Annotated in this window: 39 protein-coding genes and 1 pseudogene; 16 read left to right on the plus strand and 24 right to left on the minus strand. The window is 67.7% G+C overall.

Features of this window, described 5'->3' with window-relative positions:
- Positions 1-91 (plus strand): integrase core domain-containing protein (locus tag QZM67_RS37605; protein WP_155625489.1); only part of this gene is annotated, 91 nt, incomplete at its 5' end.
- Positions 92-166: 75 nt separating this feature from the next.
- On the opposite strand, the gene QZM67_RS37610 is transcribed toward QZM67_RS37605, so the two are convergent.
- Positions 167-1189 carry an asparaginase gene (locus QZM67_RS37610; protein ID WP_301811122.1) on the minus strand — a complete coding sequence of 341 codons (1023 nt, stop codon included), beginning with the start codon at positions 1187-1189 and terminating at the stop codon, positions 167-169.
- Positions 1190-1460: 271 nt separating this feature from the next.
- Between QZM67_RS37610 and QZM67_RS37615 the strand changes: the two genes are divergently transcribed.
- From QZM67_RS37615 to QZM67_RS37625, 3 genes are all read left to right on the plus strand, one after another.
- Positions 1461-1751, plus strand: coding sequence for a PsiF family protein (locus tag QZM67_RS37615; RefSeq protein WP_043188161.1), 291 nt, complete (start codon positions 1461-1463; stop codon positions 1749-1751).
- A gap of 270 nt (positions 1752-2021) precedes the next feature.
- The gene (locus QZM67_RS37620) at positions 2022-2471 is read left to right on the plus strand and encodes a hypothetical protein (RefSeq protein WP_175025970.1); all 450 of its coding nucleotides are present in this window, start codon (positions 2022-2024) and stop codon (positions 2469-2471) included.
- Between the two features lie 230 nt (positions 2472-2701).
- On the plus strand, positions 2702-3289 hold the full coding sequence (locus tag QZM67_RS37625; protein WP_043188158.1) for a YSC84-related protein: 588 nt from the start codon (positions 2702-2704) through the stop codon (positions 3287-3289).
- Between the two features lie 106 nt (positions 3290-3395).
- Here the strand turns inward: QZM67_RS37625 and QZM67_RS37630 are convergent, their stop codons facing one another.
- The 9 genes from QZM67_RS37630 to mltG form a co-directional block, all read right to left on the minus strand.
- On the minus strand, positions 3396-4460 hold the full coding sequence (locus QZM67_RS37630) for a glycosyltransferase family 4 protein (protein ID WP_301811128.1): 1065 nt from the start codon (positions 4458-4460) through the stop codon (positions 3396-3398).
- 252 nt (positions 4461-4712) lie between these two features.
- Positions 4713-5888 (minus strand): AAA family ATPase, encoded by a 1176-nt coding sequence (locus QZM67_RS37635; protein WP_301811131.1) that lies wholly within the window; start codon positions 5886-5888, stop codon positions 4713-4715.
- Between the two features lie 30 nt (positions 5889-5918).
- On the minus strand, positions 5919-7091 hold the full coding sequence (locus QZM67_RS37640) for a mechanosensitive ion channel family protein (protein ID WP_043188155.1): 1173 nt from the start codon (positions 7089-7091) through the stop codon (positions 5919-5921).
- Between the two features lie 90 nt (positions 7092-7181).
- A complete protein-coding gene (locus tag QZM67_RS37645) occupies positions 7182-7538 on the minus strand; it encodes a Rap1a/Tai family immunity protein (RefSeq protein ID WP_006485939.1) in 357 nt (118 codons plus the stop codon).
- Positions 7539-7657: 119 nt separating this feature from the next.
- A complete protein-coding gene (locus QZM67_RS37650; protein WP_175025972.1) occupies positions 7658-8368 on the minus strand; it encodes an ankyrin repeat domain-containing protein in 711 nt (236 codons plus the stop codon).
- 43 nt (positions 8369-8411) lie between these two features.
- Positions 8412-9191, minus strand: coding sequence for a TatD family hydrolase (locus tag QZM67_RS37655; protein WP_175025973.1), 780 nt, complete (start codon positions 9189-9191; stop codon positions 8412-8414).
- Between the two features lie 140 nt (positions 9192-9331).
- Entirely contained in the window at positions 9332-10360 is a 1029-nt protein-coding gene (locus tag QZM67_RS37660) for a DNA polymerase III subunit delta' (RefSeq protein WP_175025974.1), read from the minus strand.
- Between the two features lie 19 nt (positions 10361-10379).
- Complete coding sequence (tmk, locus tag QZM67_RS37665; RefSeq protein ID WP_043188143.1) at positions 10380-11000, minus strand: dTMP kinase; 621 nt, start codon at positions 10998-11000, stop codon at positions 10380-10382.
- Positions 11000-12019 (minus strand): endolytic transglycosylase MltG, encoded by a 1020-nt coding sequence (gene mltG / locus QZM67_RS37670; RefSeq protein WP_175025975.1) that lies wholly within the window; start codon positions 12017-12019, stop codon positions 11000-11002. The genes tmk and mltG overlap by 1 nt, the downstream gene beginning before the upstream one ends.
- Before the next feature lie 77 nt (positions 12020-12096).
- Between mltG and QZM67_RS37675 the strand changes: the two genes are divergently transcribed.
- Together QZM67_RS37675 and QZM67_RS37680 are read left to right on the plus strand one after the other, a co-directional pair.
- Complete coding sequence (locus tag QZM67_RS37675; RefSeq protein WP_043188138.1) at positions 12097-13131, plus strand: folate-binding protein YgfZ; 1035 nt, start codon at positions 12097-12099, stop codon at positions 13129-13131.
- A gap of 76 nt (positions 13132-13207) precedes the next feature.
- The gene (locus QZM67_RS37680) at positions 13208-14053 is read left to right on the plus strand and encodes an NRDE family protein (protein WP_301811136.1); all 846 of its coding nucleotides are present in this window, start codon (positions 13208-13210) and stop codon (positions 14051-14053) included.
- Between the two features lie 20 nt (positions 14054-14073).
- Here the strand turns inward: QZM67_RS37680 and QZM67_RS37685 are convergent, their stop codons facing one another.
- The 5 genes from QZM67_RS37685 to QZM67_RS37705 form a co-directional block, all read right to left on the minus strand.
- A complete protein-coding gene (locus QZM67_RS37685; protein WP_043188134.1) occupies positions 14074-14514 on the minus strand; it encodes a GNAT family N-acetyltransferase in 441 nt (146 codons plus the stop codon).
- A 42-nt stretch (positions 14515-14556) separates the two neighbouring features.
- Positions 14557-15516, minus strand: coding sequence for an alpha/beta hydrolase (locus QZM67_RS37690; RefSeq protein ID WP_301768762.1), 960 nt, complete (start codon positions 15514-15516; stop codon positions 14557-14559).
- 170 nt (positions 15517-15686) lie between these two features.
- Entirely contained in the window at positions 15687-16166 is a 480-nt protein-coding gene (locus QZM67_RS37695) for a PaaI family thioesterase (protein ID WP_046545900.1), read from the minus strand.
- A complete protein-coding gene (locus QZM67_RS37700; protein ID WP_043188125.1) occupies positions 16163-16477 on the minus strand; it encodes a Dabb family protein in 315 nt (104 codons plus the stop codon). Before QZM67_RS37700 ends, QZM67_RS37695 begins: the two co-directional genes overlap by 4 nt.
- Positions 16478-16625: 148 nt before the next feature.
- Positions 16626-16841 carry a hypothetical protein gene (locus tag QZM67_RS37705; RefSeq protein WP_301811139.1) on the minus strand — a complete coding sequence of 72 codons (216 nt, stop codon included), beginning with the start codon at positions 16839-16841 and terminating at the stop codon, positions 16626-16628.
- 167 nt (positions 16842-17008) lie between these two features.
- On the opposite strand from QZM67_RS37705, the gene QZM67_RS37710 reads away from it, so the two are divergent.
- On the plus strand, positions 17009-17932 hold the full coding sequence (locus QZM67_RS37710) for a recombination-associated protein RdgC (RefSeq protein WP_301811176.1): 924 nt from the start codon (positions 17009-17011) through the stop codon (positions 17930-17932).
- A 276-nt stretch (positions 17933-18208) separates the two neighbouring features.
- On the opposite strand, the gene QZM67_RS37715 is transcribed toward QZM67_RS37710, so the two are convergent.
- Positions 18209-18739: an isochorismatase family protein gene (locus QZM67_RS37715; RefSeq protein WP_301811142.1), complete on the minus strand. Its 531-nt coding sequence runs from the start codon at positions 18737-18739 to the stop codon at positions 18209-18211.
- 791 nt (positions 18740-19530) lie between these two features.
- Here QZM67_RS37715 and QZM67_RS37720 point away from each other — a divergent pair.
- The gene (locus QZM67_RS37720) at positions 19531-21669 is read left to right on the plus strand and encodes a hypothetical protein (RefSeq protein ID WP_301811146.1); all 2139 of its coding nucleotides are present in this window, start codon (positions 19531-19533) and stop codon (positions 21667-21669) included.
- Between the two features lie 98 nt (positions 21670-21767).
- Here the strand turns inward: QZM67_RS37720 and QZM67_RS37725 are convergent, their stop codons facing one another.
- From QZM67_RS37725 to QZM67_RS37750, 6 genes are all read right to left on the minus strand, one after another.
- Positions 21768-22211, minus strand: a complete 444-nt coding sequence (locus QZM67_RS37725) for a DUF3592 domain-containing protein (protein WP_301811150.1) — start codon at positions 22209-22211, stop codon at positions 21768-21770.
- A 206-nt stretch (positions 22212-22417) separates the two neighbouring features.
- Positions 22418-23818, minus strand: coding sequence for a sensor domain-containing diguanylate cyclase (locus QZM67_RS37730; protein ID WP_175025985.1), 1401 nt, complete (start codon positions 23816-23818; stop codon positions 22418-22420).
- Positions 23819-24079: 261 nt separating this feature from the next.
- A complete protein-coding gene (locus tag QZM67_RS37735) occupies positions 24080-25258 on the minus strand; it encodes an acetyl-CoA C-acyltransferase (RefSeq protein WP_301811153.1) in 1179 nt (392 codons plus the stop codon).
- Between the two features lie 47 nt (positions 25259-25305).
- Complete coding sequence (gene pncA / locus QZM67_RS37740) at positions 25306-25938, minus strand: bifunctional nicotinamidase/pyrazinamidase (RefSeq protein ID WP_301811155.1); 633 nt, start codon at positions 25936-25938, stop codon at positions 25306-25308.
- 40 nt (positions 25939-25978) lie between these two features.
- Positions 25979-28063: a 3-hydroxyacyl-CoA dehydrogenase NAD-binding domain-containing protein gene (locus tag QZM67_RS37745; protein WP_301811157.1), complete on the minus strand. Its 2085-nt coding sequence runs from the start codon at positions 28061-28063 to the stop codon at positions 25979-25981.
- A 189-nt stretch (positions 28064-28252) separates the two neighbouring features.
- The gene (locus tag QZM67_RS37750) at positions 28253-29896 is read right to left on the minus strand and encodes a 3-(methylthio)propionyl-CoA ligase (RefSeq protein ID WP_175025989.1); all 1644 of its coding nucleotides are present in this window, start codon (positions 29894-29896) and stop codon (positions 28253-28255) included.
- Positions 29897-30041: 145 nt separating this feature from the next.
- On the opposite strand from QZM67_RS37750, the gene QZM67_RS37755 reads away from it, so the two are divergent.
- The 5 genes from QZM67_RS37755 to QZM67_RS37775 all read left to right on the plus strand — a co-directional run bounded on the left by QZM67_RS37755 (position 30042) and on the right by QZM67_RS37775 (position 33850).
- Positions 30042-31610, plus strand: a complete 1569-nt coding sequence (locus tag QZM67_RS37755; protein WP_301811159.1) for a YdiU family protein — start codon at positions 30042-30044, stop codon at positions 31608-31610.
- A 43-nt stretch (positions 31611-31653) separates the two neighbouring features.
- The gene (gene msrB, locus QZM67_RS37760; RefSeq protein ID WP_301811161.1) at positions 31654-32085 is read left to right on the plus strand and encodes a peptide-methionine (R)-S-oxide reductase MsrB; all 432 of its coding nucleotides are present in this window, start codon (positions 31654-31656) and stop codon (positions 32083-32085) included.
- Between the two features lie 123 nt (positions 32086-32208).
- Positions 32209-32739, plus strand: coding sequence for a septation protein A (locus QZM67_RS37765; RefSeq protein ID WP_043188089.1), 531 nt, complete (start codon positions 32209-32211; stop codon positions 32737-32739).
- A gap of 1 nt (position 32740) precedes the next feature.
- Entirely contained in the window at positions 32741-33049 is a 309-nt protein-coding gene (locus tag QZM67_RS37770) for a BolA family transcriptional regulator (RefSeq protein WP_043188087.1), read from the plus strand.
- 18 nt (positions 33050-33067) lie between these two features.
- Complete coding sequence (locus QZM67_RS37775) at positions 33068-33850, plus strand: peptidylprolyl isomerase (RefSeq protein ID WP_175025992.1); 783 nt, start codon at positions 33068-33070, stop codon at positions 33848-33850.
- 164 nt (positions 33851-34014) lie between these two features.
- Here the strand turns inward: QZM67_RS37775 and QZM67_RS37780 are convergent, their stop codons facing one another.
- Both QZM67_RS37780 and purL read right to left on the minus strand, forming a co-directional pair.
- On the minus strand, positions 34015-34554 hold the full coding sequence (locus QZM67_RS37780) for a GNAT family N-acetyltransferase (protein ID WP_175026669.1): 540 nt from the start codon (positions 34552-34554) through the stop codon (positions 34015-34017).
- 5 nt (positions 34555-34559) lie between these two features.
- On the minus strand, positions 34560-38624 hold the full coding sequence (purL, locus tag QZM67_RS37785) for a phosphoribosylformylglycinamidine synthase (RefSeq protein ID WP_301811166.1): 4065 nt from the start codon (positions 38622-38624) through the stop codon (positions 34560-34562).
- A gap of 343 nt (positions 38625-38967) precedes the next feature.
- Here purL and QZM67_RS37790 point away from each other — a divergent pair, with 343 nt between their 5' ends.
- The 3 genes and pseudogenes from QZM67_RS37790 to QZM67_RS37800 form a co-directional block, all read left to right on the plus strand.
- Entirely contained in the window at positions 38968-40269 is a 1302-nt protein-coding gene (locus QZM67_RS37790; RefSeq protein ID WP_043188080.1) for an FAD-dependent oxidoreductase, read from the plus strand.
- Between the two features lie 52 nt (positions 40270-40321).
- Positions 40322-41866, plus strand: a complete 1545-nt coding sequence (locus QZM67_RS37795; RefSeq protein WP_301811171.1) for an NAD(P)H-hydrate dehydratase — start codon at positions 40322-40324, stop codon at positions 41864-41866.
- 111 nt (positions 41867-41977) lie between these two features.
- Positions 41978-42155 (plus strand): annotated as a pseudogene (locus tag QZM67_RS37800) (glucose-6-phosphate isomerase); the annotation flags it as partial.

Here is a 42155-nt window from a genome sequence, read left to right on the forward strand (position 1 = left end):
GGTCGAACAGTCGGTGCGCATCTACAACCACGAGCGGCCACATGCCGCCCTGAAATACAAAACGCCCGATGCGGTGCATCGGGCGTTCTAGCGTCTGGATACTGTCAACCTATTCCAGGACTTGACATGACGCACGCGGCCCGAGCCGCGCGTATCGGTCAGGCCGTCACAGCGTATCGAACCTGCGTTGCAGTTCGTCGCGGCCGTGAATGCCGTTCGCGAGCGCGAGCATCAGCAACACGCGCGCCTTGAACGGGTTCAGCGACCCTGCGCTCACGAAGCCGAGCGCATCGTCGTTCGCGGCGCCGTTGCGCATCACGTGCCCCGACCCGACGCGCGACGCGCGCACCACCGCAACGCCCGCGTTCACCGCATCGGCCAGCGCCGCCTGCAGCGTCGCATGGATCGACCCGTTGCCCGTGCCCGCGACGACGAGACCGCGCACGCCGGCGGCGACAAGCGCATCCACTGTCGTACGCGTCACGCCCGCATAGCTGGCGACGACTTCGACGGGCGGCCACGCAGCGGCGATCGCCAGCTGCGAGTCGCGCGAACGCGTGACGCGGCGCGCGAATTCGACCCGGCCGTCCTGCACCCAGCCGAGTGCACCGAGTTCCGGCGACTGGAACGCGTCGACTGCATAGGTGCTCGTCTTCACGACATCGCGCGCGCCGTGGATCCGGTTGTTGAATGCGACCAGCACGCCCTGCCCGCGCGCGGACGGATGCGCGGCCACTGTCACCGCGTTCAGCAGGTTCAGCGGGCCGTCGGACGACAGCGCGGTCGCCGGGCGCATCGCGGCCGTCAGCACGACCGGCTTGTCGCCGTTGACGACCAGGTGCAGCGCATACGCGGTTTCCTCGAGCGTGTCGGTGCCGTGGGTGATCACGATGCCGTCGATCGCCGGATCGGCCATCAGCGCGTCGATCCGTGCGGCGAGCGTGTTCCACAGCGGCAGCGCGAGATCCTTGCTGTCGATGCTGGCGATCTGCTCGGCGTCGATGCGCGCGACCGACGCAAGCGCCGGCACCGCGTCGACCAGGAAATTGACGCCGAGCGCACCGGCCTGATAGCCGGCCGTGCTGGCCGCGTCAGGCGCGGCGCCGGCGATCGTGCCGCCGGTGGCGAGCACGGCGATGCGCGGCAGGGCCGCCGCGGACGAAGGGGAGACGGAATTCGGAGTATTCATGGCCGCGATTGTAAAGGCTTGCGGCCGGGATCCGGCAGGTTCCGGCGCGACGTTCGAGGCCGGCCGGCGCACCTCATGGTTTGTCCCGATCGTCCGGCCGGGCGCGCCGTCAACGGCCGTGGTATCCGCAACGTTATAGGAAGTGCCGTTTTGGTGTTTTCACATTGATTTGCCATAATCGGAGCGCGCGGCGCGATGCGGCCCTATCCCCATCGCGCGGTGCTTCGTGACGGCGTCGATAACACGCAATTCACCCCATGGGAGTGTCGAAATGAAAATTCAATCGCTCGTAGCCGCAGTGCTTCTCGGCGGCATGCTGGCTTCCCCCGCGTTCGCGGCGAACAGCCAGCAGGACAAGATGAAGGCCTGTAACACCCAGGCAGCCGGCAAGACGGGCGACGAACGCAAGGCGTTCATGAAGGACTGCCTGTCGGCGAAGCCCGCGAAAGCAATGTCGCAGCAGGAAAAGATGAAGGCGTGCAACACGCAGGCCACCGGCAAGAAGGGCGACGACCGCAAGGCGTTCATGAAGAGCTGCCTGAGCAGCCAGCCGGCCGCCTGAGTCCCGGCGCTCCCGTCTCGAATGCCGCGCACCGCTTCGGCGGGCGCGGCATTGTTGTTTTCGTTGCACGCGCATCGACGCACCCCGCCCCCGCGCTTTTGCCACGCGTCCCGCCCCGCTTTCCCGGCCCGCCGGACCGGCACCGCCACATGGTGCGGCAATTCGCCGCGTTTTCTTCTATGATGGCTGCAACGCGGCCCATCCAAGTACAAGAAGCGCCATCGGGCCGCCCTCGAGACAGACGCTTACGCGCGTCAAACGGAGGCATGGATGGCATGGAGACAACACCGCTGGTTCCGCCGCTGGCTGATCGTGATCGTATTCTGGGCCGTGCCCGTTGCGATCGTCGCCGTGCGCGAGATCCGCGAGGAAATGGCGTACAACAAGGCTGACCTGCAGCTCGCGCTGACCACCTGGCAGCTCACCGATGCGCAGCAGGCAGCCGGCGCCGCCGCGAAGTGCCACGGGGATCCTGACGAGGCGCGCGCGGTCGGCTGCCCGGCCGACGTGCTCGCCGCCAATGCGCCGCGCCAGCAGGCGGCCCGCGACGAATACGTGGTGCGCCGCAGCACGCTCGCGAGCTACCTGTGGCATGCGTTCGTCGGCTACTGGGTCGTGCCGGCCGCGTTCCTGTTCGCCTGCGGCGTCGTGATCGCGCTGATCCGCCGCGCGCTGCGCCGTCCCCCGATCAAGCCGCCTGTTCCGCCCGTCACGCACTGATGCGCGCGGCAGGCGCCGCCGTCCGATCGACCGTCGTGTTTCCCGCATGCCGACCCGACCTCGGCGCGCGGGCGCCGCGTCGTCCGTTGGCGCGCCGCGACATCCCCGCGCGATTTGACGCTTTTTCACGTCGCAACGAAAAGAGGCTGTAATCCGCTGTGATATAACTGCCGACGTGATCCGCTCCCTGAGCGAGACTCACTCCGAACATCATCCGATGGAGAAGAACGATGCAAAAACGGAATCTTGTGCTGAAAGCCGCCGCTGCGCTCATCGTCGGTAGCCTCGCGCTCACCGGTTGCACCACTACCCCGGACAAGCCGGACAACGCCGCAACCAACGCGTCGAAGCGCCAGGCAATCGACTCGAGCGTCGACGCCACGCTGTCGCGCATGTACTCCACGGTCAAGGGTTCGCGTGAACTCGTCGCGAAGTCGCGCGGCGTGCTCGTCTTCCCGGACGTGATCCAGGCCGGCTTCATCGTCGGCGGCCAGTCGGGCAACGGCGCACTGCGCGTCGGCGGCAGCACGGTCGGCTACTACAACACGTCGTCGCTGTCGGTCGGCCTGCAGGCCGGTGCGCAGTCGAAGGCGATCGTGTTCCTGTTCATGACGCAGGAAGCGCTCGACGAATTCCGCGGCTCGGACGGCTGGGCAGCCGGCGCCGGCGCGTCGGTCGCGCTCGTGAAGATGGGCGCGAACGGCGCGGTCGACACGACCACGGCCACCGCGCCGGTCCAGGTCATCGTGCTGACGAACGCGGGCCTGATGGGCGACGTGTCGATCAACGGCACGAAGGTCTCGAAGCTGAAGATCTGACGCTGACGCACTGCCCGTGCGCACTGCGCGCGGGCCATGCGCAAACGGCGATGTCCTTGCGGGCATCGCCGTTTTTTTTATCCGTGCGCGTCCTGCGCCATGCGCGTCAGATCGTCGAGTCGATCACCTTGAAGCGCGAGCGCTTCTGCGCGCGGATCACCGACTGGTAGACGTCGACATACTGCTGCGCCATGCGGCGCGACGTGAAGCGCGCCTCGAAGCGCTGCCGCACACGCGCACGCGGCAGCAGGTGCAGCCGGTTCACGGCGGCCACCGCGCTGATTTCATCCTCGACGATGAAACCCGACACGCCCTCGTCCACCACTTCGGGTACCGCGCCGCGATTGAACGCGATCACCGGCGTGCCGCACGACATCGCCTCGATCATCACGAGGCCGAACGGCTCCGGCCAGTCGATCGGAAACAGCAGCGCATGCGCGCCCGACAGGAATTCGGCCTTCTGGTGATCGGCGATCTCGCCGATGTATTCGACGTGCGGCAGCGCGAAGAGCGGCTTGATCTCGCGCTCGAAGTATTCCTGGTCGGCCGAATCGATCTTCGCGGCGATCTTGATCGGCAGCCCGCACTGACGGGCGATGCGGATCGCCGTGTCGACCCGCTTTTCCGGCGAGATGCGGCCGAGGAACGCGAGATAGCGCGGCTCGACGGGCTGCGGCATGTACAGCGTATCGGGCAGCCCGTGATAGACGGTCGTCAGCCATTTCGCCTGCGGCAGCGGCTGGCGCTGCGCGTTCGAAATCGAGATCACCGGCGCCGTGTTGAACGTGTCGAACACCGGCTGCTGCTCGGGCAGGTCGAGCCGGCCGTGCAGCGTCGTCACGTAAGGCGTTTCCTGCCGGTTGAAGACCGAGAACGAGTAGTAGTCCATGTGGAAATGGAGCACGTCGAAATCCTTCGCGCGGCGCGCGACCGTCTCCATCAGCAGCATGTGCGGCGCGACCCGGTCGCGGATCGACGAATCGAGCCGCAGCGCACGCGGCCAGACCGGCTCGAGCTTCGCCCGCGTCGTCGAATCGCCGCTCGCGAACAGCGTCACATCATGGCCGAGCTCGACGAGCGCCTCGGTGATGTAGGACACGACGCGCTCCGTGCCGCCATACAGCTTCGGCGGCACCGATTCGGTCAGCGGCGCGATCTGGGCAATTCTCATGGTCCACGTCTCCTGTGTCCTGTCCGTTGCGGCACGGCCGGCGGACGTATGCGCTTGCGCGCCCCGCTCGCCCCCATACGGCACCGGCCGGCTCGGCGCCAGCCAGATATCTCATTATTATTCGCGATCCCGCTGCCCGGGACCGCCCGTCTTGCATTTTATGGGTGTTGTTACAGGCAGGATACATTCCGCCTGCCGGGCCGATCCGGCCCCAACGCGGCCATCACGCCCGCACGCAGGCTGCCCCGCTCGTCAGCGCGACGGCCACTTCCATGCCGGCAGGTCGCGCGTGTCGGCATCGACGAGCCCCGTCGCGCCGAGCCGCTTGTCGAGCACCAGCGATTCGCAGCCGGCCTCGCGCTCGAGCGTCGCGATGAGCCGCGCCGCGTGCGACACGACGAGCACCTGCGAACGCTGCGCCGCCTGCGCGATCAGGCGGCCGAGCGCCGGCAGCAGATCGGGGTGCAGGCTCGTCTCCGGTTCGTTCAGCACCATCAGCGCCGGCGGCCGCGGTGTCAGCAGCGCGGCCGCGAGCAACAGGTAGCGCAGCGTGCCGTCCGACAGCTCGGCCGCCGCGAGCGGCCGCAGCAGCCCCGGCTGGCGCATCAGCACGTCGAAGCGGCCACGGCCGCCCGGATTGTCGATCTCGACCGACGCGCCGGGAAACGCGTCGTCGAGCGCCGCATCGAGTGCCGCGCCGTCGCCGATTTCGCGGATCGTCTGCAGCGCGGCGGCCAGGTCGGCGCCGTCGTCCGCGAGCACCGGCGTATGGGTGCCGATATGCGACTGCCGCGCCGGCGCCTGCGCATCGGTCCGGAAATGGTCGTAGAACCGCCACGAGCGGATCCGCTCGCGCACCGCGATCATCTCGGGCGCGCCGGTCGGATCGGCGAACTCGGTCATCATGCTGTCGAAGCTGGCCACCGGCTGCGGAATCGTCTGCCAGTCGCCCGATGCGGTGCGCGCGCGGATCTGCGCGCCCTGCCGGTCGACCAGCAACGTCGACGGGCGCAACAGCGCGCCGCCCCAGATGCACTCGCGCTTGACCACCGGATCGAGCGAGAACTGCGAGCTGCTCGGGATCGGCATGCCGAGATCGATCGAATAGCCGAAATCGTCGCAAGCGAAACCGAGCTTCAGGCTCACGGGCCCCTTGCGTACCGTGCCGGTCACCTGTGCGTCGCCGTCCAGCATCGCTCGCGAGAAGCGCTCGGGGCCCGCCCACAGCGTCGACGGCAAGCCGCCTTCGCGGGCCAGCGACGGGATCACGCGCCCCTGTGCGGTGTCGGCGAGCAGCCGCAGTGCACGGTACACGCTCGACTTGCCGCTGCCGTTCGGGCCCGTGACGACGTTGAGCGCCGCGAGCGGCACGATCAGCTCGCGCAGCGAGCGGTAATTGGCGATGGCGAGCGTGTTCAGCGCGGTCATGACGATGGAGGGTGAGCATGCGGGCCGCGTTCAGCGGCCTTCGGCAGCCTGAGGATCGGCCGCGGTGTTGGCCGCCGTGCTGGCGGCAGGCGGCCGCGCGTGCGGCCGCTCGGGGTTCGGTTCATCCGGCGCCGATTCGTGCGGATACAGCTCCATCCGGCTGCGCGGCAGGCATTGCGGATAGCGATCCTGCAGGTACGCGATCAAGCCTTCGCGCACGCGGCAGCGCAGATCCCAGCATGACGACGAATCGGCCGCGCTGACGAGCGCGCGCAACTGCATCGCACGCTCCGTCGCGTCGGTCACCTGCAGCACCTGCACGCGGCCGTCCCACTCGGGCGCCGCATGGACGAGCCGCGCGAGTTCCTCGCGCAGCGGCGCGAGCGGCGTGCGGTAATCGACCGACAGGTAGACCGTGCCGATGATCTCCGAGCTGCTGCGCGTCCAGTTCGTGAACGGGTTCTCGATGATCCACTGCAGCGGCACGACGAGGCGCCGCTGGTCCCACAGCCGCACCGACACGAACGACCCGGTGATTTCCTCGATGCGCCCCCACTCGCCCTGGATCACGACCACGTCGTCGAGCCGGATCGGCTGCGTGAGCGCGATCTGCAGCCCGGCGATCAGGTTGCCGAGCACCGGCCGTGCGGCGATACCGGCGACCAGGCCCGCGACGCCGGCCGACGCCAGCAGGCTCGCGCCGACCTGGCGCACGTTCGGGAACGTCATCAGCGCGGCGCCGGTACCGATGATCACGATCAGCACCATCACGGTCCGCACGAGCACCCTGGCCTGCGTATGGATGCGCCGGGCCTGGAGGTTGTCGGCCGTATCGATCGGATGCGCCTGGATGATGGCGTCGCCGACGCCGGCGGCGAGCCGCACCAGCAGCCACGTGAGCGACACGATGGAGCCGACCGCCGCCGCTGTGCGCATGCCGCGCACGAACGACATGCCGTCGTCCGCTTGGACCCACAGGAATTCGAGCGCCAGCAGCGCGAGCACGACGAGCGACGGTCGGTCGATGTAGCGCAGGATCGCGCTCATCAACGGATACGGCTGCGCGATGCGCTTGACGATGCGCGCGCCGAGACGGTGCACGATCGTGACGACCAGTATGACGATGACCGACACGCCCAGCGTGCCGAGCCACGAATGGAGCGGCGCATCGGTGATGCGCTGCAGTTCCTCGATTGAAATCATCGGCGCCCGTGGGTGATGAGGCGCGCACGCCTCGTCCTGGATGCGTCGGCGACGTCCGGGCCACGCGCAGGCCCCGGACACGGCGTCAGATCAGTTGCCGCTCCTGCAGGGAAACGCCTTGCCGAGACCGAGCGACACCGCGGTGCTCGCGTTGTAGTCGGCCAGCTTCGGATTTTCCGCGATGTACTTGCGCACCGCGTCGGTCATCTGCTGCGCCCGGATGTCGGGCGGCAGGCAGAAGTACTGGCCGACCCGCGGCCCTGTCGTGCCGCCGATCGCGTCGATCGTGTTGTAGACGCCGTCGGCGGCGCCTTCGATGTAGGCCGCGCACGACGCCCGCGACTTGACGTCCGTCTTCGCGCACAGCCGGTCGAGATCCGCGCCCGTGAAAGCCGCCGCCGACAACGGCACGGCAAACGCCGCGGCACAAAACATTGCGCGCAACATGGTGTTCCTTATGTCAATGCGGCCCGAGACCGCCTGCTGCCTTGGCCGGCGCGGCGCCGGGACGCCCTGCTCCGGCCGGAATCCGGCCGGGCGGGCACCGTCTGCCGCACCGAAAACCGTCATTTTGCACTCTTTTGTGCATCTGCCGGCGTCGATCCACCCACGCGCTCGGTCCGCTTGCTCAGGATGTCGATCGCGTCCGGCGCCTTGTAGTGCTTCGCGAATTCGAGCGCGGTGATGCCGAGCTGGTTCTTCACCTGCGGGTCGGCGCCCTGGTCGAGCAGCAGGTTGACCGTCGACGCATGGTTGCCGCGTGCCGCCATCATCAGCGGCGTCGTGCCGTTCGGCGACGCGGTATCGATATACGCGTCGTGGTCGAGCAGCAGCTTCACCACCGCGTCCTGGCCGTTGGTGGCCGCGTAGTGCAGCGGCGCCCAGCCCTTCTTGCTGACTTCCGCACCCTTGTCGATCAGCAGCTTGGCGAGGCCGACATCGCCGTTCAGCGACGCGAGCATCAGCGCGTTTTCGCCGGCCTTGTCTTCCTTCTCGAGATCGACGTTCGGCGTCGTGGCAAGCGCTGCCGCGACCTTGTCGGACTTCTCGCGCGCGGCGATCACGATCAGCGGGTCGCCGTTCGGCGCGATCGTGTTCGGGTCGAGCTTGCCGCTCTTGAGCTGCTTGCCGATGTCGGCGATGTCGTCGAACTTGACGGCCTTGACGATCGCATCGAGCGATTCGGCATGCGCGCCGGCTGCCGCGAACAGGCCGCTCGCGACGAGCGCGGCGGCAACGAGTGCACGTTTCGGCAGAGGGTTGATCGGCTTCGTCATTGTTGTGGGCTCCTTCCCTGGGTTGTCGGCTGCACGCGCGTCATTAGCGGGCGATCTTGAACAGCCGGAAAAAGTTCTGCGTCGTCGCGTCGGCCAGCGCCTCGACGGCGATGCCGCGCTCGGATGCGATAAAGCGTCCGACATGGCTGACGTACGCAGGTTCATTCGGCTTGCCGCGATACGGCACCGGCGCGAGGTACGGCGAGTCGGTCTCGATCAGCAGCCGGTCGAGCGGCACGCGCCGCGCGACGTCCTGCACGTCGGTCGCATTCTTGAACGTGACGATGCCCGACAGCGAGATGTGGAAATTCTGTGCGAGCGCCTGCTCGGCCACCGGCCACGGCTCGGTGAAGCAGTGCATCACGCCGCCCGGCACGTCCGCGCGCTCCTCGGCCATGATCCGCAGCGTGTCCTCCGACGACGAGCGCGTGTGGATGATCAGCGGCTTCATCGTCGCGGTCGCCGCGCGAATGTGCGTACGAAAGCGTTCGCGCTGCCATTCCATGTCGGCGATCGAGCGGCCTTCGAGACGGTAGTAGTCGAGGCCCGTTTCGCCGATCGCGACGACCTTCGGGTGCGCGGCCAGCTCGACGAGCTCCGCGAGCGTCGGCTCGTGCATGTCCTCGTGATCGGGATGCACGCCGACGGACGCATAGACGTTGTCGTGCGCGTCCGCGATCGCCAGGACCTCCGGCAGCGTCTCGAAATCGACGGATACGCACAGCGCGTGCGTGACGTCGTGCTCGCGCATGTTCTCGAGAACGGCCGGCAGGCGGTCGGCCAGGCCCTTGAAATTGATATGGCAGTGAGAGTCGACGAACATCGTGTTTCCTAATACGTAAGGCGGGCGCTCATGCGCGCGCCGGCATGCGGCAACGGGTGGCGTTCGCGGGCCGGCCGGCCACGGTCGCGTCGCGGCGTGGGCCGGTCATCGTTTCGCAACCCGCGAGAAACAATGCCGGATCACGCGAACATTTCCCGGTACCCGAGAAACAATTCCTCGAATACGAGCCGCGCGTTGAGCGGATGGTTCTCGACCGTCCGCTGCCGCGTCACGGCCTTCATGAAGCGGGCGAACGCGTTCGCATCGACCGCTTCCGCGCAACGCGCGAGCGCCGCCGCGTGCATCGGGAAGTAGCGCGGCGCGCCCGCCATCCGCTGGGCGAGCAGATCGTACAGCCAGCGCTGCAGCCAGCCGAGCACCAGCGGCACCGGCAGCTTCTGCAGCGTCTCGCCGCACGCGAACGGATCGCAGGCCGCACCGGCCGCGAGCTGCCCGAGCGTGTAGTCGCGCAGCGGGCGGTTCTCGTCGCTCGCGAGCGCCAGCGCGGCGAGCGGCGCGCCGCCGGCCTCGGCAAGCAGCGCGGGCGCATGCTCGACGCCCTGCGCGGCCAGCCAGGCCGCGGCCGCGTCGGGCGCCGGCACGGCCATCGGCCACTGCCGGCAGCGGCTGATGATCGTCGGCAGCAGGCGGTCGATGCGCGCCGACACGAGCAGGAACACGACGCCGGACGGCGGTTCCTCCAGCGTTTTCAGCAACGCGTTCGACGCGGCGACGTTGAGCGCCTCGGCCGGATACAGCACGACGACGCGCGCGCCGCCGCGGTGCGAGCCGACCCCGCAGAAGTCGAGCAGCGCACGCACCTGCTCGATCTTGATTTCCTTGCTCGGCGCCCGGGTCTTCTTGCCGCCTTCATCCGAATCGGCCGCCTTCGCGTCGTCCGCGGCGCCCGGCGCCTCGCCCGCCAGCGCCTCGGGCAGCACGATCCGGTAGTCCGGATGGTTGCCCTGCGAGAACCAGGTGCAGGCCGCGCAGGTGCCGCACGGCTCGCCGTTCGGCTGCGGCGATTCGCACAGGAAGCCCTGCGCGAGATGCTGCGCGAACTGCAGCTTGCCGATCCCGGCCTGACCATGCAGCAGCAGCGCGTGCGGCCATTGTGCACGCAACTGCTGCAGGCGGTTCCAGTCGTCGGTCTGCCACGGATAGATCATGTGGTGCGTTCCTTGCGAATTACAGCGCGGCGAGCACGCGTTCGAGCTGCTGGCGGATTTCGGGAATCGTCTGCGTCGCGTCGACGATCGCGAAGCGGTGCGGCGCCTCTTCCGCACGCCGCAGGTATTCGCCGCGCGTGCGCGCGAAGAACGCGTCGGACTCGCTTTCGAACTTGTCGGGCATGCGCGCGGCGCCGCGGCGCTCGCTCGCGACCTGCGGCGCGACATCGAACAGCACCGTCAGGTCGGGCTGGAAGCCGCCCTGCACCCAGCGCTCGAGCGTCTCGAGCTTGTCGCGCGGCAGCCCGCGGCCGCCGCCCTGGTACGCGAACGTCGCATCGGTGAAGCGATCGGACACGACCCAGTCGCCGCGCGCGAGCGCCGGCTCAATCACGAGCGCGAGATGCTCGCGGCGCGCGGCGAACATCAGCAGCGCTTCCGTCTCGAGATCCATCGGCTGGTTCAGCAGGATCTCGCGCAGTTTCTCGCCGAGCTGTGTGCCGCCCGGCTCGCGGGTGACGACGACCTGCCGGCCGGCCGCAGCCAGCTTGCCCTGGAGGCGTTCGCAGAACCATTGCAGGTGGGTGGTCTTCCCCGCCCCGTCGATGCCTTCGAACGTGATGAATTTACCGCTCGCCATTATTGACCTCGTATGTACTTGTCCACGGCCTTGTTGTGGTCGCCGAGCGTGTCCGAGAACACGCTCGTGCCATCGCCTTTCGCGACGAAATAGAGCGCGCTCGTCTGTGCCGGATTGATCGCCGCCTGCAGCGCGGCCACCCCCGGCAACGCGATCGGCGTCGGCGGCAGCCCGCGTCGGGTGTAGGTATTGTAAGGAGTGTCGGCCTGCAGGTCGCGCTTGCGCAGACGGCCGTCGTACGCGTCGCCGAGCCCGTAGATCACCGACGGATCGGTCTGCAGCGGCATGCCGATGCGCAGCCGGTTCGCGAATACGGCCGCGACGAACGCGCGATCGGCCGCGTGGCCCGTTTCCTTTTCGACGATCGACGCGATCGTCAGCGCTTCGTAAGGCGTCTTGTACGGCAGGCCCGGCACGCGTGCAGCCCAGGCCTCGTCGAGCCGCGTCTGCATCAGATGGTACGCGCGCCGGTAGATGTTCAGGTCGCTCGTGCCCTTGTCGAACAGATAGGTGTCGGGGAAGAACAGCCCCTCGCCGCTGCCGCGCTGCACCGCGCTATCCGACGCGCCGATCGCGCGCAGCAGCTCGGCGTCGCTCATGCCCGCCGTCGCGTGCGCAAGATCGGGGTTCGTGTCGAGCTCCGCGCGCATCCGCTTGAAGGTCCAGCCTTCGATGATCGTCGCGACATACTCGTTCACGTCGCCGCGCGCGATCTTCTGCAGGACCTCGTAAGGCGTGATGCCGGTCTTGAATTCGTAGTTGCCGGACTTGAGCCGGCTCGACAGCCCGAGCACGCGCGTCATCGCGACGAAACCGAGCGGCTCGACCGGCACGCCGCCGCGCTTGAGCTGCAGCGCGACGCTCTTCACGGTGCTGCGCGGCTTGATCGTGACGTCGAGCGATGCCGAACCCAGCAGCAGCGGCCGGGTTGCCCAGTAATACCCGCCGCCCGCGCCGGCAGCGGCCACAACGACGGCCAGCGCCACGATCGTCGCGGCGCATTTCTTCAGTAGGGACATGGAAACGTGACTCAGGTAAGACCCATATAATACTTGCTCGCCTTCGTCAAAGTCAGGGTTGACTGTTCCCTCATTCCATGAGCACATCGTTCGTTTCACCGGCTGCCCAGGCCGCACCTGCCTCGCTCCCCGTTTTCCCCCGCCCTTCCGCCGCCGATTTCGACGCGCCGGGCGCCTGCATGCCGCTGCCGCAGTTCGGCGTGATCGACGTGGCCGGCGACGACGCCGCAACGTTCCTGCACAGCCAGCTCACCAACGACATCGAACATCTCGACGCCGCGACTGCGCGGCTGTCCGGCTATTGCTCGCCGAAGGGGCGCCTCCTCGGCTCGTTCCTCACGTGGCGCGCCGGCCACGGCGTGCGCCTGCTGGTGTCGAAGGACGTGCAGCCCGCCGTGCAGAAGCGGCTGTCGATGTTCGTGCTGCGCGCGAAAGCGAAGCTGACCGATGCAAGCGACGCGCTCGCGGTGGTCGGGTTCGCGGGGGACGTGCGCGACGCGCTGTCGGGCATCTTCGACGCGCTGCCGGACGGCGTGCACGTGAAGGTCGACGGCCCGGCCGGCACGCTGATCCGCGTGCCCGATGCGGCAGGCCGCAAGCGCTACCTGTGGATCGGCCCGCGCGCGGAAGTCGACGCACGCATCGCCGCGCTCGGCGATACGCTGCCGGTCGTGTCGCCGGCCGTATGGGACTGGCTCGACATCCGCGCGGGCGAACCGCGCATCACGCAGCCTGCCGTCGAACAGTTTGTGCCGCAGATGGTCAACTTCGACGTGATCGACGCCGTTAACTTTCGCAAGGGGTGCTACCCGGGCCAGGAAATCGTCGCGCGCAGCCAGTACCGCGGCACGATCAAGCGCCGCACCGCCCTCGCGCACATCGCCGGCGAGACCGATACCGTGCATGCCGGCGTCGAGCTGTTCCACAGCGACGATCCCGGCCAGCCGTGCGGGATGATCGTCAACGCGGCGGCCGCGCCCGCGGGCGGTGTCGACGCGCTCGTCGAGATCAAGCTCGCCGCGCTCGACAACGGCACGGTGCACCTCGGTTCGGCCGACGGCCCGGCGCTCGCGTTCGATACGCTGCCGTACGCGTGGCCGACGGAAGCGTGACGCACTGACAACCCGTTCGCGCGCCGGCTCGCGAGTCGCAGCCGGCGCACGATGTTTCCTGCGAGAGATTCGCCCGATGTGTCTGATTGCCTTCGACTGGCAGCCCGATGCCGCCGCCGGTCCCGTCTTTACCCTCACCGCCAACCGCGACGAGTTCTTTCGCCGGACCAGCGCGCCGCTCTCGTGGTGGGAAGATGTACCGGGCGTGCTGGCCGGCCGCGATCTCGAAGCGGGCGGCACATGGCTCGGCGTATCGCGCGACGGCCGTTTCGCCGCGCTGACGAACTACCGCGCGCCGTTCGACATCCGCGCCGGCGCGCCGACCCGCGGCAAGCTCGTGTCCGATTTCCTCGGCGGCCCGTCCGTTGCGCCGCTCGACTACCTCGGGCAGCTGGCCGAGCATGCGGCCGTCTACAACGGCTTCAACCTGCTCGTCGGCGACTGGCGGCGGCGTGAACTCGCGTGGTTCTGCAATCGCGCGCCCGAAGGCGAAAGCGGTGTCGCCGCACCGGTCGCGATCGCGCCCGGCGTGCATGCGCTGTCGAATGCGCGGCTCGATACGCCCTGGCCGAAAGTGGTACGCAAGCGCGCGGAACTCGGCACGCTGCTCACCGACAATCCGACCCCGTCGCTCGACGAACTGATCGCGCTGATGCGCGACCCGCATGTCGCGGACGACGACGCGCTGCCGCACACGGGCATTCCGATCGAGCGCGAGCGTGCGCTGTCGGCCGCGTTCATCGAGACCCCCGAATACGGCACGCGCGGCACGACCGCGCTGCGCGTCACGATGAAGGAAGGCGTGCGGCTGACGGTCGAGATCAAGGAACGCTGCGACGACGACGGCTCGCACCGCACCGTCCGCCCGGGCACGTTCGAGCGCGCGTTCACGTTCGACCTCGACGCGACCCCGCCGCGCTGAGCGCACGAGCGGGCGCCGCGCTACGGCGCGCGCGCCATCTCGACGTGCGGCACGCCGGCTTCGACGAACGGTTCACCGACTGCCGCGAAGCCGTGCCGCAGGTAGAACGACACGGCCGAATCCTGCGCATAGAGCCGCACGACGATTTCACCACGCCGCCGCGCCGCATCCAGCAGCGCGTTCAGCACGGCTGACCCGACACCCTGCCCGCGCGCGTCGGCCAGCACCGCGACGCGGCCGATCGTGCCTGACGGCAGCAGCCGCCCGGTCGCGACCGCACGGCGGACGCCCGTCGACGCATCGATCCGGTATGCCACCGCATGCAGCGACAGCAGATCGTCGTCGTCGAGCTCCCATTCCGGCGGAATCTGCTGCTCGCGCACGAACACTGCGTCGCGGATCCGCGCGGCGTCGCCGCCCAGTGCCGTCCAGTCACCCGTTTCCACCACGCCGTCCGTCATCGCTGCTCTCCACGCGGCGCGCTCGCCGTCAAGCGCCCGTCGTCAAACGTCGTCGAATGCGGCTTTCAGCGCCGCGACCGCGTCGGCATGCGCAGCCCGTACCTCGGGCACGTAGCCGCCCATCTTGAAGAACTCGTGGATCATTCCCGCGTAGCAGACCAGCGTGACCGCGTTGCCCGCCGCACGCAACTTCTCCGCATAGGCAGCGCCCTCGTCGCTCAGCGGATCGTATTCGGCCGTCGCGATCCACGCCGGCGCGACGCCTGCGAACGACGGCGCGTCGCGCGTGCCGTCGAGCGGCGCAAAGCGCCAGTCGTCTCGGTCCGCCCGATCGCGCACGTATTGTGTGAAGAACCACTGGATCGTGTCCTGCGTCAGCAGGTAGCCGTTCGCGAGCCGTGCGTGCGATTCGGTGTCCTGGAAGCCCGTCACGCCCGGGTAGATCAGCATCTGCAGCGCCAGGCGAATGCCTGCGTCGCGCGCGAGCACCGCACAGACGGTCGCGAGCGTGCCACCCGCGCTGTCGCCACCGACCGCCAATCGTTCGGCATCGATGCCGAACGTGGCGGCCTCGCGATGCAGCCATTGCAATGCGTCGTCGGCGTCATGCACGGCGGTCGGGAACCGGTGTTCGGGCGCGAGCCGGTAGCCGACCGACAGCACCGCACACTGCGCATCGTGCGCGAACATCCGGCACAGTGCATCGTGCGTGTCGACGCTGCCGACCGTGAAGCCGCCGCCGTGGTAATAGACCAGCGCGGGCAGCGGCTCCGCCAGGCTCGGTGCGACCGGCAGGTACAGCCGCGCACCGATCGTGCGGCCGTCGCGCGTCGGCACGACGCATTCCTCGACCGAATGCATCGGCGCCGGCGCGACGTCGAGGATCGGCGCGCTCTTCTCGTACGCGGCGCGCGCCTGCTGCGGCGTCTGGTGATGGTAGGACGGACGTTTCGCACGCTCGATCATGTCGAGCACCTGGGCGATCTTCGGATTCAGCGGCATCGGTTGAGGACGGCGTCTGCGCGACGCCGTGAACGGACAAGCGTGCATGATGCCATGCGCGCGTCGTGCGAGCGTGGCGTGCCGCGCGTTTCGAAATTCCGGTGCGCCAATGCGCTCCATAAAACAAAACGGCCCTGCCTGTGAAGAGGCAGGGCCGTGCGTCCGGGCGCTTACGCGTCGCTCGGGCCGGGCTGGGCGTCCGGCGCCGTGCGCGAGCGTTGCCGCTTGATGTCGCGGCCCACCGCGAGCCGCCGCATGTACTTGAACGTACCGAGCGCCTTCGCGACGAAATTGCCGTCGCTGTCGCGCACTTCGCCTTCGCAGTAAGCCATCGTCGTCGAGCGATGCATCACGCGCCCGTAAGCGCGCAACTCGCCGCGCCCCGGCTGCATGAAATTCACCTTCATCTCGACCGTGACGACGCCGATACCGTCGTCGGTCAGGCTGCGCGCCGCCATCGCAAGTGCGATGTCCGCGAGCGTCATCGTCACACCGCCGTGCGCGATGCTCCATGTGTTCATGTGCCGCTCTTCGAGCGGCAGCACAATCTCGCTTGCGCCGTCCTTCGCGGACACGAGCTGCACACCGAGCATGTCGACGAACGGGCTTTCGATCGACGGGCCGTCCGTCGGGGTTGCCGCGTCGCTCATCGTGCGCTGTCGACGATGTAGTCGACGCACTCGCGCGACTCGGCCACCGCGACGACGAATTTCTTCACTTCCTGGTGAACCGGGTGCACCTGGTAGGCGTCGAGCGCGGCCTTGTCCGTGAAATCGGACACGAGCACGATGTCGGCGGTGGCGTCGAGGCCCGGCGTCGCCACGCCGACGTCGATCTGCAGCGTGCCCGGCACGAGGTCGCGGCAGCCTTCGAGCTTTTCCTTCAGCTTCAGCGCGTTCTGGGCGCGCGTCGCGCCTTCGGCCGATTCCTTCAACTTCCACATGACGATATGTCGGATCACTTCGGTTGCTCCTGTTCGTTCTGGTTCGGCGACTTGCCTGTCACCCTTGCCAATCGGGCATCTTACGCCCTTTCGCCGTTTGCTCGCGTTCGCTGGAAATTGCGTCCGGTCGATAAAGGTGCGGGTTATAAAGCGGGTATCGTTTCGATCACCCGACGACGATACCGGCTTTTTCACCGTGCCACTTGACGACATCAAGATCCGACAAGCAAAGGCAGACGACAAGCCTACCAAACTTGCCGGCTTCAATGGACAGGATCCGCTTGGTGAATTCGCTCGGCTCCAACTCCAGCGATACAGGTAAAGAATTGCCGGGAAGGAGAATCTCTTTGCTATCGGCGAATGTCGAAGCACCAGCCTTCAAGACGCGCGCGGCGAAGACCGTGGCGCCCCTTCCGTGGCAAATTCGGTGAGCGATGCCCACCTGCCCAGCGCTACAACCGTCAACGACTTGAACCGTCACGTCGAGCGGCCGAATCTGCACCCGAAGCATCCCCGTCATATAGAATGGTGCGCTTTGCCCGTACTCCTATGTGGTTCAAGAACCTTCAGCTTCATCGTCTTCCCGCACCTTGGGCCGTTACCCCCGATCAGATGGAAAAATGGCTGGCGCCCCACGCGTTTCAGCCGGGCAACAGCGTCGAGATGCAGAGCCACGGATGGGCGTCGCCGCGTGACGACGGCGCGCTCGTGTATTCGATCAACCGGCAGATGTTGCTGACGTTTCGTGCCGAGAAGAAGCTGCTCCCGGCGTCGGTCGTCAATCAGGTGACCAAGGACCGCGCGCTCGAAGTCGAGGAGCAGCAGGGCTTCAAGGTCGGGCGAAAACAGATGCGCGAACTCAAGGAGCAGGTTACCGACGAACTGCTCCCGCGCGCATTCACCATTCGCCGCGATACCCGCGTGTGGATCGATACGGCGAACGGCTGGCTCGTCATCGATGCGGCGTCACAGGCGCTTGCCGACGACGTTCGCGGCCTGCTCGTCAAATCGATCGATCAGTTGCCGCTCGCCGGCGTTCAAGTGGTGCGTTCGCCGGTCGCCGCGATGACGGATTGGCTGTTGTCCGGCGAGGCGCCGGGCGGATTCACCGTCGACCAGGACGCCGAGTTGCGCTCGAGCGGCGAAGGCGGCGCCACGGTGCGATACGTCGGCCACGCGCTGGAAGCGAACGACATGCGCCGGCACATCGAGGCCGGCAAACAATGCATGCGTCTTGCGATGACCTGGGACAACCGGATCTCGTTCGTGCTGACGCCGTCGCTGACGATCAAGCGCGTTACGCCGCTCGACGTGATCAAGGAAGCGGCGGATCCGACCGCGCAGAACGACGCTGAACGCTTCGACTCGGATGTCACGCTGATGACCGGTGAATTGGGGCGGATGTTCACCAGTCTCATCGATATCCTGGGCGGCGAGCAGCGCGACTCGGTTCCTCAGGCGGCCGCAGCCTGAACGCCGTCGGCGGCAGGGAAACCTCGCCCCCGCGACGGCGAGGTTCGAGCCGGCGCGACAGTTCAACGAGGACTGCCGTCGCCCTGTCGGAGGGTCGCGACCGGGCGCTCGCGCACGATGCCCGATTCTTCTCCGTGTCGCCCGCCGACGCGAGGATCCCGCTCGCGGCCGCCGGCAGCCATCCGACCGAACCTACCGGCTCCAATAGCCGGTACCCCGAGATTTACGCATCCGGCTCCAGGCACGCTGTTCCCGTCAGCGCACGAGCGCCGAGACTCACTTGATCAGTCGCAGCACATCGCGAAAACGCGGATGACGGCTGGAGCCCAGCCATTCGAACCCGATCATCTCGACCGTCGCGATTTGCGCTCCCGCCGCCCCGAGCCGAGCGATCCCCGCGTCCCGGTCGATCGTCCTGCGCGACCCCACCGCATCGCTAACCACCGTGACTTTGCGGCCGCTGCGCAACAGCCCGAACGCCGTTTGCAACACGCAGACGTGCGCCTCGCAACCGGCGACGATGACGCTATTGCGCCCGGCCGGCAATGCATCGACCAGGCCTTCCGCGCACGCGTCGAAATGATCCTTGACGACGGTGTTCGAGCACAGCTCCTTGATCTCCGGTACGTTCCGGCCCAGCTGGACGGGGCTCTGCTCGGTACCCATCACCGGCACGCCGACTATCTGCGCGATGCGGGCAAGCCGGACAGCCTGCGCGACGACGGATACCCCTTCGTGGATCGCCGGCATCAGCCGCGCCTGAAAATCTACCAATACGACCACTGAATCGTCGGACACGTGTAGCACCGCACATTCTCCGGAGTGAGAGCGACGTCAACCACCATCGACCATCGATGAAGCGCAGCTCTGTCGCAAAATCGTCAGTCCCGCAAACACGGATATCGAATCGCATCGAGGATCGACTGCGTCAATTCGGTAAACGGAGGCACGCCCCGAGCCTACCAAACTTGCCGACGCCGTTGGCGCGATCGCAGGAGCGTCGATTGCTCACCGCTCCGTATTGCCGAATTCACCGCATTCCGCGCCTTCCGCGCATTCCGTTTGCGCCGCCCGAGACACGGCGACAGGCAAACCACCACGATTCAATCCCGGCTCGTAATCAATCGCCAATACGGACATCAATTGCCAATCTATTTTTACCAAAATCGATAATCAGCGCACCTCCATGCCCTCATGAATTCGCATATTTTACCGACCCAACAAGCAATAATTGCAACCTCATTCCAGAGCATTATTCGAAAACCATAAAATCATTATTGACTTCGACTTTATTCGAACTTTAGAATCCCCTACGACGGCTTACATTTCGTTTTTCACGCCGCACACACACCAGCGCCGGTACTGTACCGAGACGCCAGCAGAGAAGTTTTCCGTGCCCAGCCGGGGCATCGCCTCCTTTTGTTTTCAATTCCGGTATTAACCGCCAACCGGTTATTTCTCATTCAGTTCGCCTCAGAATCACGTCCTGATTAATTCCATCATTTCCAGGAATTATGCAATACCGGACGCAGCAGACCGAGCACCCGCTCATTCGATAATTCCCATAAAAATCGCCAGTCATCAGGAGGGACATCAACATGCATCGCCTCGCGAAGTCGCTGTGTCTCGGATTCATCTGCGCCAGCCTGCTCGCGGCCTGCAACGACGACGTCACATCGAGCAGCCCGCCGTCGAACACCGAAGCGCTGTCGTTCCGGATGGACACCGGCGGCCAGATCAACGCGTTCTACCGGCAGGACAAGGTCGCCGCACACCTGCTGGTGCGCTCGTCGACGAAACCGCGCCTGCTCGTGGTGTTCCCCGCCGGCAACAGCGGCACGGGGCTGTGGTTCGACGACACCGCGCAGCCGGTGAACTGGAGCCTCGACACGCCGCCGTCCGCGCTGTCGGCACCCGACACGCACGGCCGCCCGCTGTACGGCATCGGTGCCGACGTGTCGGTGGACACCGACACGCTGACGATCCGCCAGGGCGTGCTCAGCAACGTGCGCTTCCTGCGCGACTTCAACGGCGGTGCAACGATTCCGCAGCAGATCCTCGCCGCGCCGACGGTCCAGGGCAGCGCCGCGCAATGGCAACGCGACCGGATCGATGGCGCGCCCGGCTATTCACTGCGCATCACGCTGCGCGACGGCGGCAGCATCGCGCCGGCAGCGGGCGGCAAGCTCGTCCTGAGCGCGCCGGCGGGCTCGCACACGCTGCGGCTGCATATCGATGCGCTGTCGGGCGAGACGCCGTTGTCGCCGATCACGCGCGCCGACCTGCTCGCGCCGTCCGTGAACCCCGACCCCGTAAGCCAGAACGTGCTCGAGTTCCTGAGCTTCCACGACAAGCTGCTGGCCGGCTCGTGGCAGTACGACACCTACTTCGGCCGCGACACGCTGATCTCGGTGCGCATGCTGATGCCCGTACTCGAACCCGCGGCGATCGAGGCCGGCCTGTCGTCGGTGCTGGGCCGGCTGTCGGCCGATGGCAAGGTCGCGCACGAGGAAGGCATCGGCGAATTCGCGCTCGTTGACAACCAGAAGAACGGGCGGCCGAACGATCCGACGCCGACCTACGACTACAAGATGATCGACAGCGACTACCTGCTCGCGCCGATCGCGGCCGCGTGGCTGATCGACGATACGCGCGGCCAGGCCCGCGCGGCCGCCTATCTCGCGCGGCGCGGCAGCGACGGGCAGACCAATGGCAGCCGCCTGGTCGTCAACCTGCTGCACGTCGCAACGACCGCGCAGCCGTTCGCGCAGCAGCCGTCGGTCGCGAACCTGATCCACCTGCGGCCCGGCGAGATCGTCGGCAACTGGCGCGACAGCACCGACGGGCTTGGCGGCGGCGTCTATCCGTATGACGTGAATGCCGTGCTCGTGCCGGCCGCGCTCCGCGCGGCGAACGCGTTCCTCACGCGCGGCCTGCTCGACCCTTACCTGGATGCCGGACAACGCGCGACGCTCGCCAACACGGCGAACCAGGCGGCCACCTGGGAAACGCAGGCACCGTCGCTGTTTCAGGTCAGCGTGCCGGCCGCGCAGGCGGCCACCGACGTGTCGGCCTATGCGCCGTCTGCGGGCGTGCCGGCCGGCGCCGCACCGGGCACCCCGCTGGCGTTCTACGCGCTGTCGCTCGATCAGCAGGGCAACCCGATTCCGGTGATGAATTCGGACGGCGGCTTCGCGCTGCTGTTCGGCACGCCGCCGGACAACGAGCTTCAGCGGATCGTCACCGACGTCACGCGGCCGTTCCCGACCGGGCTCGTGACCGATGCCGGCATGCTGATCGCGAACCCCGCGTATGCAAGCCAGGCGCTGTGGCCGAAGTTCACCAGTTCCGCGTATCACGGCACGGTGATCTGGTCGTGGCAGCAGGCGATGTGGGTGGCCGGGCTCGATCGCCAGCTCGCGCGCCAGGACCTGTCGGTCGCGACGCGCGCGCTGCTCACGCAGGCGCGGCAGACGATCTGGCAGGTGATCTCGAACGGACGCGACATGCGGACGTCGGAAATGTGGACGTGGTCCTACGTGAACGGCAAGTACCAGACCGATGCGTTCGGCACGCGCAGCGCGGACGCGACCGAGGCGAACGCCGCACAACTGTGGAGCACCACGTATCTCGCGATCCGCGATCCGCAGCAGCGCACGGGCAAGTACTGGTGGCAGGCGTCGCAGCAGATGCAGGACGACCGCACGCCAACCGCCAACGCGGTCGCGTCGCGATAGCGCGCCACGCGTCGAGAATCCCCGAAGCCCCGGGGCGTTTTCGCGCCCGGGGGTTCGATATGGATGCCATTCGTTTCGCCGCGGGCGATCCACGATCGTCAGCGTGGCTCAACGAGGGCGCACACCGCTTCCGCGCATCGCGCCGGCCCCATCACCCTGTCGCGCACGAACCGGCACGACACCGCGCATTCGGCGACAGCGAACACGACGCCGACGACGGTCAGGATCAGGACGGCGAACCACCGCTCGAAAAATCCTGGGAATCTCATGCCCTCCGCCGGATGGGCCGGATCGTCATAGAGTCGGACCTTGTCACCGGGGTCCGCATTCGGCGACGTCGTGGCGAGTTGTCCGGCCACCTTGACGACCTCGCCGCTCGCAGTGATGAGCCGATAGACGGTCCGATAGTGGCCGATGTCGTAACCGCCGCGCGAAACACCGGCGACAACGGCTTCGGCGGCCGTCATCCGGTATTTCGCGTCGAATTTGGTCACGCCCATCTTCGGCTGCACCAACGCCGGAACGTTGCGCTTCGCGGGCACCCCCTTGATCTGCTGGACGTCATTGCGCCCGAGCGTGAATTCAAGGCCGACTTCGGCCAGCAGGCTGCCACCGCACGATGCTTCCGCGCCGCATAGTCGCGGATACGTTGCCGGCGCCTGTTGAGATGAGAATCACATGGAGTTGCGCAAGCGGCATTCACTAGCCGGGACCTGCGGGACGATCAATCACGGATAGCGATATCCGCTCACCGCGCGACGACCCGGTTCCGCCCTTCCCGCTTCGCCTGGTACAACCGTTCGTCGACCACGCGCAGCAACGCATCGACCGTGCTGCCGTCGGCCCCGTATTGCGCGACGCCCACGCTGACCGTCACCTGCACGCGCTTGAAATCGAGCCCGAACGGCGAGCTCGCGATCGACGAACGCACACGCTCGGCTGTCATCCGCGCGCCTTCGAGCGGCATATCCGGCAACAGCGCCATGAACTCCTCACCACCAACCCGCGCGAGCCCGCCGGCCGGTCGAATCGCGTCGAGGCACTGGCGCACGACGCCGCGCAGCACCTCGTCGCCGATCTGGTGCCCGTATGCATCGTTGATGTTCTTGAAGTTGTCGAGATCGAGCGCGAGCAGGCAGAACGGCGTGCCGTCGCGCTCGGCCCGCACCATCTCGCGCTCGACCTGCGCGATGAACTGCCGGCGGTTCGACGCGCCCGTCATCGGATCGGTCGCGGCCATGTATTCGAGCTTCTGGTTCGTGCGCCGCAGTTCCTGCAGCGCGCTCTCGGTACGCGCCATCGATTCCGACAGCCGGCTCATCAGGTCTTCCTGGCTGTAGATCGCCGAGAACGAGCGGGTCGTCTGCAACGCCTGCACGACGCCGTAGCTGAGCAGGAAGAAGCCGCCCGCGAAAATCGCGTGCGCGAGCCACCACATGTGATTCCACGGCTTGCCGAGGATAAACGCGAGCGACGACAGCGCGAACGCCATGATCGACACGCCGTAGATCACCATCAGCGGCGAGCGGATCCGGCGCGCGAGCAGCACGGCGACGTTCAGCAGCGAGAACACGAGCGCGCCGCCCTCCATCGACAGCCGCGTGCCCAGCGCGCCCGCGACCGGCGAATACGCGATGTACGCCACGGCCACGTTGACGATCACGAAGAACGCGATCCACGGCAGCCACGTGCGCACGCTCGTGCGCTTCTCGATCCGATCGGGCGGACGCGAATACGACATCAGGCCCGTGAGCAGCAGGATCGACATCACGAGCCGCGACGCGGGCCCGTACAGCAGGAACAGCCAGATGTTGTGATGCGCCATCCCGGTGAACGCACCGTGCAGCGCATAGATCATCGCGAAGCCGAGAAAGCCAAGTGTCAGCCAGCGCAGCAGCGGCTCGCCGGACGACCGGTAGCACACCCACGTCACGTAGGTGACGAACGCGCCTTCGAGCGTCGCGGCAGCAATCGCGATTTCATGGAACGCGTGGCTCTCGAACACGACGTGCGGGTCGCTGAAGAACCACAGATAGGCAATCAGATAGGCGGGCAGCAACGCGAATCCGATCAGCAGGCATTTCGCGTAGAGCCTCGCGGCCGCGCTGACGACTCGCGGCGGTTCCCCGGCTGCATAGGTCGTACTCATTCGGTCCCCGGTCGGTCTGCTGCGTTGGTTCGAACCTTCGCGGCACGGATCGCATAACGCACGATCCGGCCCATCGTGCCGAAAGGCAAATGTCAGAGCAAGTATAGGTGGGGCAATTCGTTTGACAAGTAAGGGGAAACGGCATTGCCGAGCGCACGCCTTTTGCTTCCCGATTGTTTCGAATGGCGGTTCAGTCGCACCGATTCAAATCGCGGCCGCCCGCTTCGCCGAAGCGAAACCGCGGCCGCCTCCTGCCAAAGATCAGAGGATTTCGAACAGGCCGGCCGCGCCCTGCCCGCCGCCGATGCACATCGTGACGACCACGTACTTCACGCCACGCCGCTTGCCTTCGATCAGCGCATGGCCCGTCAGGCGCGCGCCCGACACGCCGTACGGATGGCCGACCGCGATCGCACCGCCGTTGACGTTCAGGCGGTCCTCAGGAATCCAGAGCGTGTCGCGGCAGTACAACACCTGCACCGCGAACGCTTCGTTCAGCTCCCACAGACCGATATCGTCGACCTTCAGCCCCGCCTGCTTCAGCAGCTTGGGCACCGCGAACACGGGGCCGATGCCCATCTCGTCCGGCTCGCACCCGGCCACCGCGAAACCGCGGAACACGCCGAGCGGCTGCAGCCCTTCGCGCTGCGCGGCGTCGGCGCTCATCACGACGCAGGCCGACGCGCCGTCCGAGAACTGGCTCGCGTTGCCGGCGGTGATCACGCCGCCCGGCACGGCCGACCGGATTTTCGACACGCCTTCCAGCGTCGTGTCGGGGCGGATCCCTTCGTCTGCCGAAACCGTCACTTCCTTCGTGAACAGGCGGCCCGTTGCCTTGTCGGCGATGCCCGCGAGCACGGTGATCGGCGCGATCTCGTCGCGAAAACGCCCAGCGTCCTGCGCGGCCGCGGCCCGCAGTTGCGACTGCACGCCGTACTCGTCCTGCCGCTCCTTCGAGATGCCGTAGCGCTTCGCGACGTTTTCGGCTGTCTGCAGCATGTTCCAGTAGATCTCGGGCTTGTGCTGGGCCAGCCAGCCTTCCTGGATCATGTGGTGGTTCATCTCGTTCTGCACGCACGAGATCGATTCGACGCCACCGGCGACATACGCTTCGCCTTCGCCCGCGATGATCCGCTGCGCGGCCAGCGCGATGGTCTGCAGCCCCGACGAGCAGAAACGGTTCACCGTCATCCCCGGCACGGTCACGGGCAGCCCCGCGCGCAGTGCGATCTGCCGCGCGATGTTCGCGCCGGTCGCGCCTTCGGGGTTCGCGCAACCCATGATCACGTCCTCGACGCGTGCGGGGTCGAGCTTCGCGCGTTCGAGCGCGGCCGCGACCGCGTGGCCGCCGAGCGTCGCGCCGTGCGTCATGTTGAAAGCACCGCGCCAGGATTTCGCCAGCGGCGTGCGGGCGGTCGATACGATTACGGCTTCGGTCATGCGAGTCTCCTTCGGTCCTGCTTCATGTCCTGAGGATGGGGAATGCGCTACGCCGCCGGGCGTGCGCCCGCGGACGTCACATGCGCGACGCCCGCTGCCTGCATCTGCTGCCATGCGTGGGCGAGCGACCCGTTCAGGTCGATCGCACGGCACGCATCGTTGATCACCGCGGCTTCGAAACCGGCCGCGCGGGCATCGAGCGCCGACCACGCGACGCAATAGTCGGTCGCGAGCCCGCAGCACCACACGCGCTTCGCGCCGAGCTCGCGCAGATAACCCGCGAGCCCGGTGCGCGTCGTGCGGTCGGCTTCGACGAACGCGGAATAGCTGTCGACCTGCGCGTCGCCGCCCTTGCGGATCACGAGCCGCGCATGCGGGATGTCGAGATCGCGGTGCAACGCCGCGCCTTCGGTGTCCTGCACGCAGTGCACGGGCCACAGCACCTGTTCGCCGTACGGCAGCGCGAGCGTGGAAAACGGTTCGCGGCCCGGATGGTTCACCGCGAACGACACGTGCTCGCGCGGGTGCCAGTCCTGCGTCAGCACGACCTGGTCGAAGCGTTGCGCGAGCGCGTTGATCACCGGCACGACCGCGTCGCCGTCGGGCACCGCGAGCGCGCCGCCCGGCATGAAGTCGTATTGCACGTCGATCACGAGCAGTACGTCGTCGGTGCGTTTCATTGCGTTTCTCCGGGTGTGCGTCGCGCCGCGATCCGGCGCGTCAGCCGTTGAACCCGCGGCCGGCCTTCGCGAGCTCCGCGATAGACGGCGCGAGCTGCCATGCTTCGCCATTCGGCGCGGCCGCGTAGCGACGAATCGCGCGCTCGACGTTGTAGAGGCCGACCACGTCCGCGTACAGCATCGGGCCACCGCGCCACAGCGGGAAGCCATAACCGGTCAGGTAGACCATGTCGATGTCGGACGCCTTCGACGCGATCTTCTCCTCGAGAATCTTCGCGCCTTCGTTGACGAGCGCGAACACGAGCCGCTCGACGATCTCGTCGTCGCCGATCTTGCGCCGCTCGACGCCGCGCTCCTTCGAATACGCGACGACCATCTCGTCGACGAGCGACGACGGCTTCGCCTTGCGATCGCCCGGCACGTAGTCGTACCAGCCGGCGCCCGTCTTCTGGCCGAAGCGGCCCTGCTCACACAGGCGGTCGGCAATCTTCGAGTACTGGAGATCGGGCTGCTCGACGTAGCGGCGCTTGCGGATCGCCCAGCCGATGTCGTTGCCGGCGAGGTCGCTCATCCGGAACGGCCCCATCGCGAAACCGAATTTCTCGATCGCACGATCGATCTGTGCGGGCAGCGCGCCTTCCTCGAGCATGAAGAGCGCCTGGCGGATGTACTGCTCGATCATCCGGTTGCCGATGAAGCCATCGCACACGCCCGACACGACTGCCGTCTTGCGGATCTTCTTCGCGACGGCCATCACGGTGGCGAGCACGTCCTTCGCGGTCTGCGCGCCGCGCACGACCTCGAGCAGCTTCATCACGTTCGCCGGGCTGAAGAAGTGCATGCCGACGACGTCCTGCGGGCGCTTCGTGAACGCCGCGATCTTGTCGACGTCGAGCGTCGACGTGTTCGACGCGAGAATCGCACCCGCCTTCGCGACCTCGTCGAGCTTCTTGAACACCTGCTCCTTCACGCCGAGTTCCTCGAACACGGCCTCGACGATCAGGTCGGCGTCCTTCAGGTCGTCGTAGGACAGCGTCGGCGTGATCAGCGCCATGCGCGCGTCGAGCTTTTCCTGCGTGAGCTTGCCCTTCTTCACCTGCGCGTCGTAGTTCTTGCGGATCGTCGCGACACCACGCTCGAGCGCGTCCTGTTTCGTCTCGAGTAGCGTGACGGGCAGGCCTGCGTTGATGAAATTCATCGCGATCCCGCCGCCCATCGTGCCCGCACCGATCACGCCGACGCGGTGAATCTCGCGCAGCGGCGTATCGGCCGGCACGTCGGGAATCTTGCTCGCCGCACGCTCACCGAAGAACGCGTGCCGCAGCGCGCGGCTTTCCGGCGTCATCATCAGCGCGACGAAACCGTCGCGCTCGGCCACGCTGCCCTTGTCGAAACCATGCAGCACGCCGGCCTCGATCGCGTCGATGCACTTGTGCGGCGCGGGGAAGTTCGGTGCGGCAGCCTGCGCGGAATTGCGCGCGAACTGGATGAAACCCGCGGCGTTCGGGTGAACGATCTTGCGATCGCGCACGCGCGGATGCGGCCCCTTCTGGGCACCGACCTTGCGCGCGAACGCGACAGCCGCGTCGAGCAGGTCGCCATCGGCCAGTTCGTCGAACAGCCCGCTCTTCGCAAGCTGCTCCGACGGCACGGGCGCGCCCGACACGATCATGTTCAGCGCGGTTTCGAGCCCCACCGCGCGCGGCAGGCGCTGCGTGCCGCCCGCGCCCGGCAGCAGGCCGAGCTTCACTTCGGGCAGCGCGACCTGCGCGCCGGGTGCTGCGACACGGTAGTGCGCGCCGAGCGCGAGCTCGAGGCCGCCGCCCATCACGACGCTGTGCAACGCCGCGACGACGGGCTTCGCGCTCGCCTCCACCGCACGAATCACGGTGTGCAGCGTCGGCTCCTGCAGCGCCTTCGGCGTATTGAATTCGGTAATGTCGGCGCCGCCCGAGAATGCGCGTCCCGCGCCGGTCAGCACGATGGCCGTGACCGACGGGTCCTGCGCGGCGCGATCGAGCGCGTCCATGACTCCCTGACGGGTCGACAGGCCAAGCCCGTTGACGGGCGGATTGTTGAGCGTAAGGACGGCCACGCCGTCGCGAGTCGAGTAATCCACTGCCATCTGCCTGCCTCCATGCATCGCGCGCCGGGGTGGCTGCGCTTCATTGTGCGCGGTCGAACAGCCGCATGTCCGAATGAACTGAGGCAGCATACAACGAAAAAGCACGGTCGTTCAATTTGAATTTTATTCCCGATCCGGGGACGGATCGGGCGACCGCTGCGCGAGCCGCGTCCGGCCCGGGCACCGGCGTTACGGCTCGCAGACCGCCGTCGGCAACACGTAATCGCGGAACGTCTCGCGCAGCTTCAGCTTCTGCAGCTTGCCGGTGGCGGTATGCGGCAGCGATTCGACGAACACGACGTCGTCGGGAATCCACCATTTCGCGACCTTGCCTTCATAGAACGCGAGCAGCGCGTCACGGCTCAGGTTCGCCCCTTCGCGCGGCACCACGACGAGCAGCGGGCGCTCGGTCCATTTCGGATGCGCACAGGCGATGCACGCGGCCTCGGCCACGCCCGGGTGCGCGATCGCGACGTTCTCGATGTCGATCGAGCTGATCCACTCGCCGCCCGACTTGATCACGTCCTTGCTGCGGTCGGTGATCTGCAGAAAGCCGTCGGGGTCGATCGTCGCGACGTCGCCGGTCGGGAACCAGCCGTCCGACAGCGGCGACGACTCGCCGCGAAAGTAGTGGTCGATCACCCACGGGCCGCGCACCTGCAGCTCGCCGAACGCGACGCCGTCCCACGGCAGCTCGTGGCCGTCCTCGCCGACGATGCGCATGTCGACGCCGCAGATCACGCGCCCCTGCTTCTCGAGCAGCTTGCGCTGCGCGTCGAGCGGCCGCTGCGATTGCGCCCAGTTGAGCTTCGCGAGCGTGCCGAGCGGCGACAGTTCGGTCATCCCCCATGCGTGGATCACGCGCACGCCGTATTCGTCCTCGAAAGTGCGCAGCATCGCGGGCGGGCACGCGGAGCCGCCGATCACCGTGCGGTTCAGCGTCGAGAAGCGCACGCCGGCTTCGCGCATGTAGTTGAGCAGGCCGAGCCACACGGTCGGCACGCCCGCGGAGAACGTCACGCGCTCGGCTTCCATCAGCTCGTACAGCGATTTCCCGTCGAGATCCTTGCCGGGCAGCACGAGCTTGCCGCCCGTGAGCGGCACCGCGTACGGCAGCCCCCATGCGTTGACGTGGAACATCGGCACGACGGGCAGCACGGCGTCCATCGCGGACAGGTTCATCGCGTCGGGCAGCGCGGCGCCGTACGCGTGCAGCACGGTCGAGCGGTTCGAATACAGCACGCCCTTCGGGTTGCCGGTCGTGCCCGACGTGTAGCAGAGCCCCGACGCCTGCTGCTCGTCGAGGCGCGGCCAGTCGTAGCGGCCGTCCTCCGCTTCGACGAGGGTTTCATAGCAGAGGAACGGCGTCGTGCCGGACGGCAGGTGCGCGGCGTCCGTCATCGCGACCCAGCCCTTCACGTGCGGGCATTGTGGCGCGATGGCGTCGACGAGCGGGGCGAAATTGATGTCGAAGAAGACGTAGCGGTCTTCCGCGTGATTGACGATGTACGCGATCTGCTCGGGGAACAGGCGCGGGTTGATCGTGTGGCACACAGCGCCCATGCCGCCGATCCCGTAATACGCTTCCAGATGCCGGTAGCCGTTCCACGCCAGCGTGCCGACGCGATCGCCGGTCTCGACACCGAGCCGCGCGAGGGCCTGCGCCAGCTGCTTCGCGCGGCGTTCGCAATCGCGGTACGTGTAGCGATGCAGATCGCCTTCCACGCGCCTCGACACGATCTCCGTGTCGCCGGCATGCCGTGCGGCATGAGAAATCAGCGAGGACACCAGCAACGGCATGTCCATCATCTGGCCCAGCAACGGTTTACCCATCGTCTTGTTCTCCGTGAGGATGCGAATCGGTGCTCTGCGACGCGCCCGTCAGCGGCCCCGGACGGGCGTGGCGCACGGTGCGCGCGCCACCATGCGGGCGGCGCGGCGCCGCCTTACAATATCGGCTTACCCAGAGGCGCTCAACATGTCGTTTTCCCGAAGCGAAGCCGATCCGGCTGACACTCTCCCCGACCTCGCCGCCACGCTCGGCGCACCCGCCGAAGGTGCGTTCGTCACGCTTGGCGACGCGTTTCATACGCGGCTGCCGGCCGCGCCGCTTGCCGCGCCGTACGTCGTCGGCTTTTCCGATGAAGTCGCGCAATTGCTCGACCTGCCGCCGTCGATCGCCGCGCAGCCCGGCTTCGCCGAGCTGTTCGCCGGCAACCCGACGCGCGACTGGCCCGCGCACGCGATGCCGTACGCATCGGTGTATTCCGGCCACCAGTTCGGCGTGTGGGCCGGCCAACTCGGCGACGGCCGCGCGCTGACGATCGGCGAGCGCACCGGCACGGACGGCCGCCGCTACGAGCTGCAGCTGAAAGGCAGCGGTCGCACACCGTACTCGCGGATGGGCGACGGCCGCGCGGTGCTGCGCTCGTCGATCCGCGAATTCCTGTGCTCGGAAGCGATGCATCACCTCGGCATCCCGACCACGCGCGCGCTGACGGTGATCGGCTCCGACCAGCCGGTGGTGCGCGAGGAGATCGAGACCTCGGCCGTCGTCACGCGCGTGTCGGAAAGCTTCGTGCGCTTCGGCCACTTCGAGCACTTCTTCTCGAACGATCGCCCCGACCTGCTGCGCCAGCTCGCCGATCACGTGATCGACCGCTTCTACCCGGATTGCCACCGCGCCGACGATCCGTACCTCGCGCTGCTCGAGGCCGCGACGCTGCGCACGGCCGACCTCGTCGCGCAGTGGCAGGCCGTCGGCTTCTGCCACGGCGTGATGAACACCGACAACATGTCGATCCTCGGCGTGACGATCGACTACGGCCCGTTCGGCTTCGTCGATGCGTTCGACGCGAACCACATCTGCAATCACTCGGATACGAGCGGGCGCTATGCGTACCGGATGCAGCCGCGCATCGCGCACTGGAACTGCTATTGCCTCGCGCAGGCGCTGCTGCCGCTGATCGGGCTGCAGCACGGCATCGCCGACGACGACGCGCGCGCCGAGCGTGCGGTGGAAGACGCGCAGGCCGCGCTCGCGAAGTTCCCGGAACGTTTCGGCCCCGCGCTCGAACGCGCGATGCGCGCGAAGCTCGGCCTCGAGCTCGAACGCGAGAACGATGCCGAGCTCGCCAACAAGCTGCTCGAAACGATGCATGCGAGCCACGCGGATTTCACGCTGACGTTCCGCCGGCTCGCGCAGATCTCGAAGCACGACGCGAGCCGCGACGCGCCGGTGCGCGACCTGTTCATCGACCGCGACGCATTCGATGCGTGGGCGAACCTCTATCGCGCGCGGCTGTCCGAGGAAACGCGCGACGACGCCGCACGCGCGGCCGCGATGAATCGCGCGAACCCGAAATACGTATTGCGCAACCATCTGGCCGAAGTCGCGATCCGGCGCGCGAAGGAAAGGGATTTTTCGGAAGTCGAGCGGCTCGCGCAGATCCTGCGCCGGCCGTTCGACGAACAACCGGAGCATGAAGCGTACGCGGCGTTGCCGCCCGACTGGGCCGGGTCGCTCGAAGTGAGCTGCTCGTCCTGAGCCCCAACCCGCGCGTATCGACCGACCGATCAGGAGAACCCCCATGTCCCACGATTCCGACGACAAGACCTTCCCGTACCAGAAAGACGACGCCGAACTGCGCCGCCGGCTCACGCCGATGCAGTACGAAGTCACGCAGCACGCGGCCACCGAGCGTGCGTTCACCGGCGAATACACCGACACCGAAGACACCGGCATCTACCACTGCGTCGTCTGCAGCACGCCGCTGTTCGAATCCGGCGCCAAATTCCATTCGGGCTGCGGCTGGCCCAGCTACTTCAAACCGCTCAACGGCGAGGTGATCGACGAAAAGGTCGACTACTCGCACGGGATGGTGCGCGTCGAGGTGCGCTGCAATCACTGCGGCGCGCATCTCGGCCACGTCTTCGAGGACGGCCCGCGCGACCAGACCGGTTTGCGCTACTGCATCAATTCGGCTGCGTTAAACTTCGAGTCCCGACCCGAAAACGAATGAGCGGCGCCGGGCGGATCCGCGGGGGCGCCCCACGCCGCCGCCCGATCCGCTCCAGCGGTGCCTGGCGGGTCCCTACAACGGTGAAAGGCCGCGCAAGCGGCCTTTCACGCAGCTGCGAGCGCCATGAAATTCCTGTTCGATCTGTTTCCGATCATCCTGTTTTTTGTCGCCTTCAAGGTCTGGGGCATCTTTACCGCCACCGCCGTCGCGATCGTCGCGACGCTGGCCCAGGTCGCATGGGTCGCCTTCCGGCACCGGAAGGTCGACACGATGCTGTGGGTCAGCCTCGGCGTGATCGTCGTCTTCGGTGGCGCCACCCTCGTCCTGCATGACGAGAAATTCATTCAATGGAAACCGACTGTGCTGTACTGGCTGTTTGCGATCGGGCTGCTCGCCGCACGCTATGCGTTCGGCAACAACCTGATCGAGAAGATGATGGGCAAGCAGCTCACGCTGCCGCACCCCGTGTGGGACAAGCTGAACGTCGCCTGGGCGCTGTTCTTCGCGGTGCTCGGCGTCGCGAACCTGTACGTGGTGCACAACTTCACCGAATCGCAATGGGTGAACTTCAAGCTGTTCGGCACGACCGGCGCGATGGTCGTGTTCATCATCCTGCAGAGCCTGTGGCTCACGAAATACCTGAAGGACGAGTGACATGACGGACGCCTTTCTCCACGCGTCGCCCGACGAACGCATCGCGCTGATCGAAGCGCGCCTCAACGCGGCGCTCGCCCCGCTGTCGCTCACCGTGCGCGACGACAGCGCGCAGCACGCGGGCCACGCCGGCGCGTCCGCCGGCGGCCACTTCACGGTCACGATCGTGTCGGCTGCGTTCGCGGGCAAGCCGCGCGTCGCGCGGCACCGGCTGGTGTATGATGCGCTCGCTGATGCGATGCAGCGCGGCATTCATGCGCTCGCGATCGTGGCTTACACGCCCGAAGAATTCAACGAATCTTCAATCTAGTCTCATTAGGAATTCCCGATGATCCTGAAATCCCCCCGCCTGTGGGTCGCGGCGGCTGCTTTCGCAGCGGCACCGGCATTTGCCCAGAACATCGCTGTCGTCAACGGCACGCCGATTCCGAAGTCGCGCGCCGACGCCATGGTGGCTCAGCTCGTCCAGCAAGGCCAGGCCGACAGCCCGCAGCTGCAGCAGGCCGTGCGCCAGGAACTCGTGAACCGCGAAATCCTGATGCAGGAAGCAATCCGCGAAGGCATCCCGAACCGTCCTGACGTGAAGGCGCAAGTCGCCGTCGCGCAGCAGACCGTCGTGCTGCGTTCGATGATCGAGAGCTTCCTGAAGAAGAACCAGCCGACCGACGCCGAAGTGAAGGCGCGCTACGACGACCTCGTCAAGAGCGCCGGCGGCAACCGCGAATACCACCTGCACCACATCCTCGTCGACAACGAACAGCAGGCGAAGGACCTGATCGCGAAGATCAAGGCCGGCGCGAAGTTCGAGGATCTCGCGAAGCAATACTCGAAGGATCCGGGTTCGGGCAAGAACGGCGGCGATCTCGACTGGTCCGACCCGAAGGCCTACGTGCCGGAATTCGCGGCAGCTGCGCAGAAGCTGCAGAAAGGCCAGATGACCGACACGCCGGTGAGGACGCAGTACGGCTGGCACATCATCCGCGTCGACGACATCCGCGACATCGCCCCGCCGCCGCTCGAGCAGGTGAAGGCGCAGATCGCGCAGCAGCTCGTGCAGCAGAAGCTGCAGGCGTTCGAGGAAGGTCTGCGCCAGCAGGCGACCGTCAAGTAACGCCGGCACGCGCCGCACGCGCATCGAAAAGCCGCTCTTCGGAGCGGTTTTTTTATGGCCCGCGCACTGATTGCCGGTGCATCACGCTGCGCCGCGCTCCACCCCCACCAAAAGAAAAAGCCGCTCCGAAGAGCGGCCTTTCGCGTGCACCAGATCGACTCGCGTTACGCGGGATAGAACACGTCGTGATAGCGAACGTCGCCAGACGGCCGTGGCACCGAATCGTCGAGCGACAGCGCCAGGAAATACTCCGGCGGCACGCCCGGGAACACGATGTCGCCGGATGGCGCAAAACCGAAACGCGTGTAGTACGCGGGTTCGCCAAGCAGGACGCAGCCGCGCGCGCCGAGCCGGCGCAACGCGTCGAGCCCCGTGCGCACCAGCCCCGCGCCGATACTTTGCCGCTGGCAGTCGGGCAGCACCGCGAGCGGCGCCAGCCCGTACCAGCCGTCGAACGGTTCGCCGCCGATCGACACCGGCGAGAACGCAACGTGCCCGATCAGGCGGCCGTCGCGCTCCGCGACGAGCGATACGCTCAGCGCACCGTCCGCCCGCAGCGTGTCGACGATCCGCCGTTCGAACTGCCCGCCTTCCGGTTCGCCCGCGAACGCGGCGACGATCACGCGACCGATCGCGTCGGCCTCGCTCGCTCGCGCGTCGCGCAGCGTGACGACCTCGACCGGCGCGTTCGGGTCGAACATCATCCCGATCAGCCGATCCAGCGGCGCGCGTTGCGGAACACGCGCATCCACGGGCTCGCTTCACCCCAGCTTTCCGGGTGCCAGCTCATCGCGACCGTACGATGCACACGCTCCATGTGCGGCATCAGCACCGAGAAGCGGCCGTCGGCCGTCGTGACCGACGTGATGCCGGCCGGCGAGCCGTTCGGGTTGAACGGATAGCCCTCGGTCGCTTCGCCACGGTGGTCGACGAAACGCATCGCGACCGCGACGCGATCGATGTCGCCCTGCTGCGAGAAGTCCGCATAGCCTTCGCCGTGCGCGACTGCGACCGGAATCCGCGAACCTTCCATGCCCGCGAAGAAGATCGACGGCGACTTCTCCACTTCGACGAACGAGAAGCGCGCCTCGAACTGCTCGGACTTGTTGCGCGTGAACTTAGGCCACGCTTCCGCGCCCGGGATCATCGACGCGAGGCTCGACAGCATCTGGCAGCCGTTGCAGATGCCGAGCGCGAACGTGTCGGGACGCGCGAAGAAGGCCGAGAACATGTCGGCGAGGTTCGCGTTGAAGCGGACCGTCTTCGCCCAGCCTTCGCCCGCGCCCAGCACGTCGCCGTACGAGAAGCCGCCGCATGCGACCGCACCTGCGAAATCGGCGAGCGTTGCGCGGCCGGCGAGCAGGTCGCTCATGTGCACGTCGTGCGCATCGAAGCCCGCGCGGTCGAACGCGTAGGCCGTTTCCAGATGCGAGTTCACGCCCTGCTCGCGCAGGATCGCGACGCGGGGCCGTGCGCCCGTCGCGATGAACGGCGCGGCGATGTCGTCGGCCGGATCGAAGCTCAGCACCGGCGAGATGCCCGGATCGGCCACGTCGAGCAGCGCGTCGTATTCGGCATCCGCGCACGCGGGGTTGTCGCGCAGGCGCGCGATGCGCCAGCTCACTTCGCTCCAGGCGCGATGGAGTTCGCTGCGCGGTGCGTCGAAGACCTTCTTCGCGTCGCGGTACACCTCGATCACGTCGCGGTCGTTGACCGAGCCGATCACGTGCGAGCACGCCGACAGGCCGAACTCGCGCAGCGCGCCGAGCACCGCGTCACGGTCGGACGCACGCACCTGCACGACGGCGCCGAGTTCCTCGGAGAACAGCGCGCGCAGCGTGCGGTCTTCGCGGCGGCCGCTCGTCTGCTTCGCCCAGTCCTTCGCGTCGCCGTAGTCGGATTCGTGATTCGGGTCGAGCGTCAGCATGTCGACGTTCAGCGACACGCCCGCGTGGCCCGCGAACGCCATTTCGCACACCGTCGCCCACAGGCCGCCGTCCGAGCGGTCGTGGTACGCGAGCAGCTTGTCCTGCGCATTGAGCGACTGGATCGCGTTGAAGAAACGCTTCAGGTCTTCCGCGTCGTCGACGTCCGGCGTCGTGTCGCCGACCTGCTGCGTGACCTGCGCGAAGATGCTGCCGCCCATCCGGTTCTTGCCGCGGCCGAGATCGATCGCGATCAGCACGCTGTCGCCCGCGTCGGCGATGCGGCGCAGCTGCGGCGTCAGGTGACGGCGCACGTCCTCGACCGGCGCGAACGCGGAGATGATCAGCGACACCGGCGACACCACTTCCTTCGCGACGCCCTGCTCGTCCCACTTCGTCTTCATCGACAGCGAATCCTTGCCGACCGGGATGCCGATCCCGAGCGCCGGGCACAGTTCCATGCCGATCGCCTTGACCGTGTCGAACAGCGCGGCGTCCTCGCCGGCCGTACCGCACGCAGCCATCCAGTTCGCCGACAGCTTCAGCTTGTCGAGCGACGCGATCGGCGCGCTCGCGATGTTCGTGATCGCCTCGCCGACCGCCATGCGGCCCGAGGCCGGCGCGTTGATCACCGCGAGCGGCGTGCGCTCGGCCATCGTCATCGCCTCGCCCTTGAAGCCCGCGTAATCGAGTGCCGTGACCGCGCAGTCGGCCACCGGCACCTGCCACGGGCCGACCATCTGGTCGCGCACCGACGTGCCGCCGACCGAGCGGTCGCCGATCGTGATCAGGAACGACTTGCTGCCGACCGTCGGGTGCTTCAGCACGTCGACCGCGACCTCCGACAGCGCGATGCCCGTCACGTCGACGGGTGCGCGCTCGGTTGCCACGCGCGTGACGTCGCGATGCATGCGCGGCGGCTTGCCGAGCAGCACTTCCATCGGCATGTCGACCGGGTATTCGTCGGCGCCCGTCGCTTCGTCGTCGACGAGCTTCAGCTGGCGTTCGTCGGTCGCGACACCGACTACCGCGAACGGGCAACGCTCACGTGCGCAGATCGCCTCGAAGCGCGGCAGATCGGCCGGCGCAATCGCCAGCACGTAGCGCTCCTGCGCTTCGTTCGACCAGATTTCTCGCGGCGACAGGCCCGATTCCTCGAGTGCGACCTTGCGCAGTTCGAAGCGCGCGCCCTTGCCCGCACCGTCGACGATCTCGGGGAACGCGTTCGACAGGCCGCCCGCACCGACGTCGTGGATGCTCAGGATCGGGTTTTCCGCACCGAGCTGCCAGCAGCCGTTGATCACTTCCTGTGCGCGACGTTCGATTTCGGGGTTGCCGCGCTGCACCGAGTCGAAGTCAAGTTCGGCCGTGTTCGCGCCGGTCGCCATCGAGCTCGCGGCGCCGCCGCCCATCCCGATTCGCATGCCGGGGCCGCCGATCTGGATCAGCAGCGAGCCTGCCGGCACGTCGTGCTTGTGCGTATGTTGATCCGCGATGTTGCCGAGGCCGCCCGCGATCATGATCGGCTTGTGATAGCCATGCACCTTGCCGCCGACGTTCTGCTCGTACACGCGGAAGTAGCCGCCGAGGTTCGGGCGGCCGAATTCGTTGTTGAACGCGGCGCCGCCGAGCGGGCCGTCGATCATGATCTGCAGCGGCGACGCGATGCGGTCCGGACGGCCGTACGGGCCGTGCGCGTCGTTCGGGTTGCGCTCGCCGACCGGCTGCGCCGCGTCACGTGCGTTTTCCCACGACTGGCGGGCATCGGGCAGGTCGAGGTTCGACACGGTGAAGCCCGTGAGGCCGGCCTTCGGGCGCGCACCGCGGCCCGTCGCGCCTTCGTCACGGATCTCGCCGCCGGCGCCGGTCGCCGCACCCGGGAACGGCGAGATCGCCGTCGGGTGGTTGTGCGTCTCGACCTTCATCAGCGTGTGCGTGAGCTCGGTGTGGCGGCCGTAGCGCTCGCCCGGCTCGCCGGCCGCGCCTGCGTTGCGCGGGAACCAGCGTTCGGCTTCGGCGCCGACCATGATCGACGAGTTGTCCGAATACGCGACGATCGTGCCCTGCGGGTTCAGCTTCTCGGTGTTGCGGATCATCGCGAACAGCGACATGTCCTGCGCTTCGCCGTCGATCGTCCACTGTGCGTTGAAGATCTTGTGGCGGCAGTGTTCGCTGTTCGCCTGCGCGAACATCATCAGTTCCACGTCGGTCGGATTGCGTTCCAGCTTGCGGAACGCGTCGACCAGGTAGTCGATCTCGTCATCGGCGAGCGCGAGGCCCAGTTCGGCGTTCGCGCGTTCGAGCGCGCCGCGGCCGACGCCCAGCACGTCGACGCTCGCGAGCGCCTTGGCCGGCAGTTCGTCGAACAGGTGCTTCGCGTCGTCGCGTGCCGCGACCACGCTTTCGGTCATCCGGTCATGCAGCGCGGCCGCGACGGCTGCGCGCGCGTCGTCCGACAGCGCCTTCTTGCCACCGAGCAGGCCCGATTTCAGCGTGACCGTGAATTCGATGCCGCGCTCGATGCGGCGCACCTGCGTGAGGCCGCAGTGCTGCGCGATGTCGGTCGCCTTGCTCGCCCACGGCGAGACCGTGCCGAAGCGCGGCAGCACGACGAAGGTCTCGGCCGTACCCTTCTCGGCCGCCGGCTCGAACGGCGCGCCGTAGTGCATCAGCGCATCGATGCGCGCGCTGTCGTCGGCCGACAGCGGCTCGGCCGCATTGACGAAGTGCAGGAACTGCCCGCGCACCGCGACGATGTTGGCGTCGATTTGCTTGAGCGTGTCGAGCAGACGGGTTTGACGGAAATCGGAGAGGGCCGAAGCGCCGGGAAAACACGAGAAGTGAGCCATGGGCTGGACTGACGTCGATGAGTCGCGCAAGGTGGCGACGTGGGGCGAAAGGAAGGCCGTAATTATACCCGGAAGTCGGTCGCCCAAGACCGGCCGTTCGGCAGCCCGCATGCACCGCAACGGTGCCGCGATGCGCGCCATGCACGGCCCGCCCGCCGGATCGCCCGCCGAGCCGCCCTGCGCGGGCGCGGCAACCGGCGGCCGTGGCGCGGCTGCACGATCCCTGCTCGCCCGGCGCCGGTTTGCGCGATTTTGGCGCTATCATTCCGGGTTCACCGGGCCGGGGCCCTCAGCGAATTCTCACCGGGCGGCGCCTGCGCGCCGCCCGTCATCGAAGCAATCCATGGATGTCATCGTCATCGGCGGCGGAATCAGCGGCGTCGCCACCGCCTACCAGTTGCGCGCGGCTGGCCACCGCGTGTGCGTGGTCGAACGCCACGCGACCGTCGCGCAGGGTGCGACCTACGGCGACGGCGGCGCACTGCAGCCGAGCCCGCTCGACGTCTGGTTCGGCCCGACCTTCATGCGCCAGCGCCAGCCGCGCGACAGCGGCATCGTCTACAAGCCGGGCTTCAACGGCGGCGTGCGCCGCTTCGTCAAGCAGCTCGGCACGCTGCGCGAGCCCGACGCGTTCGCGGCCCAGTACGCGCGGCTGCGCCCGCTGATCGACGCGTCGCGCGACACGCTCGCCGACATCGAGACGCACCTCGAACTCGAATTCGACCAGAAGCCCGGCATCCTGCACGTCGTGCGCGATCCGCGCGACTGGGACGCGATGCAGCCCGCGCTCGACCTGCTGCGCACGCTCGACCAGCCGTACCGCCTGCTCTCCGCCGACGAATGCGCGGCCATCGAGCCGTCGGTGCCGGCCGAGCCCGGCTTCGCCGGCGGCGTGCTGCTCGAGACCGAACGCACCGGGAATTGCCCGCTGTTCACGAAGCTGGTCAAGCAGGCGCTCGACGAGCATGGCGTGCAGTTCCGCTTCGGCGCGGAAGTCGCCGCGATCCGCGTCGACACGGGCCGCGCCGCGGTCGAGCTCGTCCCGACCGGCGACCGGCGCGCGTCGAATGCGCGCGAGGTCGACGTGATTTCCGCCGACGCGATCGTGGTCGCCGCCGGCGCCGGCAGCCTGCCGCTGCTCGCCCGGCTCGGCTGGCGCCTGCCGCTGCATCCGGTGCGCGTCCATACGCTCACCGCGCCGATCGCCTACGAAGAACACGTGCCGCACCTGAACGTCATCGATTCGATCAAGCGGATCTCGATCACGCGCACTCACCAGCGGCTGCGCGTCGGCGGCGGCGCCGTGCTGCAGAGCGTGCCCGACACCGCTAAACCGCTCGCCGAGCCGCTGTCCGAGGCGGCGCTCGCGCTGCTCGGCCAGGCCGTCCACGACTGGGTGCCCGGTGCCGCCAGGATTTCGGCCGCGTTGTCGTGGCAAGGCATGCAGTTGCTGTCGCCGGACGGCCTGCCGGTCGTCGGTCCGACCCCGCATCCGCGCGTATTCGTCAATTTCGGGCACGGCCCGGCCGGTTGGGGCCTCGCATGCGGGTCTGCTAAAGTGGTGACCGACTATCTGGGCGGCGACCTGCAACACTGGCCCGCCGACACGCTCGCCGCGCTGCGCGCCGGGCGCTTCACGACCTGACCGCCGCGGGCCCGTCCCCGGCGGCCGCCTTGCCAGCCGCCACGACCCCGCGATGACCGTTACCCGCCCGCTCCCCGATTCCGATCCCGTTGCGCTGCTGCGCGTCGCCGACCTGCGCACGGCCGAAGCCCGCGCCGCCGCGGCGCTGCCGCCGCATACGCTGATGGCGCGCGCCGGCGCCGCCGCCGCGCGCTGGCTGTCCGAGCGCGCGGCCGGCAACGACCGCCCCGTCTGGTTCGCGGTCGGCCCGGGCAACAACGGCGGCGACGCGCTGGTTGCCGCCGCGCACCTCCAGCAGCTTGGCGTCGCGACGCAGGCGTGGATGCCGGTGCCGGTGAAGCCGGACGACGCGCAATGGGCACTCGGCCTCGCGCGCGCAGCCGGCGTGCCGCTGTCGGCCACGCCACCGGCTTCGCTGGACGACTATGCGTGGATCGTCGACGGGCTGTTCGGCATCGGTCTCGGCCGCGCGCTCGACGGTGCATTCGCCGAGCAGGCGGCGCGCATCGCCGCGCACGCGCGCAGCGGCGGCCACGTCCTCGCGCTCGATGTGCCGAGCGGACTCGACAGCGATACGGGCCAGATCGTCGGCGCGGGCGTCGCCGTCGCCGCCACCCACACGCTCACCTTCATCGGCGCGAAGCCCGGCCTCTATACCGGCGAAGGCCGGGATCTCGCCGGCGAGATCGCCGTCGCGACGCTCGACGTCGCACCGCCCGTCGCGCCGGCCATCGTGCTGAACGCGCCCGCGCGGTTCGCCGCCGCCCTGCCCGCGCGCGCGTTCGCGTCCCACAAGGGCACGTTCGGCAGCCTCGCAGTGCTCGGTGGCGACACGGGCATGTGCGGCGCGCCGATCCTGGCCGCCCGCGCCGCGCTGTTCGCGGGCGCCGGCAAGGTGCACGTCGGTTTCCTCGGCGCCGGCGCGCCGCCGTACGACCCACCGTTCCCCGAACTGATGCTGCACCCGGCCGACGGCCTCGATCTCGACGCGATGACCGCGATCGCAGCCGGCTGCGGCCTGGGCACGCGCGAAGCCGCGGCGACGCTCGTGCGCGACGTGCTCGCGCACGACGCCGCGACGCTGCTCGATGCCGACGCGCTGAACCTCGTCGCGACGCATGCGGATCTCGCGGCCGCGGTGGCCACGCACGGTGCGCGCGGCGATCCGTGCGTGCTGACGCCTCATCCGCTCGAGGCCGCGCGGCTGCTCGGCAGCGACACGGCAACGGTCCAGCGCGACCGCGTCGCGGCCGCGCAGGCGCTCGCCGCGCGCCATGCCGCCATCGTCGTGCTGAAAGGCTCGGGCACGGTGATTGCGGCTCCCGACGGCCGCGTGGCGATCAATCCGACCGGCAATGCGGCGCTCGCCACCGGCGGCACGGGCGATGTGCTCGGCGGCCTGATCGGCGCGTTGCTCGCGCAGCGCGTCGCGCCGTACGAAGCGGCGCTCGCGGGCGTCTACCTGCACGGCCTCGCGGCCGACACGCTGACCGCAAACGGCACGGGCCCGGCCGGACTCACGGCCGGCGAACTCGCGCCGATGGTGCGCACGCTGATCAATCGCCTTTTTTACCCGTCGCCGCGCGCCGACACGTAACGCCGCTATACTGACTGCCCCGCCGCACGGCGGGCCCTCTCGTCCGCCGGCCTTCCGATCACGATGAGCCGGCGCGGCATTCCTCCCGATTCACGCTTCACTCGAACCGCCATGACGCTGAAATCGCTCCCCGCCTGGACTGCCCTTCAATCCCACTTCGAGCAGATCCGCCACGCCCGGCTGCGCGACTGGTTCGCACCGGAAAACGATCGCACGCCGACCCGTGCCGAACGCTTCACGCTCGCGGGCGGCGGCCTCGCAGCCGATTTCTCGAAGAACCGCATCAACG

Source organism: Burkholderia sp. AU45251, from assembly GCF_030482905.1.
Taxonomy (GTDB): Bacteria; Pseudomonadota; Gammaproteobacteria; order Burkholderiales; family Burkholderiaceae; genus Burkholderia; species Burkholderia aenigmatica.

Coding starts and splice junctions, on each gene's coding strand:
- QZM67_RS37625 (WP_043188158.1), top strand. CDS start 2,702: ATGCAAAAACGGAATCTTGTGCTGAAAGCCGCCGCTGCGCTCATCGTC.
- pncA (WP_301811155.1), bottom strand. CDS start 25,938: ATGAAACGCACCGACGACGTACTGCTCGTGATCGACGTGCAATACGAC.
- QZM67_RS37745 (WP_301811157.1), bottom strand. CDS start 28,063: ATGGCAGTGGATTACTCGACTCGCGACGGCGTGGCCGTCCTTACGCTC.
- QZM67_RS37685 (WP_043188134.1), bottom strand. CDS start 14,514: ATGACGGACGGCGTGGTGGAAACGGGTGACTGGACGGCACTGGGCGGC.
- purL (WP_301811166.1), bottom strand. CDS start 38,624: ATGGCTCACTTCTCGTGTTTTCCCGGCGCTTCGGCCCTCTCCGATTTC.
- QZM67_RS37755 (WP_301811159.1), top strand. CDS start 30,042: ATGTCGTTTTCCCGAAGCGAAGCCGATCCGGCTGACACTCTCCCCGAC.
- QZM67_RS37720 (WP_301811146.1), top strand. CDS start 19,531: ATGCATCGCCTCGCGAAGTCGCTGTGTCTCGGATTCATCTGCGCCAGC.
- msrB (WP_301811161.1), top strand. CDS start 31,654: ATGTCCCACGATTCCGACGACAAGACCTTCCCGTACCAGAAAGACGAC.
- QZM67_RS37750 (WP_175025989.1), bottom strand. CDS start 29,896: ATGGGTAAACCGTTGCTGGGCCAGATGATGGACATGCCGTTGCTGGTG.
- QZM67_RS37610 (WP_301811122.1), bottom strand. CDS start 1,189: ATGAATACTCCGAATTCCGTCTCCCCTTCGTCCGCGGCGGCCCTGCCG.
- QZM67_RS37735 (WP_301811153.1), bottom strand. CDS start 25,258: ATGACCGAAGCCGTAATCGTATCGACCGCCCGCACGCCGCTGGCGAAA.
- QZM67_RS37795 (WP_301811171.1), top strand. CDS start 40,322: ATGACCGTTACCCGCCCGCTCCCCGATTCCGATCCCGTTGCGCTGCTG.
- QZM67_RS37640 (WP_043188155.1), bottom strand. CDS start 7,091: ATGATTTCAATCGAGGAACTGCAGCGCATCACCGATGCGCCGCTCCAT.
- QZM67_RS37650 (WP_175025972.1), bottom strand. CDS start 8,368: ATGACGAAGCCGATCAACCCTCTGCCGAAACGTGCACTCGTTGCCGCC.
- QZM67_RS37790 (WP_043188080.1), top strand. CDS start 38,968: ATGGATGTCATCGTCATCGGCGGCGGAATCAGCGGCGTCGCCACCGCC.
- QZM67_RS37655 (WP_175025973.1), bottom strand. CDS start 9,191: ATGTTCGTCGACTCTCACTGCCATATCAATTTCAAGGGCCTGGCCGAC.
- QZM67_RS37710 (WP_301811176.1), top strand. CDS start 17,009: ATGTGGTTCAAGAACCTTCAGCTTCATCGTCTTCCCGCACCTTGGGCC.
- QZM67_RS37615 (WP_043188161.1), top strand. CDS start 1,461: ATGAAAATTCAATCGCTCGTAGCCGCAGTGCTTCTCGGCGGCATGCTG.
- QZM67_RS37730 (WP_175025985.1), bottom strand. CDS start 23,818: ATGAGTACGACCTATGCAGCCGGGGAACCGCCGCGAGTCGTCAGCGCG.
- mltG (WP_175025975.1), bottom strand. CDS start 12,019: ATGTCCCTACTGAAGAAATGCGCCGCGACGATCGTGGCGCTGGCCGTC.
- QZM67_RS37780 (WP_175026669.1), bottom strand. CDS start 34,554: ATGATGTTCGACCCGAACGCGCCGGTCGAGGTCGTCACGCTGCGCGAC.
- QZM67_RS37660 (WP_175025974.1), bottom strand. CDS start 10,360: ATGATCTATCCGTGGCAGACCGACGACTGGAACCGCCTGCAGCAGTTG.
- QZM67_RS37645 (WP_006485939.1), bottom strand. CDS start 7,538: ATGTTGCGCGCAATGTTTTGTGCCGCGGCGTTTGCCGTGCCGTTGTCG.
- QZM67_RS37630 (WP_301811128.1), bottom strand. CDS start 4,460: ATGAGAATTGCCCAGATCGCGCCGCTGACCGAATCGGTGCCGCCGAAG.
- QZM67_RS37680 (WP_301811136.1), top strand. CDS start 13,208: ATGTGTCTGATTGCCTTCGACTGGCAGCCCGATGCCGCCGCCGGTCCC.
- QZM67_RS37775 (WP_175025992.1), top strand. CDS start 33,068: ATGATCCTGAAATCCCCCCGCCTGTGGGTCGCGGCGGCTGCTTTCGCA.
- QZM67_RS37770 (WP_043188087.1), top strand. CDS start 32,741: ATGACGGACGCCTTTCTCCACGCGTCGCCCGACGAACGCATCGCGCTG.
- tmk (WP_043188143.1), bottom strand. CDS start 11,000: ATGGCGAGCGGTAAATTCATCACGTTCGAAGGCATCGACGGGGCGGGG.
- QZM67_RS37635 (WP_301811131.1), bottom strand. CDS start 5,888: ATGACCGCGCTGAACACGCTCGCCATCGCCAATTACCGCTCGCTGCGC.
- QZM67_RS37695 (WP_046545900.1), bottom strand. CDS start 16,166: ATGAGCGACGCGGCAACCCCGACGGACGGCCCGTCGATCGAAAGCCCG.
- QZM67_RS37620 (WP_175025970.1), top strand. CDS start 2,022: ATGGCATGGAGACAACACCGCTGGTTCCGCCGCTGGCTGATCGTGATC.
- QZM67_RS37765 (WP_043188089.1), top strand. CDS start 32,209: ATGAAATTCCTGTTCGATCTGTTTCCGATCATCCTGTTTTTTGTCGCC.
- QZM67_RS37690 (WP_301768762.1), bottom strand. CDS start 15,516: ATGCCGCTGAATCCGAAGATCGCCCAGGTGCTCGACATGATCGAGCGT.
- QZM67_RS37675 (WP_043188138.1), top strand. CDS start 12,097: ATGAGCACATCGTTCGTTTCACCGGCTGCCCAGGCCGCACCTGCCTCG.